The sequence below is a fragment of the Arthrobacter terricola genome (assembly GCF_004354015.1).
GTDB lineage: Bacteria > Actinomycetota > Actinomycetes > Actinomycetales > Micrococcaceae > Arthrobacter > Arthrobacter terricola.
Genome location: NZ_SMRU01000005.1, coordinates 1 through 57,671, shown reverse-complemented (window position 1 = coordinate 57,671; position 57,671 = coordinate 1). Strand labels below are relative to the sequence as shown.

Sequence of the window (57,671 nt, the reverse complement as noted above, 5' to 3'; positions counted from 1 at the left end):
TGAGCCGGGCCATCGCTTGGCGCCCCACCAAGCCAGTCCGATCGTCACCGGAGGCTTGGTACCGCCCGGGGCGAAGGCCGTGCTCCGCAGCGAGAGCGGCATCATGTCAACGGACGACGACGGCCTGCCGGTACTCGCGCTTGGCGGAACCGCCAAGCCGGGGGATCCGCGCAACGGGCAACACATCCGTAAAGCGGGGGAGGAAGCGGAGGAGGGCGAGCTGCTGATCAAGGCGGGCGTCGTCTTGAACCCGGCCCACCTTGCCTTGGCAGCGTTGGCCGGACGGGACGAGCTCGAAGTCCTAGGCAAACCGGTCGTCAAGCTCCTTTTGACCGGATCCGAAGTGGTGACCTCGGGCATCCCGGCTCCCGGCAGCGTGCGCGACACCTATGGACCCCAACTGGGCGCCGTCGTCGAACTCCTTGGCGGGATCCGTGGCGGGCAGGTCAAGGTGGGGGACTCCTACGAGGAATGGCTCGCGGGCCTTGACGAAGGTGAGCCGACAGCAGAAACGCCACCCGCCGACGTCGTTATCACCACGGGCGGTACGGGTAAGTCCGGAACGGACCACTTCCGGCGCGCGGTGGCTGAATTGGGAGGCAGGCTGCTGATCGACGGCATCGCGATGCGTCCGGGACACCCGGCGGTCCTGGCCGAACTGCCTGACGGCCGATTTGTCCTCGGCCTTCCGGGCAATCCGCTCGCCGCCATGATGGTCCTTTTCACGATCGGGGCGCCGCTGCTTGCGGCACTTGGCCACGGAAAACTCGACGAGGTGGGCGAGGTGCCTTGCGGTGCCATACTCGACGCCGACCCTCGACGCACGCGGTTGCTTCCGTTCCGGTTCGTGTACGGCCTGGCTTCGCCCGCCCAGCATGCCGGTTCCGGGATGATGCGCGGACTGGCCAGCGCCGACGGCGTCATGGTGGTGCCGCCCCACGGTGTGCAGATGGGCGAATCGGTTCCGGCCTTCCCGCTACCTTGGGGACCACCGCTGCCGCAGCCCAAGCCACAGGAAGACAAGGCAAAGAAGCCGTCCACCAGGTCGGCGCGCAAGGGTCCTTCCGGACCTGTCGACTGGAGTGCCCTGACAGGCTGAGCGTCCTGGGATGGACACGGCTGGAATCGCGGCTCAGGCCTTGCAATGATGGTGGAATGAACACGCATGCTTCTCCCCAAGCGTTCCGCAGCCGCGGGAAGGGCAGGTACCTGACATGGGACGCGTGACACAGCGCCGTAAAATTCATCGCTTCGTCTTGGACGGCTCTCCCCAGGCGCTCGAGCACCCGGTGCGTTTCCGCGAGGATTTCCTCGCCGTCGAAGAACCGTTGGAGGTGCGCCTCGGCCATCTGTCCTTCTCGGTGACGATGCGCACCCCGGGTGACGACTTCGACCTCGTGGCGGGTTTCCTCGTCTCGGAGGGCGTTATCTGGGACGCCGAACAACTCATCTCACTGCGTTTCTGCGCCGGCGAAGACGAGAACGGCGTCCAGACCTTCAACGTGGTTGAAGCACAATTGCGGCCCGACGTCGTCCTTCCCGAGATCGGACGAAACGTCTACACGTCCAGCTCCTGCGGGATTTGCGGTACGGACTCCATCGAGGCGGTCCGCAAATCATCGCACTTCAGCCCGGCCGATGACCCGCTGGCTATCCCGGTAGAAGTCCTCGCGTCGCTTCCGGACAGGCTTCGCGAAGCGCAGGCCGTATTCGACAAGACCGGCGGCGTGCACGCTGCGGGACTCTTCCGGATCCACGACGACGGCGAACCCGAACTTTTGTGCCTGCGCGAGGACGTGGGACGGCACAACGCCGTGGACAAAGTAGTGGGCTGGGCGCTGCGCGAAGGGCTGCTGCCGCTCCGCGGGACGGTCTTGCAGGTTTCGGGCAGGGCGTCCTTCGAGTTGGTGCAAAAGGCCGCGCTCGCCGGAATCCCGGTGCTCGCAGCGGTCAGTGCGCCGTCGAGCCTCGCGGTGGAACTTGCCCAGGACACGGGCCTCACCTTGGTCGGATTCAGCCGGGGCACCAGTTTGAACGTGTATGCCGGCAGCGAGAGGGTAGGCGTTCCGGCAACGCTCTAGTGCCTGTTTGGATAGTCGTCGATCACTTGGCTATTGACCGGGAACAACGTAGATTTTATCCATCGATTGGAACCGTTGTTTCCACCGGCTGGCAACCTTGCCTCGCTAGGCTGCCTGCGACGGTAAAGGAAGCCTCCCTACCCAGCCCGGCGCCAAAGGGGACTTGAATTGCACGACGACCGCCTGATTACCGAGAAGCGGCTCGAACGTTTCGTCCGCGAGCGAATCGCCCCTGCCATCTACGGCCGCGCGGTGCCGTTGGAACTGAGCAGTTGGGATGCGCCGGGGGAACCGGTTCCCGTCTCGGACGCACTCCACCAAATCTTTGAACCCCAGGAGCACGGCGCGGCCTGGGGAAAGGCGTGGAGCACCAAGTGGCTGCGCCTCCGCGGAGAGGTTCCGGAAGGCTGGGGCGCTGCCGAAGGAACAGCCGTGGAAATCGTCGTCGACCTCGGTTTCAGCAACGACGCTCCGGGATTCCAATGCGAGGGCATTGCGTGGCGGGCGGACGGCACAATCATCAAGGCCATCTCTCCACGGAATCGGCATGTTCCCCTGAAGCTGCTTGGCGGTGGCCTTTCCGTGGACTTCTACGTCGAAGCGGCAGCCAACCCGGACGTGACCCAAGGGTGGACGTTCGCGGCAACACCCATGGGTGACAAGGCGACATCCGGGGACGAGCCCAGGTACCGTCTGGGCCTCATCGCCATCGCGGAACTCAACGAGGTTGTCTGGGAGCTCTACCAGGACGTCTGGACCCTGAGCGGGCTCATGCACGAGTTGCCGTTCGACCTTCCCCGGAGGCACGAAATCCTCCGCGCCTTTGAACGCATGCTGGACCTCATGGACCCGGACGACGTCGCCGGCACTGCCGCGCCCGGACGGGAAGCCCTTGCTGAAGTCCTGGGCCGTCCAGCCTACGCTTCGGCGCACGAATTGGTTGCGACGGGCCACGCGCACATTGACTCAGCCTGGTTGTGGCCGGTGCGCGAGACCATCCGGAAGTGCGCGCGGACCTTCTCAAACGTGGTGTCACTGATGGATGAGAACCCGGACTTCGTGTTTTCCTGCTCCTCGGCCCAGCAATTGGCGTGGATGAAGGAGTTCTATCCGGAACTGTTCGTGCGGATCCGGGAGAAGGCAAAGGCGGGCCAGTTCATGCCGGTGGGCGGCATGTGGGTGGAATCGGACACGAACATGCCCGGCGGCGAAGCCATGGCCCGCCAATTCGTGGAAGGCAAGAGCTTCTTCCTGCAGGAATTCGGGATCGAGTGCCAGGAAGCCTGGCTCCCCGACTCCTTCGGATACTCCGGCGCCCTTCCGCAGATCGTCAAGTCCGCAGGCTCCCGCTGGTTCCTCACCCAGAAGATCTCCTGGAACCAGGTCAACCGGATGCCGCACCACACGTTCAATTGGGAAGGCATCGACGGCACACGGCTCTTCACCCATTTCCCGCCCGTGGATACCTACAACGCGGAGCTCCATGGCCGCGAGCTCGCCCACGCCCAGCGGAATTACCGTGAGCATGGCCGGGGAAACGTTTCGCTTGTGCCGTTCGGCTATGGCGACGGCGGTGGCGGACCTACGCGTGAAATGGTCGCCGCGGCGCGCCGCACGGCCAACCTCGAGGGCTCGCCGAAAGTGCGCATGGGAACCGCGAAAGAATTCTTCACACAGGCGGAAGCGGAATATCCCGATCTTCCCGTGTGGGTGGGGGAGATGTACCTCGAACTGCACCGGGGAACGTACACGAGCCAAGCCAACACGAAGCAAGGCAACCGCCGCTCCGAGCACTTGTTGCGGGAAGCCGAACTTTGGTGCTCGACGGCGACAGTGCGCTCGAGTGGTTCCTTCACCTACCCGGCGGAGGAACTGAAGCGCCTGTGGCGCCTCGTGCTGTTGCAGCAATTCCATGACATCCTGCCGGGCAGCGCCATTGCGTGGGTCCACCAGGATGCCGAGCGGAACTATGCGGCGATAGCCCGCGATTTGGAAGCCATCATCGCGAGGGCCGCGGCAGCACTGCTCGGTGAAGGGGAGACCGCCTTCCTGCTCAACGCGGCACCGCAGGAGCGCAGCGGAGTGCCCGCCTTGGCCATCGCCGAGCCTGTCCGCGCGGACAACCCCGTGGACGTCACGGAACGCGCGGGCGGCTACGTCCTGGACAACGGCATCATCCGTGCCGTGATCGATGCCAATGGCCTCCTGACGTCCCTCTTGGACCATGCCAGCGGGCGCGAAGCGATTGCCCCGGGGCAGTTCGGGAACCACCTTGAATTGCATCGGGACACTCCCAACGAATGGGACGCCTGGGACATTGACGCGTTCTACCGCAGGAACGTCGTCTCGGTAGTCGAGGCGCGTTCGGTGACGCTGGAGAGCGCCGGGTGGGACGCCGTCGTCGTGGTTGAACGGACGGTGGGATCGTCCACCATCACGCAGCGTATCTCCCTTGAAGCCGGTTCCGAGTCCCTCGGCATTTCCACCACCGTGGATTGGCAAGAGCGCGAGAAGCTGCTGAAGATCGGCTTCCCGCTGGATGTCCGCGCAGACCGGTCGGCCTCGGAAACCCAGTTCGGGCACGTGTTCCGGGCAACCCACACCAACACGTCGTGGGAAGTCGCCAAGTTCGAGATCTGCGCCCACCGTTGGATCCACGTTGGAGAACCCGGATACGGCGTCACGATTTCAAACGCTTCAAGCTACGGGCATGACGTCACGCGCGCCATCCGCGAGGACGGCGGGACCACAACAAACGTGCGTGTTTCGCTGTTGCGGGCGCCCAAATTCCCGGACCCGCAGGCCGACCTCGGTGTTCACGTCCTCGACCTCAGCATCCGCCCTGGCGCGAGCATCGGTGACGCCGTCGAAGAAGGCTACCGGCGCAACCTCGCGCCGAGGATTGTCACGGGTGGGAACCCGGCCGAGCCGCTGTTCACCGTCTTCAACCAGGCGTTGGTCATTGAGGCCGTCAAACTTGCCGAGGATGGATCAGGGGATGTCATCGTGCGCCTCTACGAATCGCTGGGCGAACGTTCCGAGGGACTCATCACGGCCAACTTCACTACCCGCGGGGTGCAAGCGGTGGATCTGCTGGAGCGTCCGCTCAAGACTCCGGGCGTCGTGCCTGGAGACGGTGCGGCAGAGTTGACCCTTCGGCCCTTCCAATTGGTGACGTTGCGCTTCAGCCGCTGAGAAATCAGCGCGGGAAGTCGGGCGGGAAATGACCGCTTAAAAAGGCTGAGTGGGGGCGGTCCCCAACAGCCCGCCACCACTCATCCCCCCAAATGCGCTCCGGTACGCGCCACAGACCCTTGAAACCCGTTCATTGATTCGAGCGTCAGGCTGCGTCTCCTTCACACATTCATTATTATGGCACGATATAATGGATTTGCGAAAGAGGTTACACGGTATGTTTTTACCGTTGATCTGAAGGTATCGCGCGGACAGTCCGGCGCGCAATGGTCTTGGACAACCAGATTCCGCCCAAACCGAGGGCACTCGCCAAGGCAGCCGAGTAGTTGATGAGCGGCCGCAGCCACGCGTTCGAATCCGGAATGAGCGGAAAGACCTGCGAAACGATCAACAAGGCGAGCCCCGCGAGCAGCATCCCCGAGGCGGCCCGCAGGAGGGCCGGGCCGGAGCTCCGGACTGATCGCCAGATGCCGGGAACGAGGCACGCGGACACATAGCCGGGGTAAGCCCGGCCGAAGGCGGAGTAAAGGTCAAGGGCCGGTTCCGGATCCAGGTCCTCCAGGCCAACGGTGGATCCGGAGGTATCCATCGAGAAGAAAAGGACAGCCGTCAGGACCGCCGTGATCGCCAGGACCGCAATTCCCCACGGCCCCCGAACGGCACGTTCCCCGCCTCTCGAACCGAACGCCCGCGCCACTTTGATGCCCATGAGGAGGAAAGTCCCGTAGAGCAGGAAGCGGAGCAGGAGGTTGCACACATTGAAGCCGCCCATGAGCCCGTCCAGGAACTCATACGGGACCTCGAGGCTAAGCAGGATGTCGAGGGAAATGAGTGCGAACAAAACGAACATCATCCGGTTTTCGCCACGCAAGGCGCTGGGAATCCGGATTCCGGTCAGGGCCAGGCAAACACCAAAAGTGGCCCACGCAAGGACATCGGTCATGCGAGGTTGTCCCAGATCCGCTGGGTTCGGTCGAGCTCATGTTCCTGGCGGCGGAGGCTCTTTCCGAAGGCCTGCAGTCGTTCGCCGGCCAGGAGGGCAAGTTCGCCATCGCTAAGCCGGTTCAAGGCGTCCAAGCGTGCACCGGAGGGCCAACCTGCCTCGGCTTCCGTCACCAGTCCGCTCGCCACGAGGCCGCCGGCCGGTCCGACGCCGGCCTCCCGGGACGTCGCCAAGGCAAGCTCCGGAGGTAGCCGGTTGGACGTCAAGTAGGCGGAAAAGTTTTGTGGGGCGATCCCGACGGCGTCACTGACCCGGTGCCGCAAGTCGCCGTCGTCGATCGCGTCCACCCAGTTCCGGACGGAACTCGGGTGCGGCGTGCCGGCCAAGTCCAGCGTCCGGAGCCCGTCGGGGTGCTCCGAACGGTCCACGACGGCGCGGAGCATGTCCATCGTGGAAACCTGGCTGACGAGCTCGGCGTCCGTCGGCGGCACCGGTGTCCCGCGGAGCGCGGCATACGCCTCGAAGTGCGCCAGCGCATCGAAGGGATTCACGTCAAAGGCCCGGCTGATGCTCACCAACGACGACTCAGCCACCTTGCCGCGAACCAATTGCTGGGCGAGTGTGGTGCGCTTCACTCCCGAGGAACGGCAGACGTCGGCCGTGCTGGTGTTCGGTGCGATCCCGTGCAGCCAGTGTTGGAACGCCTTGGAAGGAAGGGACATGAACCACTTTCTGCTGGACGGCTTCTGTAGCACTGTAATTTTACGATCAGCGCACATTGAATTATGCTTGATTCTCGAACCCGCTGGTCCGCACACCCCCCAAGTCCGGACCAGCGGGTTCTTCCATGCCCGCCCGCCAGGCGGGCAGTGAGAGGATTGACTAATGACTGCAACGCTTGTCGCCAAAGAACTCTCCGGCGGCCACGGTCACCGCACTTTGTTTTCCAAACTGTCCCTCACCGTTGCCCCCGGCGATGTGGTGGGCGTCGTCGGCGCCAATGGCGCCGGAAAATCCACCCTGCTGCGGATCCTCGCCGGAGCCGACCGCCCGCAAGGCGGAACGGTCAGCCTTGCGCCCAGCGATGCCTTCGTGGGCTGGTTGCCCCAGGAACACGAACGCACCCCGGGCGAAACGGTCGCCGCCTACATCGCCCGCCGTACCGGATGCGCCCAGGCGACTTCCGACATGGAAGAAAGCGCGGAAGGGCTCGCTTCAGGCGCGCCTGGCGCTGACGACGCCTACTCGTTCGCATTCGACCGGTGGATGGCCTCCGGAGCTGCCGACCTTGAGGACAGGATCCCTGCCGTCCTGGCGGAACTCGGGCTCGACGCCGGACCCGAAGCCCCCATGACGGGACTCTCGGGTGGCCAGGCTGCCAGGGTGGCTTTGGCGGCATTGCTCCTGAGCCGCTTCGACGTCGTCCTCCTCGACGAACCCACGAACGACCTCGACCTCGACGGACTGGCACGGCTTGAGTCCTTCGTCCAGGGCCTGCGTGGCGGTGCGGTGCTGGTCTCCCACGACCGCGAATTCCTGGCTCGTTGCGTCACCAAAGTGCTCGAACTGGACCTCGCGCAGAACAGCGTCGCGGTCTACGACGGCGGCTACGATTCCTTCCTCGAAGAACGCGCAGTGGCCAAGCGCCATGCGCGCGAGCGCTACGAAGAATTCGCCAACACCAAGGCCGACCTCGTTGCGCGTGCGCGGACCCAACGGGAATGGAGTTCGCAGGGCGTCCGCAACGCCATGAGGAAAAACCCGGACAACGACAAGATCCGCCGGGCAGCGAGCACCGAGTCCTCCGAAAAGCAGGCCCAGAAGGTCCGGCAGATGGAATCGCGCATCGCCCGCCTCGAAGAGGTCGAGGAGCCGCGCAAAGAGTGGCAGTTGCAGTTCAGCATAGGCCAGGCTCCCCGGTCCAGTTCCGTCGTCGCAACCTTGCGGGACGTCGTCGCGCGCCAAGGCGACTTCACCCTGGGGCCGGTCAACCTGCAGCTCAACGCGGGAGAGCGGATCGGAATCACCGGTCCGAACGGCGCCGGAAAGTCCACCCTCCTGCGCCTGCTGCTCGGGACGCAAACGCCGGACGCCGGCGAGGCTTCAATGGGCGTGTCGGTGGCGATCGGCGAAGTGGACCAAGCGCGGGGACTCTTGGCGGGGCACCTTCCGTTGGCGGACGCCGTCGAAGCCGTTTTGATTGACTGGAGTTCCGCGGATGTCCGCACGCTCCTGGCCAAGTTCGGCCTCAAAGCGGACCACACCTCCCGGACTGTCGACTCGTTGTCCCCGGGCGAGCGCACGCGCGCCGCCCTTGCCCTGCTCCAAGCCCGCGGGGTCAACCTGCTGGTCCTCGACGAGCCCACCAACCACCTCGACCTGCCGGCAATCGAGCAGCTTGAGGAAGCCTTGGACAGCTACGACGGCGCCGTCTTGCTGGTCACGCATGACCGCCGCCTGCTCGAAAACGTCCGCCTCGATTCCCGATGGCATCTCGAGGACGGCACCGTAACAGAACTGCACCACACTTCCGGAATGGGGAATCACCAGCCATGAGCATGGATGGCGTCGCTTGGCGTTCGCTTTACAACATCAGCCGTGCCAAGAGCGGCTCCCAGCCGTTCTCCCGGGAAACCATCAGGCGCGTCTTGGCTTTTGCCAAGCCGTACCGCAACAAGCTGATCGCGTTCGTGGTCTCTTCCATCGTGGGCGCGTTCCTCGCCGTTGCCACGCCTGTCCTTGCCGGCCGGGTGGTGGACGCGATCATCGCCCATTCCGCGGCCGGCATCGTGATCGGCCTCGCCGGGCTCATTGCGGCGGTCGCGGTTGCCGACGCCGGGCTGGGACTGCTGACCCGCTGGTTGTCGTCGGTGATCGGTGAAGGCGTGATCGTCGACCTGCGCACCCGGGTTTTCGACCACGTGCAGCGCATGCCCATCGCGTTCTTCACCCGGACCCGCACCGGCGCCCTGGTCAGCAGGCTGAACAACGACGTCATCGGCGCCCAGTCGGCATTCGCCGGCACGCTTTCCGGCGTGGTCAGCAACTTCGTGTCCTTGGTCCTCACGCTCTTGGTCATGCTCAACACATCGTGGCTGGTCACGGTGGTGGCCATGGTTTTGTTGCCGGTCTTCCTCATCCCGGCCCGGCGGATGGGTTCGAAGCTCGCCGACCTGCGGCGCGAGGCTGCGACCCACAACGCCGCAATGGGAACCCAGATGACTGAACGCTTCTCAGCGCCGGGCGCCACCTTGGTCAAGTTGTTCGGCCGCCCGGACGAAGAGTCCGCCGAGTTCGCCCTGCGCGCCGGACGCGTGCGGGACATCGGGGTCCGCACTGCGATGCTGCAATTCACCTTCATCACCGCACTCACCTTGGTCTCGGCCCTCGCGCTCGCGCTTGTTTACGGCTTGGGCGGCTGGCTTGCGCTCGGCGGGCAGCTGGCAGCGGGCGACGTCGTCGTGCTGGCGCTGCTCCTCACCCGCCTGTACGCACCGCTCACCGCGCTGTCCAACGCGCGTATCGAGATCATGAGTGCCCTGGTCAGCTTCGAGCGGGTTTTCGAGATCCTGGACCTCGAGCCGCTCATCCAGGAGAAGCCCGACGCCGTTGCCGTGGACTCCGGGCCTGTTGCCGTGGAATTCGATGACGTCCGATTCGGATACCCGTCCGCGGACAAGGTTTCGCTCGCGTCGCTCGAGGACGTCGCCACTTTGGACACCCGTGGTGGCGAGGAAGTCCTGCACGGCATCAGCTTCAGGGTAGAGCCGGGCCAGACGGTGGCGCTGGTCGGTTCGTCCGGCGCCGGCAAGTCAACGGTGGCCCAGTTGCTTTCCCGGCTCTACGACGTCGATTCCGGCGCGGTACGTCTCGGCGGGCATGGCCCGGGGACCGGCCTGGACATCCGGGACGCCACCTTCGACTCGCTGCGGACCACGCTTGGCATGGTCACCCAGGACGGGCACCTTTTCCACGAGAGCATTGCCTCCAACCTGCGGCTCGCGAGCCCGGGAGCGAGCGACGAGGAAATGTGGGACGTGCTGCGGCGTGCGCGGCTCGAGGCCATGGTCCGTTCGTTGCCGGACGGCCTGGAGACGGTGGTGGGGGAGCGCGGCTACCGGCTCTCCGGCGGCGAGCGCCAGCGCCTCACGATCGCCCGACTGCTCATCGCCCAGCCGAGGGTGGTCATCCTCGACGAAGCCACGGCCGCCCTCGACTCGACGAGTGAAGCCGCCGTCCAGGCGGCCCTTGGCGAGGCGCTCGAGGGGCGTACCGCCGTCGTGATTGCCCACCGGCTCTCCACGATCCGTGCCGCGGACGTCATCCTGGTGGTGGAAGACGGCTCGATCATCGAACGCGGAACGCATGCAGAGCTCCTTGCTGCGGATGGCCGCTACGCCGAGCTCTACAACACCCAGTTTGCCGAGGCCGCGGCGGTTGCCCAGGAGGCGCTCCCGGAGCTGTGACGGCCGGCAGGTTCCCGTGGCGTCGACGTCAGCTGCGGACGATGTGGCGGACCTCCGGAGCAATTTCAAGCCGGTTCCGTCCGGCGTTCTTCGCCGAGTACAAAGCCATGTCTGCCTCCTTGAGGAGCCTTTCGCTACTGACCCGGTGCCCGGAAACGTAGGCTGAGACTCCGGCGCACACCGTCAGGGTGCCGGAGGGATTCCCGGAATGGGCAATATCCAGCGAGCGGATCGATTCCAGCGCCCGCAGGAGGCGTGTTTCAGCGCCGGTTACCCTTTGGCCGGGAAGCAAGAGGACGAATTCCTCCCCGCCGAAGCGGTAGATTCCGTCGCTCTTCCGTCCTTCGCTGGCCAGTGAGTTGGCAACCGCCTGAAGCGCTGCGTCTCCAGCCTGGTGGCCGTAAAGGTCGTTGTAACTCTTGAAGTTATCGACGTCGCAAATGGCCACGCTGTAGTCCGTTCCATAGCGTGCGCTTCTATCGTGCAACTCTTCGAGGTCTTCCGCGAGCTTTAGCCGGTTGTGGAGTTTGGTCAGGGGATCGGTTCGGGCTTGTTCGGCCAGTGCCTCACGGTAGCGGGCGAGGTCTGCATGCAGCGAGGTGACTCTTTGGGCCACCAGGAGCCGGGTATGCAGGGTGAACGGGTCAAGGGGTTTGGCCACGTAGTCGTCCGCCCCGGCCTCCATTCCCGCGACCACGTCCGCGTGTGAATCCTTCGAGGTCACCAGGACGAGGTAGGTGTAGGAATCTTCCTCCGCGGAGCGGATTGCCCGGCAAAGATCCAAGCCGTCGAGTCCCGGCATCATGAGGTCCGTGACCACTACTTCGGGGCGGTTTCGCTGGTAGAGCTCCCAAGCGGACGTGCCGTCGGCGGCCACGATGCAGTCATGTCCGGACTGTTCGACCGCAGCCTGGGCAACCAAGCGCGAGCCGAAGTCGTCGTCCGCTACGAGCACCTTCATCGCGCCACCGACAGGGCCCGTTCCAAGGCTTGGTCGACGAGCGCGAGTTCGTCTTCCAGGCTCGCCAGCAGGGCCGGGTCAACAGCGTGCGACGTTGCTGCGCTGCGTTCAATTTCCGCACACAGCTTGGCCGCCCGGACCGCGCCGATATTCGCCGATGATCCTTTCAATTTGTGCGCCGCCTGCCTGGCGGCCTCACGTCCTCCGTTGTCCAGGGCTTGGCGGAGCGCATCAAGGCTGGGTCGGATGTCTTGCCGGAAGGCCAGGGCGGCGGCTGGCAGCAACCCCATCCCGTCCGATGGTCCGAGGTCCCGCAGGATGTCCAGCCGGGCGGGATCCAGCGCGGGTCCTACCGGACCTTCCGCTGAGGCGTCGGGAATCCACCGGTCAAGGACCTTTTCGAGTCTGTCCATGTCCACCGGCTTGGTGAGGTAGTCGTCCATCCCCGCCGCTAGGCACCGCTCGCGGTCTTCATCCAGGGCACCCGCCGTCATGGCGATCACTGGAAGCCTCTTGCCGCCATTTTGCCGCGCCCGGATGGCCTTCGTTGCCTCGAAGCCGTCCATGACAGGCATATGGCAATCCATCAGGACCGCCGCGTAACGGGTCGCCGCTGTGGCAGCGACCGCTTCGCTTCCATCAGAGACGACGTCGACCTCGTACCCCAGTTTCGCGACCATGCTCCGCGCTACGAGCTGGTTCACCTCGTTGTCCTCCACCACCAGGATCAGGCCCCGTGACGGCTGGCTTATGCTCACAGGAAGCGTGGGAGCCGCAACGGGCGCGGCCGCCGGGCGGCTCGCCACGAGCCGCATCAGGCGATCATAGAATTCGGAACTGCGGACTGGTTTCGTCAACCACTCCCGGACCCCTGCGGCCACAAGGTCGGCCTTATCTACGTTCATGGTGGATGTCAGCATGATGATCCGCGTGGAATTCAAGGCGGCATCGGTGCTCAGTTGCCGGGCCAGCTCCAGGCCGTTCATGTCCGGCATGCACATGTCGAGCACGGCAATGTCGAAGGGATGCCCGGCCTTGGACTCCTCACCGCAGCGGACCAAGGCTTGGCGGGCGTCGCCCACAGCTTCGGGAACCATCTTCCAACCCGCCAATTGATTCTCGAGCACCAAACGGTTGGTTGCGTTGTCGTCGACCACGAGGACCCGGAGTCCGGTCAGTTGGTCGGGCGAGATCGACGGCGGATCTGCAGCCGGACTCGCTGGCGTCAGCGGAAGGGTTGCCCAGAAGATGCTGCCGTTCCCGAGTGAGCTGTCTACCCCGATCTCGCCGCCCATCACTTCGGTAAGCCGCCGTGAGATGGCCAGGCCAAGGCCGGTTCCTCCGTACCTCCGGGTGGTGGAAGCGTCCGCTTGCGAGAACGATTCGAAGAGCCTGAGGTGGTCCTCGGCATCGATTCCGATTCCCGTGTCACGGACTTCGAAGCGCACCCGCACGGTTGTGCTGTTTCGTTCCACTACCCTGACGCTGATGACCACCTCGCCCGCAGGGGTGAACTTCACGGCGTTCGAGGCCAGATTGAGCAGAATCTGCCTGATGCGGCCCGAGTCGCCCACGAGCATCGCCGGAACGTCCGGCCGGCAATACGCAATCAGCTCCAGGCCCTTCGCTTGGGCGGCTTCGGCCATGAGCGCGGCGAGCTCTTCCACCAGGGTCCGCGGGTTGAAGGGAGCGGGGTCGAGATCGACCTTGCCGGCTTCGAGCTTCGAGAAATCCAGGATGTCGTTGATCAAGGTCAACAGGGCTTCGCCCGCGCCCTTGACTCCTTCGGCGTATTGGCGCTGCCGTTCTTCCAACGGGGTGTCCAACAGCAGACCGGTCAAGCCAATCACGCCGTTCATTGGTGTGCGGATTTCGTGGCTCATCGTTGCCAGGAATTCCGACTTCAAGCGGCTTGACTCTTCCGCTGCCTCGCGGGCCGTCACCAATTCGGCCTGTGCGATTTTGCGTTCGGTGATGTCCTGGGCGATGGTCGCGATTCCATGAACGCCGTTGCTGCCCCGGATCGGGGACATTGTCAGCGAGACTGGAACAACGGAGCCGTCGATCCGGAGACGCTTTGTTTCGTAGCTGTGTGTTTCCCTGCCGCTCCTGATAGCTGAGAGGAGTTTGCCTTCCTCATCTTGTAGTTCCTCCGGGATGATGAAGGAGACATGCCGGCCAATGGCCTCGGCGGCGCTGTACCCGTAGATCCGTTCGGCCCCGGGGTTCCAACTGGTGATGACCCCGTCCAGGGACTTGCCTACGATGGCGTCCGCCGAGGAATTGACGATCGCCCCGAGGCCTTCGAGCTCCGCGGTGCGCTGGGCGACTTTGGACTCGAGGTCCCGCGTGAGGTTGATGTTCTCCAGGATCATGAGGATCTGGCGCGTCACCGCCAGAGCCAACACGGTGATTCCCACACCTTGGAGGAAAGGATCGGCCGGTCGGCCGGTCCGGATGGGTGCCACCATGACCATGCCGACGACCGGAACGTATGGCAGCAGTTCAAGAGCGAGGGTGTAGAGCCGCCGGTCCGGCCTGTCTCGCGTCGAGTAGGGGACCATCGGGGCCAAGGCGACCAGGAGGAACGCCATGATCCAACCTCCGGCGAGAGGGGTGCCGGTGAGCCCGGTGACGCCGTCGGCGGTCAGTTTTACGTAGGTGCTGTCCGTGATTGCCAGGACGAGCAGCCCGCCACCAAGGCACACCCACCGCAGCCGTTCGCCGGGAGCCCTCCGCATGGTCAGTACCAGGACGATCGAGACCATGACGATGTCGACGACAGGATACGCAAGCCCCGTGAGATGGGTGAGGATGTCCGGCCCCTCGGCTTTGACCATGGAGCCGAGCACCGTGGCCCAGCTCAGGAACAGCACGGCGGAGGCGATCACTGCAGCGTCGAGGAGGGTCCGCACGAAGGCCACCCGGGACGCGCGCGGACGGGGGAACATGTAGATGCCGATCGCGGCCGGGATCCCGTAACCGACGAAAGCGGCATCGGCGAGGGAAGGATAGGGGTAGTCGTGGTCCCGGGTGAGGCCGTAGAAGGTCCAGATCGCCTGGCCAATCGCCCAAAGTAGGATTGCCGCGGCCATGGTCCACCAAGCGCGTGCGCTTTCGCCCTTGCGCAGTGCGGCCTGTGCGCAACTGGCGGAAGCGATCAGTGCGGCACCAAGGATCACGAGGTCCCCGGCTGACTGCGCTGCGGAGCTTCCCCGGTACACGCCGAGGACTACCGTCAGGGTAGCGACGGCGGCACCGCTCGCAGCGGCCAGCCACGCGAGGGCTGGCCTTCGCGCCATACGCCCGCGGATCTCGACGGCCGGACTGCGCCGGCGCTCGCCAATGGATTGCATACGATCCCCCAGCTGGACCTGTCTATGCAGAGACCTGGATTTAGTTAAAGAAAACTTTGCCACTACATGGCCAAAAGCTCCATGGTTCTGGTGGGAATTCCGGCTCTGGTTTCCCGAACCGGCGCTACTTTTGACTCGCGCTACTTTTGACCGAGCAGGGGGAGCACGTGGTCCGTCAGGAGCGGGGCAAGATCGTCCGGGAGCTCCGCTTCGAGGTCCAGCCAGCGGATCTCGGCGATCTCGGCCGAAGGCCGGGCCCCCCAGGTTCCCGGAGCAGTGAAGACCGTTGCTTCGATGTCCGTGGCGGCCTCGTTGGCGGCAACCGCGAGCCATGTCCCCAGGAGTTCCAAAGCATCCGGCCCGACGACGATGCCGACCTCCTCGAACAGCTCCCTGGACGCCGCTTGGGCGGCAGTTTCGCCAGGTTCGGGCTTGCCGCCCGGATGCATGAACTTGTCCGTGCCGCGCTTGCGCACGGTCAGGAGCCGTCCCGAGCGGTCGTAGACGCAGACTGCGCTGACGATGATCAGGTCTTTGGCCGGGTGTTCCTGGGTCATTGCATCCTCCTCAGCCGGGATTCCAGCAGCAGGTCCTTGGCGGGTCCCCGGACGTCCCAGGCGTAGCTGAATTCATCCGGCCCGGCCCAGGAGTAGTTGACTTTGTAGTCGTCGGGCGCGCACCAATGCGTGTCCTCGTTGGCGTGCTCGACGAAGCTCATCCGATGGAATGGCCTCCCGTCGGGAAAATAGACATCCAGCGCTGCCGGCGAGTCCGAGGGCCGCAGGAGGTACTCGCGGAATGCCGGTCCGGTGTGGGTGGGCCAGCTCATGGTTCCGTCTTCGCGCAGGAGGAGGCCGCCGTCGGGGGTTTCCGAGTAGCGTACGACGCCGGTAAAGGTTCCGCGGGTGCCGGCGGCGCGGTCCCAAAGGGACCGGTGAATGCTCCATTCGCCGAGCAGATAGGCCCGAAGATCCGGCGCCGGGAGCGATTCGCGCGACTGGTCTTTCAAGTGCCCTCGATTGGAATCGAACCAACGACACCGGCTTTAGGAGAGCCGTGCTCTATCCACTGAGCTACGAGGGCCTGTGCCGGGGAGGAGTTTCCAAGGAGCCGCCGTCCGGACACGCATTCAAGCATACAAGCTGCGGCGACGCGGCTCGACCACCGACACCATGCCTCCGGGGCCCTGCCGTAGGCTGGCGGCCATGAGAGACCAGATCACGGTACCGGCAGCGCGCGGAGACTACGTCCCGGACCTGGCCTTGACCCGATCGGTCATCGGCGGCTGGGCCCACCTGAGCGTGGTGCAGTATTTCGTGGCCGAATCTGCGGTGATTGCTGCCTGGGCCGGACCGGAACCGTACAGCCGGCGGACGGGCTTCATCAGCGACCTCGGTGCCCTCAAGTGCGGTATCTACGAGCACCGCGATGTCTGTTCGCCATTGCACTTACTCATGGATGCGTCGTTTGTGGTGCAGGGGCTCGGGATGCTGTTGGGTGCGCTGTTGCTGACCTCGACGCTCCTGAGTATCGCTGCCCGTCCCGGCGTGCGGATCCAGCCAGGTGCCGCCTACCGCAGGTCCTGGTCCGCCGCCGTCGTGATCCGTATCCTCACGGCAATATCCGGGCTCGGAACCGTCATTGTGGGCCTCGTGCCGGAGGACCTTGGATCTCCATTGCACCTCACGGGAGCGCTCATGTTCTTTATCGGCGGCGCGTTCGCCCTGCTCGTCCTCGGAGTGCTCTGGCTGCCACATACGGTGGCGAGTTGGTTCATCCTCGTTTGCGGAACGGTGTCCTTCGTCGCCCTCGTCGCCGGTGGCCTGACCCGGATGGCTGTGCCCGAGCCCGGAACCCTGGAGCGGCTGATGGCGTATCCGTTGACCATCGGATTCAGCGCCGCGGGCCTGGTCATCGCCCAGAGGGTGCGGGACGTCAGGCGGGCGGCCCGCTTCCAAACCCGCTGAATCGTCGGGCGAAATCCCTTGTTAACGAGTGGGTATGTTTGGATTATCATGAGTGCACTTGCGGGAAAGTGCCGGGCTGAGGGTTCCATGCAGCCCGGCTGACAGAAGATTGATCGACACAGCAGAACATAGGACCCATGACTCATCAGCTTGTTCTGCCGGGCGCGGAGCTTCCGCCGGGCGTTACGGCTCCGCCGGGTGCCAGCGCGGTGCCGGGTGCGGCGACGCCCGCTCCGATTACCGTCAATTTCGGCGACGACGGGATCGTTGAGGTCACGCTCCCCGTCAACGCGGTTGTCCGGTCCCGTGAAGCCAAGGCAGCGGCCTCGGCCATTCGCGAATTTTCGGGCGGCCGGAAGGTCCCCCTTCTGCTGAACGTGACCGGCGTGCTCGCCATCACCAACGACGCTCGGGCGTCCTACGGGAATCCCCTCGCCATTTCGGCGTGTGCCCTGCTGGGGGAGAGCCCCGTGGACCGCGTGATCGCGCACTACTTGCTTCGCGCGAAGCCCGATTCCTTGCCCGCGCAGTTCTTCACCTCCGAAGCGGAGGCCCGTGAGTGGCTGAAGGAACACGATGGTGAATCCTGAGACGCAGGATCCGCGCCTCCTTGCCCTCGTGGAAGGCGTGGTTCGAATCGCCGACGGTGACCTCAGCACCAGGATCCCCGTCTCCGGTCCACGGGACGAAGTTGCCGCCGTCATCACAGGCATCAACCTCATGGCAGACGATCTCCAGGCCATTTACCAGGAGCTGGAGGAACGGGTGGAAAGCCGTACCGCGATGCTTCGCGAGGCCCAGATCGAGCTGGAACGGATGGCGCTCACCGATCCGCTCACGCAACTGGCCAACCGCACCGCACTCAATCGGGCCCTCAGCCACGAGCTCACGGAGTCCGAGCGTGGGGAGCTTCCTCCCGCTTTGTTGGTCATGGATTTGAACTCGTTCAAAGGGATCAACGACACCTTGGGCCACGGAGCAGGCGATACGGTCCTGCAGGTCACCGCCCAGCGTCTACTCGCGGCCGTCCGCGACGGCGATACCGTCGCCAGGCTCGGCGGCGACGAGTTTGCCGTCATGCTGCCAAAATCCACGGCGGCCCACGCGCGGGGAGTGGCCAAACGGATCTTGCGCGCGGTGGGCGAGAGCATCGACATCGGAGAAGTGCGCATCATTTGCGGAACCAGCATCGGCCTCACTGTCGGCCAACCCGGCCAGACTGTGGACGACGTCGTGATGGAAGCTGACACGGCCATGTACGCAGCGAAGGCCGAGCAACGGAGCAGTGTCCGGGTTTTCGAACCGGCGCTGCTCTACGCCCGGCGGCTGCAGGGCCTCATGATCACGGAATTGCGCGAGGCGATCCGCACGGATCAGTTGGTGCTGTTTTTCCAGCCGGTCGTGGAACTGAGCTCAGGGCGAATCGAAGGCGCAGAGGCTTTGGTGCGCTGGAACCACCCCGAGCGCGGCCTGCTCATGCCGGACCAATTCATACCGTTGGCCGAGGAAACCGGCATCATCATTGATCTCGGCTATTGGGTATTGCGCCAGGCGATGCGGCAATTGCGCGAATGGCAGGAGGGACCGGGCGATACAGGCGACTTCAGCATGCGGGTCAATATCTCGACCACCGAACTGCAAAGCCTCGAATTGATCGAGCATGTGAGGGAAGTGCTCGCCGAAACCGGGGTGGAAGCCTCCAAACTGGTCATCGAACTGACGGAATCAATGGCCGTGAACGGCAGCGACATCGACAAATACTCGTTGACCGGACTGCGGCGCTTGGGCATCCGCCTGGAGATCGACGACTTCGGTACCGGTTATTCGTCCATCAGCTATTTGCGCAACCTGCCCGTCAACGTGGTGAAGATCGACCGTTCGCTTATACAGGGCCTGGGCTCGGACGAGAAGGAACGCGACTTTGTTGCCGCCGTCCTGCAACTTATCCATGCGTGTGGGATGCAGGCGGTCGCCGAGGGAATCGAGACCGCGGAGCAGGCTGCCGAACTTGCCCGCCTCGGCTGCGCCAGCGGCCAAGGCTATTATTTCGGGCGGCCCATGGCTGCGGACAAGTTCGCCGAACTCCTGGCGGGCTCCTAAGCGTTCGGCAGTGCCGCCGTCGTACGCGCCGCCCTGGAGCGCACCGCCGTCGTACGAACGCGGAAGGGCACCTCACCGCGGTGAGGTGCCCTTCAGTATGACGCTTTAGCTGCTGCTAGTTGGTCGGGTCGCTCTTGATAGTGGCGTTCGGCCACCAGCCGGTCGCGAGCGGGTTGCTCGTGGTGGTGACGTTCGGCCACCAGCCGGTTGCATCCGTGGAGGTGGTGGTGGCGTTCGGCCACCAACCGGTTGCTACCGAAACGGTCGTGGAAAAGTTCGGCCACCAACCGGTTGCTACGGACGAATCCTGCGAATGGTTCTCGCTGCTGGCGGAAACGGCTGCCGAGCTGGTAATCCCGCCAAGCAGGATGGCTGCGGCCGCAAGGAGTGCGGCGATGGTTCTTTTCATACGGAATGCTCCTGATATGAGTTACTGATGCGACTGGAGTGAATGGAGTGAAACATGCTAATTATAGAATCTACGACACGCCGTGTCACTAACGGTTTGTCAGCTGGAGCAAAAACCGTGCTAATCGTCGGGTATTCGCCGCGATGCATTGCCTCTGGCCGGGAACCGGGCAGCACCGGGACATAATGGAGCTATGCGAGAAAAGAAGGTCGCGCCGTCGTACGCTGCCGCGGAACTTGAGGCGAGGGGTCATCGCGCGAGCCATGACTTCGCCAAAGCCGCGGACGGCGCGCGCTCGGCCGCGGACATTGCCCTCGACGAGGGCGACTCCGCCGGCTGGTGGAACATGACTTTCCTGCAAGCGGAAAACCTTCTCGACGCCGGCGAGTTCAATGAGAGCGTAAAGCTGGCCAAGTCGCTCTTGGAGGCTCCCCTCGCGGCGACCTCAGTGCAGAACCGCGCCCGCGCGCTCATCCTTATGGCGAACTCGCTCCGTGGCGAGGGGCTCCTGGAGATGGCGGCTTCCACCGCGGCGTCGGCTGTTGGACTGGTGGACGACGAAGCGGACATGGAAATCGATGTGCACGCCCGGCAAGCCCTGATCGCCGCTTATGGCGAGTCCGGGAAGCTCGACGAAGCCTGGGCAGAATGCTTGTCGCTATCCGAACGGATCTCCGACGAAACCGATGACCAATTGGCTGGCAAGGCCTACTGGGTGATCGGCAATGTGGCCTTCCTTTGCGACAGGATCGACGACGGACTGCACTACCACGAGCTCGCCGCGGAAACTTTCTCCCCTTCCCGGAACCTCGATGTCTGGGCCAAGTTCAACAAAGCCTCCGCCGCGATGAGGCTCGCCGCCGAAATCGCGGATGCCGCCACACTTAGGTGCATTGAACGCGCGGAACTTGCCACCGACGTCGTGGGCGGAAGTGAGGAAGACATCATCCTCCTCCGCCTCAACCGCGCACATTGGAACTATCTCGCCGGGGAAGCAGGCGAGGCGATTGAACTGCTTGGCGAGATCAAGGACCGCGCCGACCAATTGCCCCCGCAAATCGCCGGCGAAGTCTTCCTCCTACTCGGGCGGGCGCAGGCCGAAACCGGAAACAAGCAAGCAGCCGCTGAAAGCCTCGTGGAGGCAGCGGACCGCTTCGACAAAGCCGGAGCACACCAGCGCGCCCTCCAAGCGCGGGAGATGGTCGAAACCGGGAACAGCCCGGATCAGGAATAGTGCCGGGAGTGCAGGCTTGTCAGGCGCGCTTTGACCGCTGCCGGCCCAGCACGGCGGCCACCACCCCAACAACCACGCTCACCAGGAACAGCACCCAGCCCACCACGGTGAGCGTCGACGCCAACGCGACCTGACCGCCGTCGGGCACTGGAGACGCCAGTGCGGTGTCGATGGCGATGTTGCCCCACAAACGGACCAGTGCGAACAGCAGGGGAGCCGCCCACAGAGCCCAACGCATCGCCCGGCCAGCAACGTTGGTACCGATCAGCAGTACCCAGGTGAACGCGAAGATCAGCGGGAACAGGGTGCCGGCGGTCTTGTGGATGAAGCTGAGCTGGCCACGGGCGTCGTCGTTCATGGCGCTGTGGAGGTGCTGGACGTAGTCCGTCGAGAATCCGCCGGCAAGGGAATCGGGCATGGCCAGGCCGCCGGACAGCTGGGTCATCTGGTTCAGCGTCAAAAGGTGCACATACCAGAAGAGCAGAACGCTCGCCACGATGCCGGCGACCACCACGAGCTTTGCGTTGCTCGCGGCCTTCTCGGGCGACCGCTGCGTAGTGGGATTCACCACCGAGGGCGATGATTGCTCCGGGACGACGGCATTCGCGCCGTGCTTCTTGATGCGCTGGGCGCGAGTCTTGGCCATGCCATCCATTATCCCGCCACTTAAGCTGGAAACATGACCACAGGCAGGCATTCCGCTATAGAACTTGATCCTTCGCTCAATGATTACGAGCTGGCCGCGGCCCTCGTCCGGGAAGCCGGGCAACTTGCACTGCTCATGCGCATGGGCGGATTGCAAGGAGAACGGAAGACATCGGTGTCGGACATTGTCACTGCCGCGGACCGGGCAGCCGAAGCCTACGTGCTCGAACAGCTCCGTCGCTGCAGGCCCGATGACGGGATCCTGGGCGAGGAAGGCAGTTCGGTGGCCGGGAGCAGCGGCCGTACCTGGGTGATCGATCCGGTAGACGGTACCTACAACTTCCTCCACGGCTCCACATACTGGTGCTCGGCCATCGCGTTGAGGCGCGACCAAGAGGTTTCTGCTGTTGATGTGGACCCTGACGTGATCCTAGGCGCGATCTACCAGCCTGAATTGGACAAGCTCTGGACCGGCGGCGAGGGCCATGCCGCCTCATTGAACGGAGAACGGATCGCGGGACCGTCCAACGCGGCATTGAGCGAACTTGGCGCTGCAACCTACATCCATCCCACATGGTTGGCCGATCCCCGCGCCGCCATGCCTTGGCATGCCGCTGCGGTTTCCGCTGCCTCGCTGCGGATGTTCGGCTCCGGCTCGTGCGACCTGGGACGCGTGGCCGACGGCGAACTCGGGTGCTGGTTCCAACACAGCTGCCCTGAGTGGGACTGGCTCCCCGGCAAGGCGATCGTCCGCGCAGCAGGCGGGGACACCGCCGTCGTAAACGTCAACGGTCTGAACTGGTTCATCGCGGGAGGCCCGACGGCGGTCAGCCAGATCCGCGGGGCGCTGACGTCTGTGCCGCAATTCGCCTGAGCATGCTCCTTGCTAGGGGTGTGCGTTGCGCATGCTCCTTGTTTGGGGTGAGGGGTGGGCATAACCGGGTTATGTCCGTTGGTCGCGGTGTGCGCTGAGCATGCTCCTCGGGGGTTCGTCACGTTGACATTGGGTGTCAGTGCCACCGCCTAGACTTGTATGCACCATGGATATGTTGTTTGACCCGTACGCGGATGGCCCTTTCAAAGCCGGCAGCAGGGCTGCCACCAAGGACGCTCCTGCCATGCTTTCGCGCTCCGGCGGGGGTCTGCCGGGCTTCGAGAGAGGGATGCCCGACGCCGGTCACCGCCTTGCGGAAGGACCCAGCCCGGAAGGACACAGCCAGCCGGCACATAGCGTGCCGGGAAGCGAGCTTCCGGGTGCCCCAGTCCGTGAAGCCCACGGTTCTCCGCACCAAGGCCAAGCCGGTTTGCCGTCGCGCGAGGCCCTGCTCCAGGGATTGAATCCGCAACAAGAGGAAGCCGTCAAGCATGCCGGCAGTCCGCTGTTGATCGTCGCGGGCGCAGGATCGGGAAAGACGCGTGTGCTGTCCAACCGCATCGCCTACCTGATTGCCACAGGACGCGCGCATCACGGTGAGATCCTCGCTATCACGTTCACCAACAAGGCAGCCGCGGAAATGCGGGAACGCATCGAGGCCTTGGTGGGGAACCGGGCGAAGTCCATGTGGATTTCCACGTTCCATTCTTCGTGTGTGCGGATCCTGCGCCGTGAAGCCACCAACGTCGGGCTGAACTCCAACTTCTCGATCTACGATTCCACGGACTCGCTTCGTCTCATCACGCTCGTTGCCAAGAACCTGGAGCTCGATCCCAAGCGCTTCGCGCCCAAGGCCATCCAGCACAAGATTTCGGCCCTCAAGAACGAGCTCATCGACGATGACGCTTTCGCTTCCACGGCAAATTACAACGAACCCTTCGAACAGGCCGTGGCCGAAGTTTTCAAGGGCTACACGCAGCGTCTCCGCCAGGCGAACGCCATGGACTTCGACGACCTCATCGCCCAGACGGTCTACATGTTCCGGGCCTTCCCCGCGCTCGCAGAGTCCTACCGGCGCCGTTTCCGGCACGTCCTCGTGGACGAATACCAGGACACCAACCACGCCCAGTACGCCCTGGTGCGCGAAATCGTCGGCGAGGGTCCGCAGGCGAGCGAGCTGACCGTCGTCGGCGACTCCGACCAGTCCATCTATGCTTTCCGCGGTGCGGACATCCGCAACATCGTCGAATTCGAAAAGGACTATCCGGAGGCCCGGACCATCAAGCTGGAGCAGAACTACCGCTCCACGCAGAACATCCTGAGCGCCGCCAACTCGGTCATTTCCCGCAACCCGAACCGGCCGGACAAAAAGCTCTGGACCGCGGAAGGCGATGGCGAAAAGATCATCGGCTACGTCGGGGAGAACGAACACGACGAAGCCCAGTTCATCGCCAAGGAAATCGACCGGCTGCAGGACGAGGACGGCTTGCGCCCGGGCGACGTCGCCATTTTCTACCGGACCAACGCGCAATCCCGCTCGATTGAAGACGTCCTGGTGCGCGTCGGCCTGCCGTACAAAGTAGTGGGCGGCACCCGCTTCTACGAGCGCAAGGAAATCAAGGACGCCCTCGCGTACCTTCGCGTCTTGGTGAACCCGGACGACGACGTCAATTTGCGTCGCGTGCTCAACGAGCCCAAGCGGGGGATCGGCGATCGCGCGGAAGGCGCTGTGGCTGCACTCGCGGAACGCGAACGGACGTCGTTCATGGCGGCCGCCCGCAAAGCCGACCAGGCCCCCGGGATGGCCACGCGTTCGGTCAACGCGGTCCTGGGCTTCGTGAAGCTCTTGGACGACCTCGCGGAAGTGGCTACGGGCTCTGGAGCCGCAGCTGCGCTTGAAGCTGTCCTCGAACAGACGGGGTACCTTGCGGGGCTTCGAGCCAGTACCGATCCCCAGGACGAATCGCGCGTCGAAAACCTGGCGGAACTCGTGGCCGTGGTCCGCGAATACGAGCGCGACAACCCCGAAGGGTCGTTGGGGGAGTTCCTCGAACAAGTGTCGCTCGTGGCTGACGCCGACCAGATCCCGGACGCTCCCGAAGGATCGTCCGCGGACGCCGCTGCGGCGGTTGCCGAGGCCAAGCGGATGGGCGTCGTCACCCTCATGACGCTGCACACGGCCAAGGGCCTCGAATTCCCTGTGGTCTTCTTGACCGGCATGGAACACGGCCTCTTTCCGCACCAGCGCTCCGCGACCGACCCCAAGGAACTGGCGGAAGAACGGCGCCTCGCCTATGTGGGCCTGACGCGCGCACGGAAACGCTTGTACGTTACCCGGTCCGAGGTCCGCAGTATGTGGGGCCAAAGCCAGTACAACCCCGCCAGCCAATTCCTCGAAGAGATCCCGGGGGAACTCGTGGATTGGAAGCGCGAAGGAACGTCCCGGCAAGTGAGTGGCTGGGGCGGCGCATCCATTGGGTCCAACCGCTACGGCGGCTCCTTCTGGGGAGCGGGAACCGCGCGGGGAACCGGGGCGAGCCCTACCGCAGGGTTCGACGCCGACGTGCCGGCCGCCGTCGTACGCAACCGGGTCCAACCGCAAAAGGAAATCGTCGCGGTTTCGGTGGGGGACAAGGTGAACCACACCAGCTTCGGCAACGGCACCGTGATCGGCGTCGAAGGCTCCGGGGACAAGACCGTGGCGAAGGTGAAGTTCGACGTCGGGGAGAAGCGCCTGCTGCTGCGTTACGCGCCGTTGACCAAGCTGGATTCCTAGTGGCAACTCGAGCCCGATAGTGGCGAAAAACCGCGCCATCATGCGGTTTTTCTACGTCCCATAGAAGTGTGTGGTTACTCACTTAACGGGTACTGTAGAACCGGCTGGCCTCCCCGGGGGGCTAAAGTTCGAGAGGAACTTGCGCAATGTGACTGGCCGTTTTGCGGTCGCACAGAGTGCACCTATCCGCAGCCGGCTTTCGCGGTCACCGCGGTTTCCGGCTGTACCGAAACTACTTCGACGTAGAAGGACACTAAACCGTGGACCTGTTTGAATATCAGGCGCGCGATATGTTCGAAGCGCACGGTGTACCCGTGCTCGCCGGCATCGTGGCGCACACTCCTGAAGAAGCAAAGGCTGCAGCCGAGAAGATTGGCGGCGTCACCGTCGTCAAGGCGCAGGTAAAGGTCGGTGGCCGAGGCAAAGCCGGCGGTGTCAAGGTCGCAAAGTCCGCTGACGAAGCACTTGAACACGCCACCAACATCCTGGGTATGGACATCAAGGGCCACACGGTCAACAAAGTCATGATCGCCCAAGGCGCCGACATCGCCGAGGAATTCTACTTCTCCGTCCTGCTGGACCGAGCCAACCGCAACTACCTGGCCATGTGCTCGGTTGAAGGCGGCATGGAAATCGAGCAGCTCGCCGTCGAGCGCCCTGAGGCTCTCGCGAAGGTTGCCATCGATCCCGCAGTTGGAATCGACCAGGCCAAGGCTGACGAAATCGTCGCAGCTGCCGGTTTCTCCGAAGAACTGCGCGGCAAGGTTTCCTCGGTCATCCTCAAGCTGTGGGACGTCTTCAAGAAGGAAGACGCAACCCTGGTTGAGGTCAACCCCCTCGTCAAGACCGGTGCAGGCGACATCGTTGCCCTGGACGGCAAGGTCTCGCTGGACGAAAACGCGGGCTTCCGCCACGTCCACCACGCTGAACTCGAGGACAAGGACGCAGCCGACCCGCTTGAGGCCAAGGCAAAGGCGCAGGACCTCAACTACGTGAAGCTGGACGGCGAAGTAGGCATCATCGGCAATGGCGCCGGTCTAGTGATGTCCACCCTCGACGTCGTCGCCTACGCAGGCGAAAACCACGGCAACGTCAAGCCTGCCAACTTCCTGGACATCGGCGGTGGAGCTTCCGCCGAGGTCATGGCCGCCGGCCTCGACGTCATCCTCGGTGACGAGCAGGTCAAGAGCGTTTTCGTGAACGTCTTCGGCGGCATCACCGCTTGCGACGCCGTCGCCAAGGGCATTGTTGGCGCGCTTGCCGAGCTTGGCAGCAACGCCAACAAGCCGCTCGTGGTCCGCCTCGACGGCAACAACGTCGACGAGGGACGTCGCATCCTGACCGAGGCCAACCACCCGCTGGTTACCCTGGCAGCCACCATGGACGAGGGCGCCGACAAGGCCGCCGAGCTCGCCAACTCGAAGTAAGGGACGCAGGACTATGTCTATCTACCTCAACAAGGACTCCAAGGTCATCGTCCAGGGCATCACCGGCGGCGAAGGCACCAAGCACACCGCCCTCATGCTCAAGGCCGGCACCAACATCGTCGGTGGCGTCAACGCCCGCAAGGCAGGCACCACGGTGCTGCACGGCGACAAGGAAATCACCGTTTTCGGCACCGTCAAGGAAGCCATGGCGGAGACCGGCGCGGACGTCTCCATCGTCTTCGTTCCGCCGGCATTCACCAAGGCCGCAGTAGTTGAAGCCATCGAAGCCGGCATCGGCCTCGTTGTTGTCATCACCGAAGGCGTGCCGGTCCAGGACTCGGCCGAGTTCTGGGCACTCGCCCAGGCCACCGTCGACGCCGACGGCAAGCAGGTCACCCGCATCATCGGCCCGAACTGCCCCGGCATCATCACCCCGGGCGAGGCACTGGTTGGCATCACCCCGGCAAACATCACGGGCAAGGGCCCCATCGGCCTCGTGTCCAAGTCCGGTACCTTGACCTACCAGATGATGTACGAACTGCGCGACCTTGGCTTCTCCACGGCCATCGGCATCGGCGGCGACCCCATCATCGGCACCACCCACATCGACGCCCTGGCTGCGTTCGAAGCCGACCCCGAGACCAAGGCGATCGTCATGATCGGCGAGATCGGCGGCGACGCGGAAGAGCGCGCAGCCGACTTCATCAAGGCCAACGTCACCAAGCCGGTTGTCGGCTACGTGGCCGGCTTTACGGCTCCCGAGGGCAAGACCATGGGCCACGCAGGCGCCATCGTCTCCGGCTCCGCGGGCACCGCACAGGCCAAGAAGGAAGCCCTCGAAGCTGCAGGCGTGAAGGTCGGCAAGACGCCGTCCGAGACCGCAAAGCTGCTCCGCGAGGTTTTCGCAGCCCTGTAAGTTCCGGGGGACTCCCCAAACCACGACGGCGCCCGCCACCTTCCACGCGAAGGCGGCGGGCGCCGTCGTCGTGCTTTAAGGGACGTGCTTCTTGTGTCAATTCACTCCCATTTGTTAGTATGTCAGTACAAACTAGCAAAGGAGAACAAATGCCTCTCGTGCGTATTGATGTCAACCAGGGCCGCACTCCTGAGGAACTCGGGGAATTGAGCCGTCGGATCCATGATGCGATCCTCGCTGAATACGGAATTCCCGAGCGCGACTACTTCCACATCGTCACCGAGCATCCCCAGGGGCAGATCTTCGCCCAGGACGCGGGCCTCGGGTTCGAACGGACCTCCGGAGTGGTCATGATCCAGATTTTCACGCAGGGAGGCCGGAGTCGCGAAGCCAAGCAGTCCTTGTTTGCCGCGATCGCGGGGCAGCTAGGGGAGATTGGCATCGCAGGCGAAGACGTATTCCTGGGGTATGTCGAGAACACGGCCGACGACTGGTCCTTCGGCTTCGGGCGCGCCCAGTATGTCACCGGTGAACTCGCCATTCCCGCCCGCTAGATTCCGCCTGTTGGCTGGGATTCTCAGCATGCTTCGCACACGGAATCCCAGCTATTACGTTTCGTTGTAAATATGTCAGTACAAACCTTTGACAGGACATGAATTCTGGTGCAAAGTAGAGCTTGTGGTCCCGCTCACGCGGGCCGGCAAAAGCACCGGAGCTCTCACCGTCCCGCAAGAGTTCACTAGAGAAAGGTCCGCGATCACCGTGACCCACGAACTGCTCACTATCGGGCGCATCAGCGTTGATATCTACCCGAATGACATTGGGGTTGGCTTGGAGGATGTGACGTCCTTTGGCAAGTATCTTGGCGGTTCGCCGTCGAATGTGGCTGTTGCCGCGGCGCGGCACGGCCGGCGGACCGGCGTGATCACCCGGACCGGGGATGATCCGTTCGGTGAGTACCTGCACCGCGAGTTGCGCAAGTTCAATGTCGATGACTCCTTTGTCAGCCCGGTTGCCGGACTCCAGACGCCTGCTACGTTCTGCGCGATCCGGCCGCCGCATGATTTCCCGCTGTATTTCTACGGGCGTTTCCCCACGGCTCCGGACCTGCAGATCGCGGCCGGCGAGCTGGACCTGGATGCGATCCGCTCGGCCGCGATCTTTTGGTCCACGGTGACGGGTTTGTGCCAGGAGCCGTCCCGCAGCGCTCACCTTGCCGCACACGAAGCACGTCCCCGCACGGGCCTGTCCGAGGGCCAGTTCACCATCCTGGACCTGGATTACCGTCCGATGTTCTGGGCGTCGGAAGACGAAGCCCGCGAGCAGGTCGCGAAGATCCTTCCGCATGTGACGGTCGCGATCGGCAATGACAAGGAATGCGCCGTTGCTGTGGGCGAGGGTACCCCGGATGAGCAGGCGGACCGTCTGCTGGCTGCCGGCGTCGAGATCGCCGTCGTGAAGCTTGGCCCGGAGGGTGTGATGGCGAAGACCCGCTCTGAGCGTGTGGTGTCCGCCCCGGTACCGGTTGAGACCGTGAACGGCCTGGGCGCCGGTGATTCCTTTGGCGGCGCGTTCTGCCACGGCCTGCTGTCCGGCTGGCCGCTGGCCCGGGTGCTCGATTACGCCAACGCCGCCGGAGCGATTGTCGCCTCGCGCCTTTCCTGCGCTGACGCGATGCCGACGCCGGAAGAAGTCACCTCGCTGCTGATCGAACGCGGCCGCCTGACCCCCGCCGATGCTGTTTCCGAAGGAGCAACCCGTTGAGCCTGAATGATGACCCCCGCCGTTATGAGCACCTCAGTGCCATCCGGCTCGAAGATCCCGACGCCGTGGCACGTGCGGCTGCCACGCGTCGCCGCCACCCGGGCCTGAAGTACGGGGCCCAGAACTTCATTGTCGCCGCGGACCACCCGGCCCGCGGGGCCCTGGCTGTCGGGTCCGATCCGACGGCGATGGCGGACCGGCTTGACTTGCTGGACCGTTTGCGGATCGCTTTGGCGAACCCGGCGGTTGATGGTGTCCTGGCGTCTCCGGACATCATGGACGATTTGCTGCTGCTCGGGGCGCTGGAGGGCAAGCTGGTGTTCGGTTCGATGAACCGTGGCGGCCTGGCTGGTCTGGTGAATGAGATTGATGACCGTTTCACGGGTCACACGGCGGTGGCCCTTGAGGCTTTGGGTGCCGACGGCGGGAAGATGCTGACCCGGATCTGCCTGGGCGATCCGGACACGGCAAGCATCCTGGAGAACACGGCGAAGGCGGTGGATTCCCTGGCGGCGCGCAAGCTGATCGCGATGGTGGAGCCGTTCCTGTCGGTGCGTGAAGCCAATGGCAGGGTCCGTAATGATCTCTCGGCCGATGCTGTGATCAAGTCCGTTGCGATCGCTCAGGGCCTGGGTTCGACGAGCGCGTACACGTGGATGAAGTTGCCTGTGGTGGCCGGGATGGAACGGGTCATGGCTTCGACCACTCTGCCGACGGTGTTGTTGGGTGGAGACCCGGATGCCGGGCAGGACGAAGTGTTCGCTTCCTGGCAGGCGGCCCTGGCCCTTCCGGGTGTTCAGGGCCTGACCGTGGGCCGGACCTTGTTGTACCCGGCGGACGGTGACGTTGCCGGCGCGGTTGCCACGGCGGCCTCGTTGTTGAAGACCCCAGCGAAAGTATCGGAGTAGATACCATGAGCACGACGCGCAGGATGACCGTTGCCCAGGCGGTAGTGGAGTTTCTGTCCAAGCAGTACACGGTTGATTCGGTTAACGGTGTGGAGTTCCGGGAGCGGTTGATTCCGGGGATGTTCGGTATTTTCGGGCACGGGAACGTGGCTGGTGTGGGGCAGGCGCTTAAGCAGTACCAGTCCCAGGATCCGTCGGTGATGCCGTATTACCAGGGCCGCAACGAGCAGGCCCAGGTCCACCAGGCCGTGGGCTATGCCCGGCACACCCGGCGCCGGCAGACCTTCGCGATCAGCACCTCGATCGGCCCGGGCTCGTCGAATTTGCTGACGGGTGCGGCGCTGGCGACCACGAACCGCCTGCCGGTGCTGCTGTTGCCGTCTGACACGTTCGCGACGCGGGCGGCGGATCCGGTGTTGCAGCAGCTCGAGCAGCCCTACGCGTACGACCTGACGGTCAACGATGCGTTCCGTCCGCTCTCGAAGTTCTTTGACCGGGTGTCGCGTCCGGAGCAGCTGTTTTCCGCGTTCCACCACGGCCTGCGCGTGCTCACGGACCCGGCCGAAACCGGAGCGGTCACGATCTCGTTGCCGCAGGATGTGCAGGCCGAGGCCCTGGACGTTCCCGAAGAGTTTTTGGCGGAGCGGGAGTGGCGGATCCGCCGACCCGAACCCGAAGAGGCAGACATCGCCCGGGCCGTGGAGGCCATCCGGGCCGCGAAGCGGCCGTTGATCATTGCCGGCGGCGGGGTGCTGTACGCGTACGCGAACGACGAACTTGCCAGGTTCGCCGAGTTGACCGGAATCCCGGTGGGCAACACGCAGGCCGGCGTCGGCGTCCTGCCCTGGGACCACAAGCATTCCCTGGGCGCGATCGGGTCCACGGGCACGACGGCGGCGAACGCGATCGCCGCGGAAGCGGACCTGGTGATCGGGATCGGCACCCGGTACGAGGACTTCACCACGGCCTCGCGGACGGCGTTCCAGAACCCGGACGTGCGCTTCGTGAACATCAACGTCGCGCCGATCGACGCGTACAAGCACGGCACGGTTTTGCCGATCGTCGCCGACGCCCGCAAAGCCCTCGTCAAGCTCAACGCCGCGTTGGGCGGCTACCGGGTCGGGGCCGACCTGGAGCAGGCCGTCGCTGCCGAGAAGGCCCGCTGGGACGCCACCGTGGACACCGCGTTTGATACCCGGTTCAGCCCGTTGCCGGCGCAGAACGAGATCATCGGCGCGACGAACCGGGCCATGGACGCCCAGGATGTGGTGATCTGTGCTGCCGGGTCGCTGCCGGGGGACCTGCACAAGATGTGGCGGGTCCGTGACCCGTTCGGGTACCACGTGGAATACGCGTATTCCTGCATGGGGTACGAGATCCCGGGCGGCCTGGGTGTCAAGCGCGCGGCCCTGGCCGAAACCGCCCGCGGCGGCACGGACCGGGATGTCGTGGTCATGGTCGGGGACGGCTCGTACCTGATGATGCACACCGAACTGGTCACCGCCGTCGCCGAACGCATCAAACTGATCGTCGTGCTCATCCAGAACCACGGCTACGCCTCCATCGGCTCGCTCTCCGAATCGCTGGGTTCACAGCGGTTCGGGACCCAGTACCGGGTCCTGGACACCGAACAGCACTCCTTCGACGCCGGGGACCGGCTGCCGATCGACCTGGCCACGAACGCCGAATCCCTGGGCGCGAAGGTCATCCGGATCGAACCGGGCGAGAAAGTCATCGCCGAACTCGAACAAGCCATCCGGGACGCGAAAGCAGCCCCCGAAGACACCGGCCCCATCGTGATCCACATCGAGTCCGACCCGCTCCTGGACGCCCCGTCCTCCGAGTCCTGGTGGGACGTCCCCGTCTCCCAGGTCTCCGAACTCGAATCCACCAAACAGGCCTTCCAGAGCTACGTCGACCACAAGTCCCGCCAACGCAAACTCCTCGGCTAAGAACCACCCCCCAACCAGGAAACAAACCCAGGAAGTCCCATGACGAACATCATCACGCATTTCATCAACGGTGTTGAAACGGCCGGTGCCGGCGACCGGAGCCAGCCGGTGTACAACCCTGCCACCGGTGCCGTGACCGCGCAGCTGCGGCTGGCCAACCGGGAGGACCTTGACGCCACGGTTGCTGCGGCGAAGGCCGCGGCGGAAAAGTGGGGCGATTTCTCGCTGGCCAAGCGCACCGCGGTGCTGTTCCGGTTCCGTGAACTCGTTGCTGCGCATGTGGACGAGCTCGCTCAGCTGGTGACGGCCGAGCATGGCAAGGTCCTTTCGGATGCGAAGGGCGAGATCGGCCGCGGCCTGGAGGTGGTGGAGTTTGCGTGCGGTATCCCGCAGCTGCTCAAGGGCGAATACTCCGACCAGGTCTCCACGGGCATCGACGTGTTCTCCTTCCGTGAGCCCCTCGGTGTGGTCGCGGGCATCACCCCGTTCAACTTCCCCGTCATGGTGCCGCTGTGGATGGCCCCGATGGCGATCGCAACCGGGAACGCGTTCATCCTCAAGCCTTCCGAGCGCGACCCGTCGGCCTCGTTGTTGCTGGCCAGGTTGTGGAAGCAGGCCGGCCTGCCCGATGGTGTGTTCCAGGTCCTGCATGGTGACAAGGAAACCGTTGACGGGTTGTTGACGCACCCGGACGTGGACGGGATCTCCTTCGTCGGGTCCACCCCGATCGCGAAGTATGTCCACGAGACCGCCACCGCGCACGGCAAGCGCGTCCAGGCTTTGGGCGGGGCGAAGAACCACGCGATCATCCTGCCCGACGCCGACCTGGACAACGCCGCGGACCACCTGGCTGCTGCCGCGTTCGGTTCGGCCGGGGAGCGGTGCATGGCGATCTCCGTCGCGGTCGCCGTCGGGGACGCCGCGGACCTGCTGGTCAAGAAGGTCGAAGAGCGTGCCCTGGCCGTGAAGGTGGACAACGGCACCGCACCGGGCGCTGAAATGGGTCCGGTCATCACCCCGGCCTCCAAGGAACGCATCGTGAAGATCGTCACCGAAGCCGAAGCCGCCGGTGCGGCGATGGTCGTGGACGGCCGCGACCTCGTCGTCCCGGGCCACGAGGACGGGTTCTGGGTCGGACCCACCGTGATCGACCACGTCAAGACGGAGATGACCGCGTACACGGAGGAAATCTTCGGACCCGTGCTCGTCGTCGTCCGCGTCGACACCCTCGAGGACGGCATCAGGCTGATCAACGCCAACCCCTACGGGAACGGCACCGCGATCTTCACCTCCAACGGCGCCGCCGCCCGCAAATTCCAGCGCTCCGTGGACGTGGGCATGATCGGCATCAACGTGCCCCTCCCGGTGCCTGTGGCCTACCACTCCTTCGGCGGCTGGAAGAACTCGCTCTTCGGCGACAAGCACATCTACGGACCCGAAGGCGTGTCCTTCTACACCCGCGGCAAAGTCATCACCTCCCGCTGGCCCGAAACCCACCACGCCTCCGGCGCCTCCTACAACTTCCCCTCCAACTAGCACCAGCTGGGTCACGTAAGGACACGCAATGACTGAAAACAAACTCATCATCGGAACCGCCCCGGACTCCTGGGGCGTCTGGTTCGCGGACGATCCGAAGCAGACCCCGTGGGAACGCTTCCTGGATGAAGTTGCCGAGTCCGGCTACAAATGGATCGAACTGGGTCCGTATGGCTACCTGCCGAACGATCCCACCCGCCTCGCAGAAGAACTCAAGCAGCGCGACTTGAAGGTCACAGCCGGAACGGTCTTCACCGCGTTCCACCGGGGTGCCGGCCAATACGAAGAGGCGTGGGAGCCTGCACGCAAAGTAGCCGAATTGACGGCAGCCATGGGCGGCGAACACATCGTCGTCATTCCCGCGATGTGGCGGGACGACGTCACGGGCGAAGCCGTGGAAAGCGGGGAACTATCGCAGGAACAGTGGAGCGATCTGTTCGCCGGCCACAACCGCATGGGCAAAGTCCTCCTGGAAGACTTCGGCCTGAAGCAGCAGTTCCACTCCCATGCAGACTCGCATGTCGGAGCCCAGCAGGATATCGAGCATCTGCTGGCCGAGACTGATCCGCAATACCTGAACCTCTGCCTGGACACCGGACACGCCGAGTACTGCGGCGCTTCCAGCCTTGAACTCATCAAGAACTATCCGGACCGCATCGGGTACCTCCACCTCAAGCAAATCAACCCGGATGTCCTCAAGAAGGTCAACGAGGAAAACATGACCTGGGCAGCGGCCAACCTGGCCGGCGTCATGACCGAGCCGCCGAACGGCCTCCCGGACCTGCGCGCCGTCATCGAAGCAGTGGAAGGCCTCAACCGCCCCATCTTCGGAATCGTCGAGCAGGACATGTACCCGGTCGCCTTCGACGTACCCATGCCCATCGCCAAGCGCACCCGCAACTACCTGCTTTCGTGCGGCTCCCGCACTACCGTGCAGTAGTAGCCAGCAGTAACAACTAGACCAAAGGACAGAAAATTGACTGACATCCTCCGCGTGGCCGTCATCGGCGCAGGCCGCATGGGCGCAGACCACATCAAGCGGCTCAGCACCCGCATCCACGGCGCCGAAGTGGCCGCCGTCGTCGACGTCGACATTGCCCGCGCGCAGGCCGCCATCGAGGGAATCGACGGCGCTGTGGCTCTCGCGAGCGCTGACGAAGCCCTCAACAACGGCGACGTCAACGCCGTCCTGATCGCCACCCCCGGCTTCCTCCACGAGGACATCCTCTACAAGGCACTCGAGAAGGATTTCCCGATCCTGTGCGAAAAGCCGCTCACCCCGGACGCGGAAAGCTCCTGGAATGTTGTCCAGGCTGAAACCGCACTTGGCCACAAGCGCATCCAGGTCGGCTTCATGCGCCGCTTTGACGCAGAGTACGCCGCCTTGGGCTCCGTGATCCGCGACGCCGAACTCGGCGAACTGCTGATGCTGCACCACCAGCACCGCAACCCGAGCACCCCCGAAGGTTTCACCAACGAGATGCTCATCAACGACTCCGTCGTCCACGAGTTCGACGCCATCCGCTTCTTCACGGGTGAAGAGATCACGTCCGTCCAGGTGCGCCTGGGCAAGGCGACGCGCAACGCTCCCAAGGGCCAGCACGATCCCCAGCACGTCCTGATCGAAACCGAATCCGGTGTCCTGGCCGACGTCGAAATCTACGTCAACGCGAAGTTCGGCTACGAAGTGGCCACGCAGGCGTCCTTCGAGGACGGCATCGTGAGCATCGGCGGCGACGGCGGTCCTTACGTTCGCAGCGCCGGCCGCTGGGGCGGCCAGGTCACGCCCGGCTTCGAGGAGCGCTTCGGTGCTGCGTACGACGTCGAGGTCCAGGCATGGGTGGACGCAGCCCGTCGTGGCGAGATCGGCGGCCCGACCGCTTGGGACGGCTACGCCACCGCTGCTTGCTGCGAGGCCGGCGTCAAGGCCCAGAAGTCCGGAGAGAAGGTCGCCGTGCACCTCAACGAGAAGCCCGATCTGTACCGGTAGGACCCGCTTGGTGTGAACCGGGTGGCCGGCCGGTTGTTGCGGCCGGCCACCCGTTTTTGCACCCGCATCCTTCGTAAGACCGTTGACCCCACAAAGGAGTGACCATGAAGATTGCCCTTGATCCCACCCCGTTCCACCACAGCCACAGCCTGCTCGAATTTCCACGGCTCGCGGCTGATCTTGGCTACAAGTACCTGCAGATGACCCCGCACGCGGACCTCATCCCGTTCTTCAACCACCCGAAGGCCGATGACGAGCTGGTGGCTAAGCTGAAGGCGGCCTGCAAGGACGCCGGCGTCGAGATCGCTTCGGTGCTGCCCGTGCTGCGCTGGTCGGGCCCGGACGAGGACGCACGCGAAGCCGCGGTGCGTTACTGGAAGCGTGCCATCCGGATCGCCGTGGATCTTGGTGTGCAGACGATGAACACCGAATTCAGCGGCCGGCCGGAGAAAGCCGAGGAGTCCGAGCGGGCGTTCTACCGTTCCATGGAAGAGCTCGTTCCGATCATTGAGCGCGAAGGCCTGGACGTGCTGATCGATCCGCACCCGGATGACTTCGTGGAGGACGGCCTTGCCGCCCTGCGTGTGATCCGCGGCGTGAACTCGCCGAACATCGGCATGGTGTACGTTGCTTCGCATACCTTCCACATGGGCAACAAGCCGCTGGAAATCATGCGCGCGGCGGGGGACAAGCTGCGCCTGGTCCACGTGTCGGACACCATGAACCACCATGCCTCGCACGGGCTGCGCTACATCACCAACCCGCCGGGCAACGCCGTGCGGGTGCACCAGCACCTCAAGATCGGCGACGGCGACGTCAACTGGGATGAGTTCTTCGGTGGCCTGAAGGAAATCGGCTTCCTGGACAAGGAAAACACCGTCATGGTCTCGAGCGTCTTCGCCGAGGATGAGAACGCCAAAGAGGTCTCCCGCTACCAACTGGAGACGATGGGGAAGTTCATCGCCAACGCCTGACCTTCCTCCCGAGTTTGTGTACAGAAAACACCTCTTAAGAACGCTCTTAAGGGGTGTTTTCTGTACACAAACTCGGGTCGGGAGCGCAAAATCGTTTCAGGCAGAGCTACCGGAAACGAGCAGAATTGAGTTGACGACAACCACGACGACGAAGAGAACTGCTAGTCGCCCCATCGGGGCGACGAATAGTTTCTTGGCGGCCGCAATATAGATTGCGGCGGCTATAGTGCCGAATAGGATCCGTATCCAGGCTTGACCGAGGAGACCGGTCGCTTCCGGCTGCAAGAACAATCCCATGACGATGACAGTCGCGATAAAAGGGATTTGACCTAGAAGCACCCAGAACCAGCTGAATCTGAGCGTGGGGGCCGGTCCTTTGACGATGCCCATGTAAATGAGCCTCAGGACGAGTGCTTGCAGAAAAGACGCCAGAATGCCCCAGGCAATGACACTCAAGCGAACAAAGGTAAGCAGCACTTCCTGGCTTGAAAACCGGTTATGTTCGGCATTATCGGTGACTAGTCGATCAATTTCCGTTCCCACCGCGAACTGGGCCGAGGCCGTGTAGGCGAGGAGGAGGAAGGTTATCCACGCCGGGCTGATCTCTCTCAGGCCATGCGGTGGCGAGGGATCGGGAACGCTTGGGGCCGCAGGGATCATGAGTTACCTCTCAGCTAGTGCATGTTCGGCCCACTCAGCAAGGGCCGCAAGAATATAGAAGATGGTCGCTGGAGCGAGGACGGCGCCCATTTTCTGAACCAAATGGAGCCAGGACCGTTCTTTTCTGACCGTTGCGAGAAATGTTGGCCAGAATAGCCGTGCCCCTTGGATTGTCATTGCCCACGCTGCGATCTCGAGTGGAACATGGACCACGGTCAGCGAAAACGTTGTATGGAGGCCAACGGCGGCTGTACTTGCAACAAGGCCCATGCCGAGCCAAAATCCGTTGAGCATCATCATGGCCACCGCGCCATAGTGGGTCAGGAATAACGCAAGAAGAGCCAGGGTCGCGTTGTGCAGAAGTATCCTTGCCGCGCTGATAGCGCCAACTTCACTGCTTCCGCCCCACGTAAAGAGCGAAGCTAGACCGACCCCACCAGCAAGCGCAGCCAGTATTCTCAGGAAGTCATGACACAAACAGGGGAAGTGCGAGCTCAAGAAGGCCATGAGCGGAGAGCAAACAGTCAGCGCATGGCGATTTCTCACCCTCACACGCCCGTTGGGCTTAGTTCGAGCGCATCACGGGAGCGTATTACGAGCTCGTAATCGGTCCAGCGCTCATCCTCGTGGGTTGCAACTAGGACCAGTCGGCTTTTACCTGCGCTGAGAATGGACTTGCGTGCAATGAGAGCGGCATGCTGGTCTAGTCCATTCAGCGGCTCGTCAAGAAGTAGGACATCGACGTTCTTGAGCGTCAGGGCCACAGACAAAACAAGTCGCTGGCGCTGGCCGAGCGATAGCGCTCCTACCTTGGCTGGCATCATATGTCCCGCCAGAAGACATCCCTCACCTTTCGGGAAGTTCGGAGGGTTAGTCAACGGCCTGACCATGCTCAATTGTTCTTCGACCGTAAGGTAGTCGAGGGTAAGAAAATCCGCGTCCAGGTAGACTGCGCGGAAGTCCTGTCTCCACCGCTCAACTTCCTTGGATGAACTTGAGATCACCCCACCGAGGAGCTTGAGTAGGGTCGTTTTGCCGCATCCGTTCGGCCCTCGAAGCGCGACAACGCCGCGGTCCGGAAAATCTATAGAGGCTCCTTCAAAAATGATGTGGGATCCATAGGCATGATCTACACGTGCTAGAGACGTCATGTGTCCTCCGTTTCGGTTGCTGAAAGTTCACCCAGCCATTGAGGCGCATCTTTGATGACAAGGGATGTCAAGAGAATAGCCACAAGAGCCATTCCGCCCGCCGCAAGGGGAAGCCAGGGAATTTGTATTGCTTGCTGTGTAACAGTTCCCAAGATTCCTGACAGGACAACTGCGAACCCGGCGCAGAGCGCTGCGCCGAAGCCCGCCTTGGATTTCTGGGGCAGTTTCGAGATATGCGAGGCAGGCAAGACTGCCGTCCGGCGCTGGATGATAAGGGCATCGACACCAATCTCGACAGCAACGAGAGCGCCAAGTAGGACCACCACGTGGGTGTAGTTTTTCAGAAGCAAGAATGCGCACAGTACGAAGGTCAAGGGCGTGACTACTACCATTGCGGTTACGACGCTGCGGAAAATGATCGGCTTTACCCAGGACGGTTTAAGCCGTACGAGGAACAGTGCAAGACCAAATGTCTCAGGCGAAGTGATCCGTGTCAGTGATGAGCGAAACACAACCAAGCCGGAAAAGAAAACAGCTACGGCAATAAAGGGCGCGGTCCGTGGCCACGGTGTCACTTCCGCAGTCAGCAGGACTAGGGATGCCAGTATAAAAATGCTCGCTGCCTTGATTGATAAATCAACCAGAACCCCTCGACTACGTAGGGCCCGGGGATGAGCCGTGACCCTGTAGAGAGCGGGGGTGGAAACGGTGATAAGAACAGTCCCGGCCAATATCACGAACAACGTCGATGCTGGGCCGGAGCCCAAGGGGTCATGGCCGTCAAACCACAATGTATTCCCAATCAAGAAAAGCAAGGTGCCCGCAGAGGAGACGACAACCAAAAGAACATACGTGCGGATCGCGTTGGTCTTCTGGGGTGCCACGAGAAGAAACGATGAGATCACGAGCGCGCCTACGGCAAATAAATTTCCACCTTCGTGCCACCGCAGGTTCTGAAGGATGAGCATCCCGGCAAAGCCAAGATCCGTAAGGACCAAACCCGCGCGCATCCCGGCTTCAAGTGGCGCCGACACGGTCTGCCAGCAGCGATGGGCTCGCCTGAAGCGCCGTCTCGCAAATAGAAGACCAATGGCCTGTAGTGCCGCCATGATGCTCACAGCGTCTGGAATGCTGAGCGGAATTCCGAAGGTGTTGAGCGCTGTCCGTTGAGGTGCCCATAATATGCCGACGGCAATGATTAACGCCGTCAAAAGACGTCCAAAGATCAAAAACCAATTGACTTTCTCCGGATCGGGTGAAAACCCCAAACTCTTGAGGAGGTCCTGCATGCGATGGGACTTACGCCGAAAGTCATTGATGAAAGTTGCCTTGCATCCGGAGAGGACCACAGCCCGTATGCATTGAGTCTTTGGCTTAGATTCAGATGAATTCATTGCAGCCCCCTCCAGTTGCACCCAGGCGCTAGCGGCTTACCATGCGACAAATTGCCTGAGAGCCCATCTCTTGGCAAGTCCAAATACCAGGCCAGCTACCGCCGCTCCAATGCCGAAAGATGCCACAACCGCCGCAGCTGCGGCCGCCCATGAGAGGAAGTTGAGGGCGAAGTACAGATTTGAGGCGAGCGCAGAAGAAATCCCCAAAGTTGCAGTGGCTTGAAAAGCGACGGACACTGAAATGAAAAATGCCGCGGCGACTCCTCCCATTTTCGTAATCCTCTCAGGATACGAACTGTTGGTACGTTTGCGACTCTCAATAAATGTTGACACCGGTTTCCTTTCATACGAGAGGAGGGCTCTCCTCGGGTACGAACCTAGGCGCATGAATCGCCGTTAGGTGGCCGTTTGCGGGAATTGAGTGCTTGTTGCACCGGAATTGAGTGTTGATCGGCGCGACTCACTGGGTTTGAGAGGCGCCAGGCTCAACTCCACTCATCCCGTTACCAGGGTGGTAAGAAGCGAAGCGAGGCCACTCTCCGAATGATCAGGCGGGGACCTCTTGGTGTGGACTTGGCTTCGCGGCGGCTCCGCCGCTATACGGCGCGCGTGGCCAGGTTGCATGTGTTTGCGTGACATCTTCCACGAAACAAACGTAAAAACATACTAATGTCAGGACAAAGTATTGACTTCCGTGATGCTTATCACCATGATCTGTGTAGAGGGCCTTAAGCACCTGCAGAGTGGCAGGGCAGGACCCTTATCGAAGGAGATAAAACGTGAAGAAGTTTTCCTGGCGGAACGCGGCCCTCGTGGCGGCTGTCGTTCCGATGATTGCTCTCAGCGCTTGTTCCGCCCAAGGAGGGAAGGCCCCTGACAACGCCAGTGCTGGTGGTGCAGGCCAAGCCGCAAGTACTCCGCGCATGAAGGTCGCCCTGATCACCCACGCCGCGGCCGGTGACACGTTCTGGGACATCGTCCGCAAGGGTGCAGAAGAAGCGTCCTCGAAGGACAACGTTGACCTGCTTTACACGAGCGACCCGGAAGCAGGCCGCCAGGCCCAGCTCGTGCAGCAGGCAATTGACCAGAAGGTTGACGGAATTGCCGTCACCCTTGCCACTCCGGACGCGCTAAAGGATGTCCTTAAGAAGGCCGAGGATGCGGGCATCCCGGTGGTAAGCCTGAACGCGGGCGAGGACGTCTCGGCACAGCTCGGGGCCTTCACGCACTTCGGCTCGAATGAGAAGCTTGCCGGTGAGGCCGTTGGAACCAAGCTCGCGGCGCAGGGCTTCAAGCACCCGATTTGCGTGATCCAGCAGCAGGGCCACGTCGGCCTAGAGGCACGGTGTGCAGGCGTCAAGGCGAAGGTCCCCGGGACCGAGGTCCTTTACGTGAACGGCCAGGACATGACCTCGGTCCAGTCCACCGCGACGGCCAAGCTGCAGGCAACCAAGGATGCCGACGTCATCATCGGCCTCGGTGCCCCCATCACTTTGACCCTGCTGAAGTCGGTCGCTGACGCCAGCAGCTCCGCCAAGGTTGCCAGCTTCGACCTGAATGCGGACCTCGCCCAGAAGATCGTTGACGGTTCCGTGCTCTTCACCGTGGACCAGCAGCCGTGGCTGCAGGGCTACATGTCCGTTGATGCCCTCTGGCAGGCAAAGCGCGGCGGCTTCAAGCTTGGTGGCGGCCAGCCGGTCCTGACCGGTCCGACCATCGTTGACAAGTCCAACGCCTCCGACGTCCTCAAGTTCGCCCAGCAGGGCGTCCGCTAGATTCAGGAATCCGGCTGCGCGGCGGACGACCGCCGCGCAGCCTGAGCAACAAGGAGTTCTTGCTATGGCAAACACAGCAACCCTGCCGCCGGCGCCGGCTTCCGCGGGCGATGAGCGGGTCGGTCGGCGTAGTCCGGTCCAGAAGTTCCTGGGCCGGCCTGAGGTCGGTGCCTTGGTCGGTGCCGTTGTCCTCTTCATTTTCTTCGCTTCGGTGTCCCAGACGTTCACCCAGCCCAACGCTTTGGCGACGGTGCTGTATGGTTCGTCGACGATCGGGATCATGGCGGTGGGGGTGTCGCTGTTGATGATCGGCGGGGAGTTCGACCTTTCCACCGGTGTCGCGGTGATTTCCTCGGCCCTGACCGCCTCCCTTTTCAGCTGGTATTTTTCGATGAATGCCTGGGTCGGCGTGGGGTTGGCTTTGGTGGTGTCGGTGGGGATCGGGTTCATCAATGGCTGGATCCTGGTCAAGACGAAGCTGCCGTCCTTCATCGTGACCCTGGCGACGTTCCTGATGCTGACGGGGTTGAACCTGGCCCTGACCCGCCTGATCGGCGGCTCGGTGTCCTCGCCCTCGATCTCGAAGCTGGATGGTTTTGATTCGGCCCACGCGGTCTTCGCCTCCTCGGTGAGCATCGGCGGGGTCGAGGTGAAGATCACCGTGTTCTTCTGGATCGTCCTGGTCCTGATCGCCTCCTGGGTGTTGCTGCGCACGAAGGTGGGGAACTGGATCTTCGCCGTGGGCGGGGACGCGAACGCTGCCCGCGCCGTGGGTGTGCCGGTGACCAAGACGAAGATCGGCTTGTTCATGGCGGTGGGCTTCTGCGGCTGGATCCTGGGCATGCACAACCTCTTCGCGTTCGACGCGGTGCAGTCCGGCGAAGGCGTGGGCAACGAGTTCCTCTACATCATCGCGGCAGTGATCGGCGGGTGCCTGCTCACCGGCGGGTACGGCTCGGCGGTCGGTGGTGCGATCGGTGCGTTCATTTTCGGGATGGCGAACAAGGGCATCGTGTATGCGCAGTGGAACCCGGACTGGTTCAAGTTCTTCCTGGGCCTGATGCTGCTGCTGGCCACCATCGTGAACCTGATCGTCAAACGCCGCGCGGAACTGAAGTAGAAGGGGCCAGGAGAGAAATGAATGCCAAGCAGATCGACCAGCAGACCCTGCTGCGGGACGAAACCGACCCGCTGACGCACACCCCGGTGCACCTGCTCTCGTTGGAGAAGGTGGGCAAGCATTACGGGAACATCATCGCGTTGCGGGATGTGACCATGGCCGTGGACAACGGCCGGGTGACCTGCGTGCTGGGGGACAACGGTGCGGGCAAGTCCACGCTGATCAAGATCATCGCCGGCCTGCACCAGCACGACGAAGGCACCCTGCACGTGATGGGGGACGTCCGGAAGTTCAACTCCCCCCGCGATGCCCTGGATGCCGGGATCGCGACCGTGTACCAGGATTTGGCCGTGGTGCCGTTGATGCCGATCTGGCGCAACTTCTTCCTCGGCTCGGAACTGACCACCGGGTTCGGGCCGTTCAAAAGCATGGACGTGCAGGCCATGAAGGAGATCACGAAGAAGGAACTGGCCGACATGGGCATCGACCTGCGCGATGTCGAACAACCCATCGGCCAGCTCTCCGGCGGTGAGCGCCAGTGCGTGGCGATCGCCCGGGCCGTGTACTTCGGCGCGAAGGTGCTGATCCTGGACGAACCGACCGCCGCGCTGGGTGTGAAGCAGTCCGGCGTCGTGCTCCGGTACATCCTGCAGGCCCGCGACCGGGGCCTGGGGGTCATCTTCATCACCCACAACCCGCACCACGCCTTCCCGGTCGGGGACCGGTTCCTGCTGCTCAAACGCGGCAAGTCCATTGGCTACTACGACAAAAAAGACATCACCCTGGACGAACTCACCGCCCAGATGGCCGGCGGCGCCGAACTGGCCGAACTCGCCCACGAACTCGAACAACTCGGCGGCCACACCCAGGCCCTCAAAGAAGTCCAAGCCGAAGTCGCCGACGTCACCGAAACCAAACCCGAGAGCGCTCCTCGGCACGCATAGTCCTCACGGAAACGGGGGCCCGCCGCAAGCCTGCACTGTCCAGGACCGGCGCGGCCCCCGCTCGTGTGCACAAAGCCCGTGTAACAGGCTCGTTTGTAACGAGCACTACTAGAAAGTGGTCAATTGATGGTGGTTCCTTCCCTTCCAGCCTCCCGAGTGCCGGATTCCCACGACGCTCCCGCCTTGCGATGGGGAATCATGGGGCCGGGATGGATAGCCGAACGCTTCACCGAATCGGTGCAGGCTCATTCGCGCCAGGTGATTGCCGCCGTCGGGTCCCGTTCCCTGACGCGGTCCAAAGCGTTCGCGGACGCTTTCGGCGTACCGGCCGCTTACGGGAGCTACGAAGAGCTGGCTGCCGCTCCGGACATCGACATCGTGTACGTTTGCACGCCCCATAACTTCCATCACCAGGCCGCCATGCTCGCGCTCAAGGCCGGAAAGCACGTCCTGATCGAAAAGCCGATCGGGCTCAACGCGGCCCAGGCGCGCGACATCGCCGAACGGGCGGAGGCGGCGGGTGTCTTCGCCGCGGAGGCCATGTGGAGCTTCTTCCTGCCGAAGTTCGATGTGATCAGGCAAGTGCTCGACGCCGGGACGCTGGGTACCGTCACGACGGTCACCGCCGAGTACGGCGAGTATTTCGACCGCAGCCACCGCATCTTCGATCCCGGGCTGGCGGGTGGCCCATTGCTGGACCTGGGTACGTATCCTTTGGCGCTCATCACCGAGGTCCTGGGCGCGCCCGAACACGTGCATGCGTTGGGCCAGCCGCATGAATCCGGCGTGAATGCCCAACTGTCGGCCATCATGGCTTTCCCCGGCGGAAGCCAAGCCGTGATGAACACTCACGTGCACAACTTCACTCCCACCGCGGCGACCATCGTCGGTTCCGAAGCCACCCTGACCATTGACGGGCCGTTCAACATGCCCGGCGGTTTCGAAATCCGGTGGCCGGATGGCACCCGCCTGCGTTACTCGGAGGAATCCGGTAGCCAAGTGAATGGCCTCCACTACGAAGCCGCCGCGGTTGCCCGCGCTATCGCCGATGGGAAGAGGGAAACCCCACAGCGGACCTTGGCATCGTCAATCCGGACGTTGGACGTTGCCGACGAAATACGGCGCCAGGTGGGCATCGCCTTCCAGGCCGCTAGTGGATCAAAAGTCTTTTCAACACAGGAGGTAAAACAGTGAAGGAAGTCATTCTCGGATTGGTGGGCGTGGGGCGAATCGGCGTGATGCATGCCAACAACATCGCCGCCGTCAACGAGGAATTGAACGCCCGTGGAATCAGCGTCACTTTGCGGCTGACCGACGTCGCCGAGGAACATGCGCGCTCGGTTGCAGCCGGCCTCGGCGCTGAATTCCTGCCATCGGTGGAAGCCCTGATCGCTTCGGGCATCGACGGACTGGTCATCGCGACGGGGACGGCCACCCACCCGGAGCTGATCCGCGCGGGTGTGGATGCGGGCATCGCGGTCTTTTGCGAGAAGCCGGTCGCCATGAATGTTGCCGACTCGCTTCCCGTTTTGGAACATGTCCAGTCCAAGAACGGCGTGGTGCAGATCGGCCACCAACGCAGATTCGATGCCGGCTACCTCGAGGCGAAGCGTGCCTACCAGGCCGGCGAGCTTGGCTGGATCCACTCGCTGCGCGCCGTAACGTGCGATATGACTCCGCCGCCGGTTGAGTTCCTTGCGACGTCGGGCGGCCTTTTCCGTGACTGCTCGGTTCATGATTTCGACATCCTGCGCTGGCTGACCGGCCGCGAAATTGTGGAGGTCTACGCGAAGGGTTCCAACAACGGGGATCCTGCGATAGGCGAGGTGGGCGACGTCGACACCGCCTTGGCCGTGGTCACGTTCGACGACGGAACGGTCGGCACGGTTTCGGCGTCACGCTACAACGGCGCCGGGCACGACGTCCGCCTTGAGATCCAAGGCTCCAGGAACTCCCTTACCGTGGGCCTGGACAACAAGACCGCCATGGAATCTGCCGAAGCCGGGGTCGAGTTTCCCAATGGCGAATCGCACAAGACCTTCGCGGAACGCTTCGACCAGGCCTACCGTTCGGAGATGGCCGCGTTCGTTGAGCTGATCCTTGGCTTGCGTGAGAACCCCTGCACTCCGGAAGACGCCGTCGCGGCCTCCCGCGTAGCCGACGCCGCGCAGGAGTCCCTCGCGAGCGGAGTGGCGGTGAAGGTAGCCTTCGCCTCCGCCTAACCGCCGAGTTTGTGTACACGTAACCCCCTCTAAGAGCCAGCGCTCTTAGAGGGGGTTACCTGTACACAAACTCCGACGGGGGAGCCAAACTCCGACGGCGGGAGGCGGCTCGGGTGGGGGAGCCGCCTACGCGCCGAACGGCAGGCGGGGGTCGATTGCCTGGGCGTCCCAGCTCTGCCGCACCCAGCCGTGGTGGGGGTCGTCGCTGATGAGCCACTCGCGCACGGGGCCGGGGCCGGCCATGACGTTGAGGTAGTAGAGGTCGTAACCCGGGGCTGCCATCGCGGGGCCGTGCCAGCCGTAGGGGACCAGGACGACGTCGCCCGTGCGGACTTCGGCGGCGACATCGATCGGGCGCTCGTCGGAGGCGTACACGCGCTGGTAGCCGATGGCGTCGGCGTCGGAAGGTGCGCCGGGGGCGTCGGCAACCCGCGTCTCGAAGTAGTAGATCTCCTCGAGTTGCGTTTCGCCGTCCTTCTCCTCGTCGTGCTTGTGCGGGGGATAGGAGGACCAGTTGCCGGCGGGAGTGAGCACTTCGCACACAATGAACCGGTCCGCCTCAAGGGCCGCGGGGGTGCCGAAGTTGTGGACCTGGCGGGAGCAATTGCCCGCGCCACGCAACTCGACCGGGGTCTCCGCGGCGGTCACGAGCCGGGTGGGGTACGAAGCCTTGGCGGGTGCCGTCGCGACGGCGACCCGGCCGCCGTCGGGCGAGCTGATGGTGACCGACTTGCCCACGCCGCTGTACAGGACGTCGCTCGGCCCATGGAAGACGGACTGCCGGCCGGCAAGCTGGTGCTTGACGCCGTCGACCTCTACCGTAAAGGCGCCATTCAGCGGAACGACGATCCGTTCTTCTTCGGCGGCGGGGAGTTCGACGGCGGTGCCCGCGGCGAGCGTCGCGACCTTCAGGCCCGTGTGGGCCCAGCCGTCTACGGCGAGCGCCGAATCGGAAGTTCCAAGGGAGATGTCCCAATCGCCATCATTGGCGGTTCCAAGAGGATAGACCCAGTTGGCCATGAAGTTGTGTCCTTGCTTTAGCGCTGTACGAGTGTCATTTCAAAGCTGTAAGAGTCGCCGCGGTAGACGTGGTGACCGGTTTCCACCATGCGTCCGGTGTCGTCGACGGCGGTGCGCTCCATGGTGACCAACGCCGAGCCCACCTCTGCCTCGAGCAGCGGAGCTTGGTAATCGTTGGCGATCATCGCGCCGATCCGCTGCGTGGCGAGGCGGAAGTTCACTCCGCCGCGGCGCAGGATGGCGTAGAGGCCTTCAGCCGCGAGCATGGCCTCGTCCATGGTGGCGATATCGTCCCGGACCCAGTTCTCCATGAGCGCCAGCGGCTTGCCGCCCACTTTGCGGAGTCGCGTGAAGTGGTAGACCTTGGAACCGGCGGGCAGTTGCAGGGCGGTCAGCGTGGCGGGGTCGGCTTCGGTGTGCGCGAAGCTGAGGACCTGGGTGGTGGGTTTCTTCCCGTTGTTGGTGAGGTCGTCGTAGAGGCTGGAGAGTTCCAGCGGCCGACGGACCTGGCTGGACACCACCTGGGTGCCGACGCCGCGCTTGCGCACCAGGAGCCCGGAGCGGACGAGTTCGTCCATGGCTTTGCGCATGGTGGGGCGGGACAGGTTGAGTTGGGCGGCGAGGTCGATCTCGTTGTCCAAGCGGCTGCCCGGTTCCAGCACGCCGCTATGGATGGCGGCCTCGATGCCCTGGACCACTTGGTGGTACAAGGGCACAGGGGAAGAACGGTCGATATTGAGGCCAAGTTGATTCGCCATTGCATGCTCCCTCGCGTGCCGGGACTGTCCCGGATGTCGCAAGCATGTCCGTCTATGTTTGCTTGATAGGACATACTGCTTAACTGATCATAGCAGCAGGCCACACAGGGTCAAGGGATCGCAAGGGAGGGTGTTTTGGCACTGTCTTGGCACTCTCTGGGTGCCGGCGGGATGTCCGGACAACAGCCTTTATGGTTTACCGTTCGGACCGTCAGTCGCGGCGGCGATGCGTTACGAGCGCGACGGCGGCCAGCAACGCGCCCAGGCCCTCCGCCACCGCGCTGACGGACTTCCCGAAAAACCAGACAGGCTCATACATGGACGGAATCGGTCCAATAGCCGGTATGTCGACGTACCTGTAAAGAACGACGGCGACAAAGGCACTGCCGGCGACGAGGAGCGCCGCCGTGAACGCCGGACGGCTCCCGCGCACCAGCACATACAAGGCGACAAGGACCGCCACGATGGCCTCGAGGTGGAACAGGTTGCCTTGCCCGATTCCTCCCGGGGCAGCCAGTTGATACCCAGGCGCAAGCTGCCAATGCACCGCGGCATCCACTGCCAGAGCCGCAGCGACCAAAATCCGCAACACGACGTTCAGCGTGGTGCTCCGGGTACGGCCACGGGGCCGCCATCCAGCGGCGGCCATCTCATGCGTCCTCATTTCACTACCAGCGTTCCGTGCATATTCGAGTGATAGGTGCAGTGGTAGGGATAGCTGCCCGGAGTGCTGGGCGCCGTGAACTCCGCGGTTCCGCCCCCGCCGTCGACGGCGGCGTTGAAGGACTTGCCGTCGTCGGACGTCACTGTGTGGGCCTGGGCGTCGAGGTCCTTCACGCTGACCTTGGCGCCGGGGCTGACCGAAATAGGCCCTTGGTATCCAAAGTCCTTGATGGTGATCGTGTCCGGTTGCGTTGCGGACGTCGCGCTCGACGACGACTCGCTTGATGATGCGGCGCCCGGCGGTGGCGTGCCCTGGCCGCCCGAGGTCCCGCATCCGGCTAGCGCAATCAGGGTAGCCGCCGACGCAATGACCGCCATGGCCTTGGGAGATTTCATATCAGCCCTTCCCGATGCATCGATCACGTGGCTGCGGTCCGAAATTGCCCGCCACTCTTCATGAGACGTTTCCCCGGGCGTCGCGGTTCACCGGTGAAGGCAAAAGGCAGGTTTACCCTGATGGAATGAGTCCGTCCGGAGCATTGTCCCGCAGTCCGCGAACGCTCGAGGTCGGGAGCCTCGCACATTTCGACCGGCTGCTGACCGCGGGTGCCAGAATGATGCACGGTTGGCATGCCCAATCATTGGACCTCCGCGGACGAAGTGCCGATTTGGATCGGATGGATCCGCAAGGCGCCATTTTCCTGGGCTGCACCTTTGACGAGGGAATGGAAGACTCCTTGCGCAGCCGCGGAGCCCTCATCTTCCCCAAGCTGCAGGGCGTTCCGTTCAATCCGTACCGGGGACGGCTGTACAGCGCATCGGAACTGTACGAGGACATCGGCTCCACGGAATACGAGTCCACGCTGGACGCCAAGGTCTACCACTGGAGCATCCTGCCAGGGCAACGGACCAGCCTCGACGCGACACTCGCCGCGGCGTTGCACGACCACGCGATTGGGGACGCACTCGACGACCTGCTCGGCAACGGCGATTTCGCCGGGAATAAAATCGTCGGGGTCATGGGTGGTCATGCCGCGCAGCGTGGCACCCAGGAGTTCGACGACGCAGCCCACCTCGGTCGGCTCCTGGCCCTCGCCGGATACACCGTCGCCACAGGCGGCGGACCAGGTGCCATGGAAGCGGCCAACCTGGGCGCCTATTTGAGCCGGATGCCCGACGTCGACTTCACCGCCGCGCTGCTGACCCTCGCGGCGGTGCCTGGTTTCCGTCCCTCGGTGACGGCTTGGGCACGGGCCGCGGCCGCCGTCGTCGGGATGTATCCGCAAGGGGCGACGTCGCTCGGAATCCCGACATGGTTCTACGGTCACGAGCCGCCCAACCTCTTCGCCACCCACATCGCGAAATACTTCGCCAACTCCATGCGCGAAGCGATCCTTCTTGAACTGTGCAGCGGCGGGATCGTGTTCCTCCCCGGTTCGGCCGGAACCGTGCAGGAGATCTTCCAGGACGCGTGCGAGAACTTCTACGGCGCCCCGGAAACCGTGACGCCCATGGTGCTCGTCGGACGCGACCATTGGGAACGCGTGTATCCCGCCTGGCCCATGCTGCGAAGCCTGGCGCAGGGAAAGGCAATGGAAGACCGGATCTTCCTCGTGGACACGGTGGAGGAAGCGCTGGCTGTGGTTGCGCGCTAGGCCCTGAGGAGCATGCCCATTTTTAGGGTGGTGTTCTTAGGGACATGCTCAGCGTTTGCCTTGAAGGGGGGGCATAGTGGGTTTATGTCCAGTGGCCAAGCTCAGCGCTGAGCATGCTCAGTGGGTGGGTTGGTGGTTCCGGGGGAGCATGTCCAGTGGTGGCTAGGAACAGTGGGCATAGTGGGTTTATGTCCAGTGGCCGAGCTAAGCGCTGAGCATGCTCCCCCGGGGGCGGGGTTAGTGGGCGGGGACGGTGTCGCCGACCTTTTCCTGGATCCAATCGTGGAAAGCGCCGATGTGGTGCTCGCTGGGGACCAGGACGCCGCCGTTCGCGTAGACACGTGAGCCCATGGCCGGTTGGCAGCGCTCGCAGGCGTCGAAGTCTTGCTGGTTGACGCGGTGGAACAGTTCCACAGAGGCGCTCACGTCCTTGCCGGATTCGACCACGCTGGGCAGGTACAGCCAGTCGCATTCCACGATGGTGCGGTCCGCGGCGAGGGGGAACATGCGGTGGATGATCACGTGGTCCGGGACGAGGTTCACGAACACGGTGGGTTTGATGGTGATGGCGTAGTAGCGCCGGTCCTGGTCCTCGGCGACGCCGGGGATGACGTCCAGGCCTTCGGAGCCGTCCACGGTGAAGCCCTTGATGTCTTCGCCGAATTCGGCGCCGTGGCCCACGAAGTATTGAGCGGCGAGCCCGTCGGCGAATTCGGGAAGCACCTCGGTCAATTCGGGGTGGATGGTGGCGCAGTGGTAGCACTCCATGAAGTTCTCGATGATGAGCTTCCAGTTGGCCTTCACGTCGTACTTGATGCGCCGTCCGAGGGAGAGGTTGGCGACGTCGTAACCGTCGATCGCGTGCACATCGCCGAGGCGTTCCTCGATGGCGCCCATGACGTCCTCTTCGAAGGAGGGCGGTTCCTCGGCGAGGCAGACCCAGACATAACCGAGGTATTCGCGGATGTGGACCTTGGCCAGGCCGTATTCGTCGCGGTCGATGTCCGGCATTTTGGTCAAGTTCGGCGCAGCGATGAGCTTGCCCTCGAAGTCATAGGTCCAAGCGTGGTACGGGCACTGGAAGGAGCGGGCGGCTTCGCCTTGTTCTTCCATGCACAACTTCACGCCCCGGTGGCGGCAGATGTTGTAGAACGCGCGGATGGCTCCCTTGCGGGTGCGGGAAATCAACACTGATTCCCTGCCTACCTGCACGGTTCGCCATGCCCCGGCCTTGTCCAGGTCCGCCGAACGGATCGCGCAGAACCACATCTGCTCGAAGATACGTTCCTGCTCGGCCCGGAACACGGCCTCATCTACATAGGTGGATCCCGGAAGCGTGGGAATCAAGCTCGGGGCGGTGACTTCAGCGGTCAATGTTCCTCCTCAGAACAAAAGGGTGGTACGGACGTGGCCTTCACGCCCGCGGGTCTTGGAATGGATAGCGGACTTAGTGCCCGACGGCGGCAAGTCCGGCGGGCTCTTGCGCTTGGGCGGGCGCGGGGAGACTGCGCCGCCTCTTCGTGAAGAGCCTTGGTTGGTTCATGCCCAATACCGCGACGGGCGTGTCACCCCGGTAATAGACGGCAAGAAAGCTGTGTTCCTGTGGGTCGCCGGCTTCGATTTCAAGGCGGTCGTGACCGCTCGAATGGCCGGCGAACTGGATTTTGACGCCGTGTTGGTCGGACCAGAAGTAGGGCGGCTTCGCAGGCTGCTGCGGTGCGTCCTCGTTCAGTAGCGCCTGGACAGCGAGGGCGGCGCGTTCCAAAGCGCCGGTCCAGTGTTCAATGCGGCGGGGACGTCCGACGGCGTCGTCGAACCATGCCGCGCAATCGCCCACGGCGACGATGCCGGGAACGTTCGTGCGGCCCATCCCATCGCAAACCACCCCGCCGTCGAGGTCCACGCCCGAGCCCTCGAGCCATTCGACGTTGGGTTCGGCACCGATGCCCACCACGACGACGTCGACACCCAGTTCGCGGCCGTCGGACAGTACCAGCCCGGTCACCTTGCCGCCGTCCCGGTGGACTTCCGTGATGGCGGCGCCGGAAAGCAGTTCCACGCCGTTCGCGGCGTGGAGGTTCGCGACGACCTTGCCCATCTCTTCGCCCAATTGGGCCGTAAAGGGGACAGCGGAATTGTTGATCATGGTGACCTTCATTCCGCGCGATGCCGCGGAGGATGCGACCTCCGCACCGACGAAGCCGGCTCCGATGACCGCGAGGCGGGCGCCTGGAACCATGTGCCCGGCGAGTGCTTGGGCATCGGCCAAAGTGCGCAGGGTGAAGGCGTTGCCTAGTCCTGCGAGCTCCGGATGTTGCCGGGCGCGTGCACCGGTGGCGATGAGAATGCCATCGGCGCTGATGCTGTGTCCGTCGTTGAGGCGGATGGTGCGGGTTGCGGCGTCCAGTCCTATGGCTTCCTGGCCGAGGAGCCATTCGGCGTGGAGTCCGTCGTCGTCGGTCTCCAGGAAGAGATCGTCGGCGGTGATAGTGCCAAGAAGGAAGTCTTTTGACAGCGGGGGCCGGTCGTACGGGCGGTGGCATTCATCGCCAATGATGATTAGCCGCCCGGTGAAGCCTTGAGCGCGGGCCGCGCGGGCTGCCGATAATCCGGCGAGCGAGGCTCCCACGATCGCGAGCGTCTGCATAAAACCACTCTTTTCAAATCGCTTGATACGCAACAAGAGTCGCGATATGCAACAGCGTGACCTATCGCGCTCGCAGTGTCAAGGGGAGGTCGAGCAATGAAAAGTCCTTGACAAGCGGTGTGAGCTGGAGCACTCTGTTGCTTAGCGCGAATCGTGTTGATCCATGCGAAACACCTCCAAGAGTGTCCTTCTGTTTTCTTCCGATCTCGTCCGCCAAACCCATTCCCTTACGAAAAAAGAGGTGCATGATGCATAAGGCCTGCCCGCTCAGTGAACTTGCTCCCGGGGAGGCGCTACGGCTTGATACAGCTCCGCCCATCGCCGTCTTCCACACCGAAGAAGGCGAGCTCTTCGCCATCGATGACACCTGCACCCACCAGGACGCCTCCCTTGCCGACGGCTACGTTGAGGACTGCTGGGTGGAATGCCCGCTCCACGCGTCGAGGTTCGACCTGCGCAGCGGGTCCGTGGATGCCCCGCCGGCCAAGCTGCCGGTCCGCGTCCATGAAGTCAAAGTTGTCGACGGCGACATCATGGTCGTCGAGTCCACCGAAGTCCCCAACCTTCCGCCGGGACTCACTCCGCAAGGCCATGTTTGAGCGTTCCGCGCAATAATCAACAAAGGACCCCGTATGACAATCAACGGTGATTTCACGGTCAACGAAGGCAGCGAAGGTCTGTTTTGGTCCTGGTCCTTTCGGCTAAGCGTATGGACGATTCCATCCCGGTGGCGAGAACCTGCGTCGGTTCAGACATGCCCCGGCGAGTGTCGACGGATACAACCATTTAACTTGTCACGCTCTGCCGGAAGCCAAGGCCCTTGCCGTAGCGATCTTGAAGAGCAGCGATGCATGACGACGCCGAAATCATCTCGCGAGTCCTGCGCGGCCGCATCGGCCGGCATCGAGCCAGCCGGCCTTGTCCACCGGCCGCCAATGGCGGCGGCTGTCAGTGGGTATAGGAAACGGCGCTCGGGTGCCGTCAGCGGTTTGCGCTGAAACCAGAAGGGAACAAATCTCAATGACCCAACCGACTAGGACGACGGCCTCCGTCGACACCTCCTTATCAAAAGAGACCAGCTCCAAGTTCAAACGCCGCTTCATGCTCAGGCTTGTCGCTGTCTTCATCGGCGGGATGTTCCTGGATGGTTACATCCTCGGAATCATCGGCCCCGTCACCGGACTCATGCGCTCAGATCTCCAGCTCGACGCACTGTCTCTGGGCATGATCGCCGCAGGCCCGCTCGTTGGTATCTTCGTCGGCTCCCCGCTGGCCGGTTGGGCTACTGACAAGTTCGGACGCAAGCCCATGTTCCTCGTGGACATGGGCCTGTTCCTGGTCGCCTCAGGGGCCCAGTTCTTCGTAACCTCCGGAGATGGGGCCGTGATCCAGCTGGCCATCATCCGGTTCTTCATGGGTGTCGCTATCGGCGGCGAGTACGCAATCGGTGGGCCATTGCTATCAGAGTTCTCCCCACCAAAGCTCCGCGGGCGATTGCTCGGGCTGACGCTGATCGCCTGGTACGTCGGCTTCATGATGGCATTCATCATCGGCACGCTCCTGCACGACGCCGGCACCCCATGGCGCCTCGTCATCGGCACGAGCACGATACTCGCATTCGTCCTGTTCCTCGCCCGCTTGGGCCTGCCCGAATCGCCGAGTTGGCTCATTACGAAGGGGCGGCGTGAGGAAGCACTCGCGATCGCACGCAGGTACGTCGAATCGCCCCAGATGCATAACAGCATCACCGAAGAGATCGACCTGAGGATGATCCAGGAGGCCCAGGCGGCGCAGAGCAGCACCAAAATCAAGGGCGCCTCCTTCGGAATGCTGTTCTCGAGGCAGTACTGGCGCACCACCCTCTTCACCGCAGGTTTTTGGTTCTGCGCGGTCACTCCGTACTTCGCGATCGCGACCTTCGCCGACGAGGTGCTCAACCAATTCGGCTTCGGCGGCGGCTGGGCCGGTGGAGTCGGCCTGTCCGCACTTGCTGCCGCCGGTGTTGTCATCACCGTCGTACTGATTGACAAGCTCGGCCGCCGAATCCTCACCGTGCCCGGGCAGTGGCTCTGCGCAGGCATCCTGCTGATCATTGGAGTCTGGGCGAACGCACCAGCGATCCTCGTGCTCGTCCTGTTTCTCGCCTTCTCCTTCTTCAATGCCGGCTACACCACGATGACCCAGGTCTATCCGGCCGAGCTATTCCCCGGCCACCTGCGCGGCATCGGCATGGGCTTCGCCGCGGCCTTCAGCCGCATCGGAGCCGCACTCGGCACCTTCGCCCTGCCATGGGCGATCAGCAACATCGGCCTGGGCCCAAGCATGGTCGTAGCCGCCGCAGTCGCATTCCTTGGCGCAGTCCTCTCGCAATGGCTCGCCCCTGAGACGAAGGGGCGCACCCTCGCCGAGATCTCGGAAGACTTCTCCCACTGACACCGGGACTGCACGGAGACGTCGAATCAGAGCCATGGCCCTCGGGCGGATCCGTGCTCCTCGACCAGCCGGGCACAGTGGCCTCGTTCCTCGCCGGGAACGGGTCACTGCCGTGTGTAGCCCATTTTCTCGCTGATCACGAGGCCGGCCTCACAGAGGCCTTTGACCAGTTCGGGATCGTCTTCGGGCTTGAACCGGAAGGCCGGGCCCGAGATGCTCACAGCCCCGATGACCTCGCCCATGTGGTTATAGATGGGCGCCGCTGCCGCCGTCAGCCCTATTTCCAGCTCATCATGGACAATCGAGTACCCGTTCCGGGAGACCTCCAGGAGTTGGCCCTCCAACACGGCCCGGTCCGTGACAGTTCGCGACGTCCGGGGCCCCAGGCCCACCTCTTTGAAAATCCGGTCCCTATCCTCCACCCTGAGGGCTGCCAGCATGACCTTCCCGCTTGAGGTGGCATGCAGGGGTGTGAGGCCTCCCACCCAGTCATAGGTGGCCAGCGTGGACGGTCCCATGGCTTGATCGACGTTGACGGCGTAATTCGAGCGCAGGACGGCCAGGTTGACTGTCTCTTTGTACGTATCGGCCAAGCCTTCGAGGACGGTCCTGGCCTCGTGGACCAAGCTGAGCCGTCCGGGCACGGAGCTCGCCAGCCTCAGGATCCCGAAACCTAGCTGGTATTTTCCGCGCTCGGTGTTTTGGCGCACGATTTCCCGGCTCACGAGCGAACCCATCAGCCTGAACACGGTGGACTTATGGACGCCCATCTCTTCTGCGATCTCGCTGACGCCAGCATGTCCTTGCCGGGCCAGGATCTCCAGAATCTGCAGGGCGCGGTCAACGGACTGGACGCCGCCGCCCGGACCGTCAGAGTCCTTTTCAGTTTCCGTGTCCTTGCCTCCGGCCGCCATCGCGCCTCATGCCTTTCCGGTTGGAAATCACAAATCCTACCCAACGAGGCAACGCTAGCAGAGTCCCGGAGACGACGAGAGGCACCCCGGTGGGGTGCCTCTCGCTGGCGGATTTCCGGGCGGTAGCCGCCCGGAAAACCTGGAGCAGTTGCGCGGTCCCTAGGCCTTGACGTAGCCGTTCGGGTTGAGGACGAACTTTGTTGCGGCCCCGGCGTCGAACTCGGCGTAACCGCGTGGAGCGTCGTCGAGCCCGACGGCTTTGGCGTTGACGGCTTTGCCGATCCCGTCCGGGTCGCCCGTGACGTAGAGGCCGGGGGCGCCCAGGGCGCCGCCCGCGGCGGTGATCTCCATGAGGGAGTTCAGCACGGTGGCAGGTTCCAATCGGCATACGGGACAAGGACGTACTCTGCCTGTCCGCCGACCCGGCCACCCATGTCCACGTACCCATAGGCGCTGCCGAGATGGCACCATGCGGAACTTTCCGGCCTACGTTGGCGGGTTGGCAATGGTTGAAATACGCCGGCCGCCACCCAAAGGCGATGCTTCGATGAATACCTCCCCAGGTTTCAGGCACCGAAGCACCGTCCATCGGCGACGGAACGGCTCATCCCTCTCAGCGCGAAACATGGAGGAGTGTGCGGATCGCTTGATATTTTGATACGCCACTAATGATATATCAGTTCTGGGAATACTATTGTCAGGGAGCGTGCGAGTCAAGGCTCCGCCGGGTATGGAAGGAACGTAAAAGTGGAAAGCAGCGGCGAACTGCCCGTCGACATTGCCGGTACCGATATTCCAGTACGGCAGGACGATGAGTCCTACGCCGACTTCGCCTACAGGGTGCTGTGCGATGAACTCATCGTCCTCGACATCAAGCCTGGCGAACCGCTCAATGACGATCAGATATCCCGACGCCTGGGCGTTGGCAGGACGCCCATCCGGGAAGCGATGAAGCGGCTCGAAAGCGAACACCTGGTGGTGGCTTATCCTCGGCGAGGGACCTTTGCTGCCGGAGTGGATATCACCGACCTCGCCGAAATTTCCGAGATCCGCCAACTCTTGGAACCTGCGGCATCCTCCCGCGCGGCGCGCCTGGCTTCGCCCGTGATCAGGCAGGAACTCCGGGACGTGGCCAGGGAGGTCAAGCAACTCCTGGCTGGAAAGCAGGCCCAGCGGGACCTCATGCGCCTCGACATGCGTGTGCACCGGCTTATCTACCGCGCCACGGGAAGCCGGCACCTTGAAGACGTACTGATTCGCTACGACAACCTCGCCACCCGGATCTGGAGCCTCGTGCTGGAAAAGCTTCCGCCCGTGTCCGAACACATTGCCCAGCACATCGAACTGCTGGAGACGATCGCCGACGGCGACGCCGAAGCGGCTGCGCGGCTGACCACCAAGCACGTCACAGAGTTCGAGAATCTGATCCGCGCCGTTCTCTAGCCGCTGTGGACTGGCGGCCATGTCTCGCCCGAGGCGGTAGTGCTCGACGTCGGCACGAACGTCCTGCGCGACGGTTCCCTGCAGGGGTTGGCCTGGTGTGACGCGGGAAGGCAAGACCGTTTGTGGCGGTCTTGCCTTCCTGTTTTTGCGGGGTGGGTTCTTTTGCGGGGTTAGATGAGTGCGCGTTCGAGTTCGTCGTCGTCGGGGTCGTTGGAGCCTTGGACGGCGTCGAGTTGGTAGGCTTCCTCGAGTTCGGCGATGTCCTGGTCGCTGGTGGTGGGGGCGGAGTGTTCTTCGAGGACGCCGGTGCGGTGGCGGATGCGCAGCCTGTAGAGGAGCAGTCCGGCGATGACGACGAACGCGACGAAGATGACGCCGCCCCATTGCAGGTACCACTG

At 63.4% G+C, this 57,671-nt stretch carries 50 protein-coding genes, 1 tRNA gene and 2 pseudogenes (1 of these 53 running past the window's edge); 30 read left to right on the top strand and 23 right to left on the bottom strand.

Annotated elements, in window-relative coordinates; all coding sequences use genetic code 11:
- The 3 genes from E1809_RS05425 to E1809_RS05415 all read left to right on the top strand — a co-directional run.
- Positions 1–1,099, top strand: partial view of a molybdopterin-binding protein gene (locus tag E1809_RS05425; RefSeq protein WP_133203207.1) — the 3' portion only. It extends 275 nt beyond the left edge of the window; the window shows 1,099 of its 1,374 coding nt (coding positions 276–1,374); its start codon lies beyond the left edge, outside the window; the stop codon is at positions 1,097–1,099.
- 115 nt (positions 1,100–1,214) lie between these two features.
- On the top strand, positions 1,215–2,081 hold the full coding sequence (gene fdhD, locus E1809_RS05420) for a formate dehydrogenase accessory sulfurtransferase FdhD (protein WP_133203206.1): 867 nt from the start codon (positions 1,215–1,217) through the stop codon (positions 2,079–2,081).
- A 168-nt stretch (positions 2,082–2,249) separates the two neighbouring features.
- The gene (locus E1809_RS05415) at positions 2,250–5,276 is read left to right on the top strand and encodes an alpha-mannosidase (protein WP_133203205.1); all 3,027 of its coding nucleotides are present in this window, start codon (positions 2,250–2,252) and stop codon (positions 5,274–5,276) included.
- Positions 5,277–5,499: 223 nt separating this feature from the next.
- Here E1809_RS05415 and E1809_RS05410 read toward each other — a convergent pair whose 3' ends face one another.
- Together E1809_RS05410 and E1809_RS05405 are read right to left on the bottom strand one after the other, a co-directional pair.
- Positions 5,500–6,219: a hypothetical protein gene (locus E1809_RS05410; RefSeq protein ID WP_133203204.1), complete on the bottom strand. Its 720-nt coding sequence runs from the start codon at positions 6,217–6,219 to the stop codon at positions 5,500–5,502.
- Positions 6,216–6,941, bottom strand: a complete 726-nt coding sequence (locus E1809_RS05405) for a hypothetical protein (protein WP_133203203.1) — start codon at positions 6,939–6,941, stop codon at positions 6,216–6,218. The genes E1809_RS05410 and E1809_RS05405 overlap by 4 nt, the downstream gene beginning before the upstream one ends.
- Positions 6,942–7,104: 163 nt before the next feature.
- On the opposite strand from E1809_RS05405, the gene E1809_RS05400 reads away from it, so the two are divergent.
- Together E1809_RS05400 and E1809_RS05395 are read left to right on the top strand one after the other, a co-directional pair.
- Positions 7,105–8,775: an ABC-F family ATP-binding cassette domain-containing protein gene (locus E1809_RS05400; protein ID WP_133203202.1), complete on the top strand. Its 1,671-nt coding sequence runs from the start codon at positions 7,105–7,107 to the stop codon at positions 8,773–8,775.
- Positions 8,772–10,685, top strand: coding sequence for an ABC transporter ATP-binding protein (locus tag E1809_RS05395; RefSeq protein ID WP_133203201.1), 1,914 nt, complete (start codon positions 8,772–8,774; stop codon positions 10,683–10,685). Before E1809_RS05400 ends, E1809_RS05395 begins: the two co-directional genes overlap by 4 nt.
- Before the next feature lie 28 nt (positions 10,686–10,713).
- Here E1809_RS05395 and E1809_RS05390 read toward each other — a convergent pair whose 3' ends face one another.
- The 5 genes from E1809_RS05390 to E1809_RS05370 form a co-directional block, all read right to left on the bottom strand.
- Positions 10,714–11,646, bottom strand: coding sequence for a GGDEF domain-containing response regulator (locus E1809_RS05390; RefSeq protein WP_133203200.1), 933 nt, complete (start codon positions 11,644–11,646; stop codon positions 10,714–10,716).
- The gene (locus tag E1809_RS05385; RefSeq protein WP_235835461.1) at positions 11,643–15,002 is read right to left on the bottom strand and encodes a response regulator; all 3,360 of its coding nucleotides are present in this window, start codon (positions 15,000–15,002) and stop codon (positions 11,643–11,645) included. Before E1809_RS05385 ends, E1809_RS05390 begins: the two co-directional genes overlap by 4 nt.
- A 140-nt stretch (positions 15,003–15,142) precedes the next feature.
- Positions 15,143–15,559, bottom strand: a complete 417-nt coding sequence (locus tag E1809_RS05380) for an NUDIX hydrolase (RefSeq protein WP_133203199.1) — start codon at positions 15,557–15,559, stop codon at positions 15,143–15,145.
- Entirely contained in the window at positions 15,556–16,011 is a 456-nt protein-coding gene (locus E1809_RS05375) for a DUF6314 family protein (protein ID WP_133203198.1), read from the bottom strand. Before E1809_RS05375 ends, E1809_RS05380 begins: the two co-directional genes overlap by 4 nt.
- 1 nt (position 16,012) lies before the next feature.
- Positions 16,013–16,085: transfer RNA gene (locus tag E1809_RS05370), tRNA-Arg, on the bottom strand.
- A gap of 122 nt (positions 16,086–16,207) precedes the next feature.
- Here E1809_RS05370 and E1809_RS05365 point away from each other — a divergent pair.
- The 3 genes from E1809_RS05365 (at position 16,208) to E1809_RS05355 (ending at position 19,069) form a co-directional block, all read left to right on the top strand.
- Positions 16,208–16,969 (top strand): DUF998 domain-containing protein, encoded by a 762-nt coding sequence (locus tag E1809_RS05365; protein WP_133203197.1) that lies wholly within the window; start codon positions 16,208–16,210, stop codon positions 16,967–16,969.
- 137 nt (positions 16,970–17,106) lie between these two features.
- Positions 17,107–17,559, top strand: a complete 453-nt coding sequence (locus E1809_RS05360) for a DUF7793 family protein (RefSeq protein WP_133203196.1) — start codon at positions 17,107–17,109, stop codon at positions 17,557–17,559.
- The gene (locus E1809_RS05355; protein ID WP_133203195.1) at positions 17,546–19,069 is read left to right on the top strand and encodes a putative bifunctional diguanylate cyclase/phosphodiesterase; all 1,524 of its coding nucleotides are present in this window, start codon (positions 17,546–17,548) and stop codon (positions 19,067–19,069) included. The genes E1809_RS05360 and E1809_RS05355 overlap by 14 nt, the downstream gene beginning before the upstream one ends.
- 115 nt (positions 19,070–19,184) lie before the next feature.
- On the opposite strand, the gene E1809_RS05350 is transcribed toward E1809_RS05355, so the two are convergent.
- On the bottom strand, positions 19,185–19,478 hold the full coding sequence (locus E1809_RS05350) for a hypothetical protein (protein ID WP_133203194.1): 294 nt from the start codon (positions 19,476–19,478) through the stop codon (positions 19,185–19,187).
- A gap of 193 nt (positions 19,479–19,671) precedes the next feature.
- Here E1809_RS05350 and E1809_RS05345 point away from each other — a divergent pair, with 193 nt between their 5' ends.
- On the top strand, positions 19,672–20,712 hold the full coding sequence (locus E1809_RS05345; protein ID WP_133203193.1) for a hypothetical protein: 1,041 nt from the start codon (positions 19,672–19,674) through the stop codon (positions 20,710–20,712).
- Positions 20,713–20,731: 19 nt separating this feature from the next.
- Here the strand turns inward: E1809_RS05345 and E1809_RS05340 are convergent, their stop codons facing one another.
- The gene (locus E1809_RS05340; RefSeq protein ID WP_133203192.1) at positions 20,732–21,358 is read right to left on the bottom strand and encodes a hypothetical protein; all 627 of its coding nucleotides are present in this window, start codon (positions 21,356–21,358) and stop codon (positions 20,732–20,734) included.
- 33 nt (positions 21,359–21,391) lie between these two features.
- Here E1809_RS05340 and E1809_RS05335 point away from each other — a divergent pair, with 33 nt between their 5' ends.
- From E1809_RS05335 to E1809_RS05280, 12 genes are all read left to right on the top strand, one after another.
- Positions 21,392–22,231: an inositol monophosphatase family protein gene (locus E1809_RS05335; protein WP_133203191.1), complete on the top strand. Its 840-nt coding sequence runs from the start codon at positions 21,392–21,394 to the stop codon at positions 22,229–22,231.
- Between the two features lie 166 nt (positions 22,232–22,397).
- A complete protein-coding gene (pcrA, locus tag E1809_RS05330) occupies positions 22,398–25,007 on the top strand; it encodes a DNA helicase PcrA (RefSeq protein WP_133203190.1) in 2,610 nt (869 codons plus the stop codon).
- Between the two features lie 260 nt (positions 25,008–25,267).
- Entirely contained in the window at positions 25,268–26,434 is a 1,167-nt protein-coding gene (gene sucC / locus E1809_RS05325; protein WP_133203189.1) for an ADP-forming succinate--CoA ligase subunit beta, read from the top strand.
- Between the two features lie 13 nt (positions 26,435–26,447).
- Entirely contained in the window at positions 26,448–27,350 is a 903-nt protein-coding gene (gene sucD, locus E1809_RS05320; protein WP_133203188.1) for a succinate--CoA ligase subunit alpha, read from the top strand.
- A 149-nt stretch (positions 27,351–27,499) separates the two neighbouring features.
- Positions 27,500–27,904, top strand: a complete 405-nt coding sequence (locus E1809_RS05315) for a tautomerase family protein (RefSeq protein ID WP_133203187.1) — start codon at positions 27,500–27,502, stop codon at positions 27,902–27,904.
- A gap of 208 nt (positions 27,905–28,112) precedes the next feature.
- A complete protein-coding gene (iolC, locus tag E1809_RS05310; protein ID WP_133203186.1) occupies positions 28,113–29,114 on the top strand; it encodes a 5-dehydro-2-deoxygluconokinase in 1,002 nt (333 codons plus the stop codon).
- Positions 29,111–30,022: a Cgl0159 family (beta/alpha)8-fold protein gene (locus E1809_RS05305; protein ID WP_133203185.1), complete on the top strand. Its 912-nt coding sequence runs from the start codon at positions 29,111–29,113 to the stop codon at positions 30,020–30,022. Before iolC ends, E1809_RS05305 begins: the two co-directional genes overlap by 4 nt.
- 23 nt (positions 30,023–30,045) lie before the next feature.
- Complete coding sequence (gene iolD / locus E1809_RS05300) at positions 30,046–31,974, top strand: 3D-(3,5/4)-trihydroxycyclohexane-1,2-dione acylhydrolase (decyclizing) (protein WP_133203334.1); 1,929 nt, start codon at positions 30,046–30,048, stop codon at positions 31,972–31,974.
- Positions 31,975–32,013: 39 nt separating this feature from the next.
- Positions 32,014–33,510, top strand: a complete 1,497-nt coding sequence (locus E1809_RS05295; protein ID WP_133203184.1) for a CoA-acylating methylmalonate-semialdehyde dehydrogenase — start codon at positions 32,014–32,016, stop codon at positions 33,508–33,510.
- A gap of 28 nt (positions 33,511–33,538) precedes the next feature.
- Complete coding sequence (locus tag E1809_RS05290) at positions 33,539–34,450, top strand: sugar phosphate isomerase/epimerase family protein (protein WP_133203183.1); 912 nt, start codon at positions 33,539–33,541, stop codon at positions 34,448–34,450.
- A gap of 36 nt (positions 34,451–34,486) precedes the next feature.
- Positions 34,487–35,500 carry a Gfo/Idh/MocA family protein gene (locus tag E1809_RS05285; RefSeq protein WP_133203182.1) on the top strand — a complete coding sequence of 338 codons (1,014 nt, stop codon included), beginning with the start codon at positions 34,487–34,489 and terminating at the stop codon, positions 35,498–35,500.
- Between the two features lie 104 nt (positions 35,501–35,604).
- On the top strand, positions 35,605–36,474 hold the full coding sequence (locus E1809_RS05280; protein ID WP_133203181.1) for a sugar phosphate isomerase/epimerase family protein: 870 nt from the start codon (positions 35,605–35,607) through the stop codon (positions 36,472–36,474).
- A 96-nt stretch (positions 36,475–36,570) separates the two neighbouring features.
- Here E1809_RS05280 and E1809_RS05275 read toward each other — a convergent pair whose 3' ends face one another.
- The 5 genes from E1809_RS05275 to E1809_RS05255 form a co-directional block, all read right to left on the bottom strand.
- Entirely contained in the window at positions 36,571–37,134 is a 564-nt protein-coding gene (locus E1809_RS05275; protein ID WP_133203180.1) for a hypothetical protein, read from the bottom strand.
- 3 nt (positions 37,135–37,137) lie between these two features.
- A complete protein-coding gene (locus tag E1809_RS05270) occupies positions 37,138–37,641 on the bottom strand; it encodes a hypothetical protein (protein WP_133203179.1) in 504 nt (167 codons plus the stop codon).
- A gap of 41 nt (positions 37,642–37,682) precedes the next feature.
- Complete coding sequence (locus E1809_RS05265; protein WP_133203178.1) at positions 37,683–38,285, bottom strand: ABC transporter ATP-binding protein; 603 nt, start codon at positions 38,283–38,285, stop codon at positions 37,683–37,685.
- Entirely contained in the window at positions 38,282–39,574 is a 1,293-nt protein-coding gene (locus E1809_RS05260) for a hypothetical protein (RefSeq protein WP_133203177.1), read from the bottom strand. The genes E1809_RS05265 and E1809_RS05260 overlap by 4 nt, the downstream gene beginning before the upstream one ends.
- A 141-nt stretch (positions 39,575–39,715) precedes the next feature.
- On the bottom strand, positions 39,716–40,012 hold the full coding sequence (locus tag E1809_RS05255; RefSeq protein ID WP_133203176.1) for a hypothetical protein: 297 nt from the start codon (positions 40,010–40,012) through the stop codon (positions 39,716–39,718).
- 446 nt (positions 40,013–40,458) lie between these two features.
- Here E1809_RS05255 and E1809_RS05250 point away from each other — a divergent pair, with 446 nt between their 5' ends.
- The 5 genes from E1809_RS05250 (at position 40,459) to E1809_RS05230 (ending at position 45,740) form a co-directional block, all read left to right on the top strand.
- Positions 40,459–41,454, top strand: a complete 996-nt coding sequence (locus tag E1809_RS05250) for a substrate-binding domain-containing protein (RefSeq protein WP_133203175.1) — start codon at positions 40,459–40,461, stop codon at positions 41,452–41,454.
- A 64-nt stretch (positions 41,455–41,518) separates the two neighbouring features.
- On the top strand, positions 41,519–42,574 hold the full coding sequence (locus E1809_RS05245; protein WP_133203174.1) for an ABC transporter permease: 1,056 nt from the start codon (positions 41,519–41,521) through the stop codon (positions 42,572–42,574).
- A 17-nt stretch (positions 42,575–42,591) separates the two neighbouring features.
- A complete protein-coding gene (locus tag E1809_RS05240; protein WP_133203173.1) occupies positions 42,592–43,518 on the top strand; it encodes an ATP-binding cassette domain-containing protein in 927 nt (308 codons plus the stop codon).
- Between the two features lie 156 nt (positions 43,519–43,674).
- The gene (locus E1809_RS05235) at positions 43,675–44,712 is read left to right on the top strand and encodes a Gfo/Idh/MocA family protein (RefSeq protein WP_235835459.1); all 1,038 of its coding nucleotides are present in this window, start codon (positions 43,675–43,677) and stop codon (positions 44,710–44,712) included.
- Positions 44,709–45,740, top strand: coding sequence for a Gfo/Idh/MocA family oxidoreductase (locus E1809_RS05230; protein ID WP_133203171.1), 1,032 nt, complete (start codon positions 44,709–44,711; stop codon positions 45,738–45,740). The genes E1809_RS05235 and E1809_RS05230 overlap by 4 nt, the downstream gene beginning before the upstream one ends.
- Positions 45,741–45,866: 126 nt before the next feature.
- Here E1809_RS05230 and iolB read toward each other — a convergent pair whose 3' ends face one another.
- The 4 genes from iolB to E1809_RS05210 all read right to left on the bottom strand — a co-directional run bounded on the left by iolB (position 45,867) and on the right by E1809_RS05210 (position 48,577).
- A complete protein-coding gene (iolB, locus tag E1809_RS05225) occupies positions 45,867–46,760 on the bottom strand; it encodes a 5-deoxy-glucuronate isomerase (protein ID WP_133203170.1) in 894 nt (297 codons plus the stop codon).
- A gap of 17 nt (positions 46,761–46,777) precedes the next feature.
- Positions 46,778–47,518: a GntR family transcriptional regulator gene (locus E1809_RS05220; protein ID WP_133203169.1), complete on the bottom strand. Its 741-nt coding sequence runs from the start codon at positions 47,516–47,518 to the stop codon at positions 46,778–46,780.
- Positions 47,519–47,729: 211 nt separating this feature from the next.
- A complete protein-coding gene (locus E1809_RS05215) occupies positions 47,730–48,182 on the bottom strand; it encodes a hypothetical protein (protein ID WP_235835458.1) in 453 nt (150 codons plus the stop codon).
- Positions 48,179–48,577 (bottom strand): cupredoxin domain-containing protein, encoded by a 399-nt coding sequence (locus E1809_RS05210; protein ID WP_205754102.1) that lies wholly within the window; start codon positions 48,575–48,577, stop codon positions 48,179–48,181. Before E1809_RS05210 ends, E1809_RS05215 begins: the two co-directional genes overlap by 4 nt.
- A gap of 125 nt (positions 48,578–48,702) precedes the next feature.
- Here E1809_RS05210 and E1809_RS05205 point away from each other — a divergent pair, with 125 nt between their 5' ends.
- A complete protein-coding gene (locus tag E1809_RS05205) occupies positions 48,703–49,836 on the top strand; it encodes an LOG family protein (protein ID WP_133203167.1) in 1,134 nt (377 codons plus the stop codon).
- 237 nt (positions 49,837–50,073) lie between these two features.
- On the opposite strand, the gene E1809_RS05200 is transcribed toward E1809_RS05205, so the two are convergent.
- A complete protein-coding gene (locus E1809_RS05200; RefSeq protein WP_133203166.1) occupies positions 50,074–51,210 on the bottom strand; it encodes an aromatic ring-hydroxylating oxygenase subunit alpha in 1,137 nt (378 codons plus the stop codon).
- A 73-nt stretch (positions 51,211–51,283) separates the two neighbouring features.
- The gene (locus tag E1809_RS05195) at positions 51,284–52,483 is read right to left on the bottom strand and encodes an NAD(P)/FAD-dependent oxidoreductase (RefSeq protein ID WP_133203165.1); all 1,200 of its coding nucleotides are present in this window, start codon (positions 52,481–52,483) and stop codon (positions 51,284–51,286) included.
- Between the two features lie 248 nt (positions 52,484–52,731).
- Here E1809_RS05195 and E1809_RS05190 point away from each other — a divergent pair, with 248 nt between their 5' ends.
- Positions 52,732–53,082 (top strand): bifunctional 3-phenylpropionate/cinnamic acid dioxygenase ferredoxin subunit, encoded by a 351-nt coding sequence (locus E1809_RS05190; protein ID WP_133203332.1) that lies wholly within the window; start codon positions 52,732–52,734, stop codon positions 53,080–53,082.
- A gap of 421 nt (positions 53,083–53,503) precedes the next feature.
- Positions 53,504–54,916: an MFS transporter gene (locus tag E1809_RS05185; protein WP_133203164.1), complete on the top strand. Its 1,413-nt coding sequence runs from the start codon at positions 53,504–53,506 to the stop codon at positions 54,914–54,916.
- Positions 54,917–55,020: 104 nt separating this feature from the next.
- On the opposite strand, the gene E1809_RS05180 is transcribed toward E1809_RS05185, so the two are convergent.
- On the bottom strand, positions 55,021–55,830 hold the full coding sequence (locus tag E1809_RS05180) for an IclR family transcriptional regulator (protein ID WP_133203163.1): 810 nt from the start codon (positions 55,828–55,830) through the stop codon (positions 55,021–55,023).
- A 159-nt stretch (positions 55,831–55,989) separates the two neighbouring features.
- Positions 55,990–56,288: pseudogene (locus E1809_RS05175) on the bottom strand (hypothetical protein); the annotation flags it as partial.
- Positions 56,289–56,607: 319 nt separating this feature from the next.
- On the opposite strand from E1809_RS05175, the gene E1809_RS05170 reads away from it, so the two are divergent.
- On the top strand, positions 56,608–57,273 hold the full coding sequence (locus E1809_RS05170) for a GntR family transcriptional regulator (RefSeq protein ID WP_133203331.1): 666 nt from the start codon (positions 56,608–56,610) through the stop codon (positions 57,271–57,273).
- 170 nt (positions 57,274–57,443) lie between these two features.
- On the opposite strand, the pseudogene E1809_RS05165 reads toward E1809_RS05170, so the two are convergent.
- Positions 57,444–57,671, bottom strand: a pseudogene (locus tag E1809_RS05165) (hypothetical protein); the annotation flags it as partial.

Coding starts and splice junctions, on each gene's coding strand:
- E1809_RS05390 (WP_133203200.1), bottom strand. CDS start 11,646: ATGAAGGTGCTCGTAGCGGACGACGACTTCGGCTCGCGCTTGGTTGCC.
- E1809_RS05345 (WP_133203193.1), top strand. CDS start 19,672: ATGCGAGAAAAGAAGGTCGCGCCGTCGTACGCTGCCGCGGAACTTGAG.
- E1809_RS05350 (WP_133203194.1), bottom strand. CDS start 19,478: ATGAAAAGAACCATCGCCGCACTCCTTGCGGCCGCAGCCATCCTGCTT.
- E1809_RS05275 (WP_133203180.1), bottom strand. CDS start 37,134: ATGATCCCTGCGGCCCCAAGCGTTCCCGATCCCTCGCCACCGCATGGC.
- E1809_RS05210 (WP_205754102.1), bottom strand. CDS start 48,577: ATGAAATCTCCCAAGGCCATGGCGGTCATTGCGTCGGCGGCTACCCTG.
- fdhD (WP_133203206.1), top strand. CDS start 1,215: ATGGGACGCGTGACACAGCGCCGTAAAATTCATCGCTTCGTCTTGGAC.
- E1809_RS05405 (WP_133203203.1), bottom strand. CDS start 6,941: ATGTCCCTTCCTTCCAAGGCGTTCCAACACTGGCTGCACGGGATCGCA.
- pcrA (WP_133203190.1), top strand. CDS start 22,398: ATGGATATGTTGTTTGACCCGTACGCGGATGGCCCTTTCAAAGCCGGC.
- E1809_RS05410 (WP_133203204.1), bottom strand. CDS start 6,219: ATGACCGATGTCCTTGCGTGGGCCACTTTTGGTGTTTGCCTGGCCCTG.
- E1809_RS05385 (WP_235835461.1), bottom strand. CDS start 15,002: ATGCAATCCATTGGCGAGCGCCGGCGCAGTCCGGCCGTCGAGATCCGC.
- E1809_RS05205 (WP_133203167.1), top strand. CDS start 48,703: ATGAGTCCGTCCGGAGCATTGTCCCGCAGTCCGCGAACGCTCGAGGTC.
- E1809_RS05295 (WP_133203184.1), top strand. CDS start 32,014: ATGACGAACATCATCACGCATTTCATCAACGGTGTTGAAACGGCCGGT.
- E1809_RS05195 (WP_133203165.1), bottom strand. CDS start 52,483: ATGCAGACGCTCGCGATCGTGGGAGCCTCGCTCGCCGGATTATCGGCA.
- E1809_RS05365 (WP_133203197.1), top strand. CDS start 16,208: ATGAGAGACCAGATCACGGTACCGGCAGCGCGCGGAGACTACGTCCCG.
- sucD (WP_133203188.1), top strand. CDS start 26,448: ATGTCTATCTACCTCAACAAGGACTCCAAGGTCATCGTCCAGGGCATC.
- E1809_RS05315 (WP_133203187.1), top strand. CDS start 27,500: ATGCCTCTCGTGCGTATTGATGTCAACCAGGGCCGCACTCCTGAGGAA.
- iolB (WP_133203170.1), bottom strand. CDS start 46,760: ATGGCCAACTGGGTCTATCCTCTTGGAACCGCCAATGATGGCGATTGG.
- E1809_RS05185 (WP_133203164.1), top strand. CDS start 53,504: ATGACCCAACCGACTAGGACGACGGCCTCCGTCGACACCTCCTTATCA.
- E1809_RS05180 (WP_133203163.1), bottom strand. CDS start 55,830: ATGGCGGCCGGAGGCAAGGACACGGAAACTGAAAAGGACTCTGACGGT.
- E1809_RS05340 (WP_133203192.1), bottom strand. CDS start 21,358: ATGGCCAAGACTCGCGCCCAGCGCATCAAGAAGCACGGCGCGAATGCC.
- E1809_RS05380 (WP_133203199.1), bottom strand. CDS start 15,559: ATGACCCAGGAACACCCGGCCAAAGACCTGATCATCGTCAGCGCAGTC.
- E1809_RS05335 (WP_133203191.1), top strand. CDS start 21,392: ATGACCACAGGCAGGCATTCCGCTATAGAACTTGATCCTTCGCTCAAT.
- E1809_RS05280 (WP_133203181.1), top strand. CDS start 35,605: ATGAAGATTGCCCTTGATCCCACCCCGTTCCACCACAGCCACAGCCTG.
- E1809_RS05395 (WP_133203201.1), top strand. CDS start 8,772: ATGAGCATGGATGGCGTCGCTTGGCGTTCGCTTTACAACATCAGCCGT.
- E1809_RS05360 (WP_133203196.1), top strand. CDS start 17,107: ATGACTCATCAGCTTGTTCTGCCGGGCGCGGAGCTTCCGCCGGGCGTT.
- E1809_RS05400 (WP_133203202.1), top strand. CDS start 7,105: ATGACTGCAACGCTTGTCGCCAAAGAACTCTCCGGCGGCCACGGTCAC.
- E1809_RS05240 (WP_133203173.1), top strand. CDS start 42,592: ATGAATGCCAAGCAGATCGACCAGCAGACCCTGCTGCGGGACGAAACC.
- E1809_RS05290 (WP_133203183.1), top strand. CDS start 33,539: ATGACTGAAAACAAACTCATCATCGGAACCGCCCCGGACTCCTGGGGC.
- E1809_RS05260 (WP_133203177.1), bottom strand. CDS start 39,574: ATGCAGGACCTCCTCAAGAGTTTGGGGTTTTCACCCGATCCGGAGAAA.
- E1809_RS05220 (WP_133203169.1), bottom strand. CDS start 47,518: ATGGCGAATCAACTTGGCCTCAATATCGACCGTTCTTCCCCTGTGCCC.
- E1809_RS05355 (WP_133203195.1), top strand. CDS start 17,546: ATGGTGAATCCTGAGACGCAGGATCCGCGCCTCCTTGCCCTCGTGGAA.
- E1809_RS05215 (WP_235835458.1), bottom strand. CDS start 48,182: ATGAGGACGCATGAGATGGCCGCCGCTGGATGGCGGCCCCGTGGCCGT.
- E1809_RS05190 (WP_133203332.1), top strand. CDS start 52,732: ATGCATAAGGCCTGCCCGCTCAGTGAACTTGCTCCCGGGGAGGCGCTA.
- iolD (WP_133203334.1), top strand. CDS start 30,046: ATGACCGTTGCCCAGGCGGTAGTGGAGTTTCTGTCCAAGCAGTACACG.
- E1809_RS05265 (WP_133203178.1), bottom strand. CDS start 38,285: ATGACGTCTCTAGCACGTGTAGATCATGCCTATGGATCCCACATCATT.
- E1809_RS05270 (WP_133203179.1), bottom strand. CDS start 37,641: ATGGCCTTCTTGAGCTCGCACTTCCCCTGTTTGTGTCATGACTTCCTG.
- E1809_RS05245 (WP_133203174.1), top strand. CDS start 41,519: ATGGCAAACACAGCAACCCTGCCGCCGGCGCCGGCTTCCGCGGGCGAT.